This window comes from Planobispora longispora, from assembly GCF_016863135.1.
GTDB lineage: Bacteria > Actinomycetota > Actinomycetes > Streptosporangiales > Streptosporangiaceae > Planobispora > Planobispora longispora.
The window spans coordinates 1-57,671 of record NZ_BOOH01000070.1; the positions used below are offsets into that span (position 1 = coordinate 1).

Annotated in this window: 51 protein-coding genes and 2 tRNA genes (1 of these 53 running past the window's edge); 28 read left to right on the forward strand and 25 right to left on the reverse strand. The window is 68.1% G+C overall.

The features are described 5' to 3' along the window. Positions 1–190, reverse strand: a 190-nt coding sequence (locus Plo01_RS41475) for a Scr1 family TA system antitoxin-like transcriptional regulator (RefSeq protein ID WP_373871763.1), incomplete at its 3' end; no start/stop codon positions are given. A 426-nt stretch (positions 191–616) separates the two neighbouring features. Between Plo01_RS41475 and Plo01_RS37665 the strand changes: the two genes are divergently transcribed. After that, positions 617–1,165, forward strand: coding sequence for a hypothetical protein (locus Plo01_RS37665; protein ID WP_203895581.1), 549 nt, complete (start codon positions 617–619; stop codon positions 1,163–1,165). A gap of 66 nt (positions 1,166–1,231) precedes the next feature. On the opposite strand, the gene Plo01_RS41190 is transcribed toward Plo01_RS37665, so the two are convergent. Then, positions 1,232–1,363, reverse strand: a complete 132-nt coding sequence (locus tag Plo01_RS41190; RefSeq protein ID WP_275415457.1) for a hypothetical protein — start codon at positions 1,361–1,363, stop codon at positions 1,232–1,234. Positions 1,364–1,386: 23 nt separating this feature from the next. On the opposite strand from Plo01_RS41190, the gene Plo01_RS37670 reads away from it, so the two are divergent. Together Plo01_RS37670 and Plo01_RS37675 are read left to right on the forward strand one after the other, a co-directional pair. Further along, the gene (locus tag Plo01_RS37670) at positions 1,387–1,548 is read left to right on the forward strand and encodes a hypothetical protein (RefSeq protein ID WP_203895582.1); all 162 of its coding nucleotides are present in this window, start codon (positions 1,387–1,389) and stop codon (positions 1,546–1,548) included. A 173-nt stretch (positions 1,549–1,721) separates the two neighbouring features. Next, positions 1,722–3,164 carry a tyrosine-type recombinase/integrase gene (locus tag Plo01_RS37675; RefSeq protein ID WP_203895583.1) on the forward strand — a complete coding sequence of 481 codons (1,443 nt, stop codon included), beginning with the start codon at positions 1,722–1,724 and terminating at the stop codon, positions 3,162–3,164. Between the two features lie 806 nt (positions 3,165–3,970). Here the strand turns inward: Plo01_RS37675 and Plo01_RS37680 are convergent. Next, a complete protein-coding gene (locus Plo01_RS37680; protein ID WP_203895584.1) occupies positions 3,971–4,837 on the reverse strand; it encodes a hypothetical protein in 867 nt (288 codons plus the stop codon). A gap of 363 nt (positions 4,838–5,200) precedes the next feature. Between Plo01_RS37680 and Plo01_RS37685 the strand changes: the two genes are divergently transcribed. The 3 genes from Plo01_RS37685 to Plo01_RS37695 all read left to right on the forward strand — a co-directional run bounded on the left by Plo01_RS37685 (position 5,201) and on the right by Plo01_RS37695 (position 7,588). Continuing rightward, complete coding sequence (locus Plo01_RS37685; protein ID WP_203895585.1) at positions 5,201–5,881, forward strand: NPCBM/NEW2 domain-containing protein; 681 nt, start codon at positions 5,201–5,203, stop codon at positions 5,879–5,881. Positions 5,882–5,960: 79 nt separating this feature from the next. After that, positions 5,961–6,662, forward strand: coding sequence for a GntR family transcriptional regulator (locus Plo01_RS37690; RefSeq protein WP_203895586.1), 702 nt, complete (start codon positions 5,961–5,963; stop codon positions 6,660–6,662). Positions 6,663–6,679: 17 nt separating this feature from the next. Further along, on the forward strand, positions 6,680–7,588 hold the full coding sequence (locus tag Plo01_RS37695) for an aminoglycoside phosphotransferase family protein (protein WP_203895587.1): 909 nt from the start codon (positions 6,680–6,682) through the stop codon (positions 7,586–7,588). Here Plo01_RS37695 and Plo01_RS37700 read toward each other — a convergent pair. Then, entirely contained in the window at positions 7,585–8,949 is a 1,365-nt protein-coding gene (locus tag Plo01_RS37700; protein WP_203895588.1) for an NsdA family TPR-like regulatory protein, read from the reverse strand. The genes Plo01_RS37695 and Plo01_RS37700 overlap by 4 nt on opposite strands. Positions 8,950–9,289: 340 nt before the next feature. Between Plo01_RS37700 and Plo01_RS37705 the strand changes: the two genes are divergently transcribed. The 14 genes from Plo01_RS37705 (at position 9,290) to Plo01_RS37770 (ending at position 22,364) form a co-directional block, all read left to right on the forward strand. After that, on the forward strand, positions 9,290–9,460 hold the full coding sequence (locus Plo01_RS37705; RefSeq protein WP_203895589.1) for a hypothetical protein: 171 nt from the start codon (positions 9,290–9,292) through the stop codon (positions 9,458–9,460). Between the two features lie 289 nt (positions 9,461–9,749). Then, a complete protein-coding gene (locus Plo01_RS37710) occupies positions 9,750–10,040 on the forward strand; it encodes a WhiB family transcriptional regulator (RefSeq protein WP_203895590.1) in 291 nt (96 codons plus the stop codon). A gap of 17 nt (positions 10,041–10,057) precedes the next feature. Beyond that, a complete protein-coding gene (locus tag Plo01_RS37715) occupies positions 10,058–10,219 on the forward strand; it encodes a hypothetical protein (protein ID WP_203895591.1) in 162 nt (53 codons plus the stop codon). Further along, entirely contained in the window at positions 10,216–11,172 is a 957-nt protein-coding gene (locus tag Plo01_RS37720; protein WP_203895592.1) for a hypothetical protein, read from the forward strand. The genes Plo01_RS37715 and Plo01_RS37720 overlap by 4 nt, the downstream gene beginning before the upstream one ends. A gap of 1,076 nt (positions 11,173–12,248) precedes the next feature. Continuing rightward, positions 12,249–12,965, forward strand: coding sequence for a hypothetical protein (locus tag Plo01_RS37725; RefSeq protein ID WP_203895593.1), 717 nt, complete (start codon positions 12,249–12,251; stop codon positions 12,963–12,965). A 155-nt stretch (positions 12,966–13,120) separates the two neighbouring features. Further along, positions 13,121–15,103 (forward strand): hypothetical protein, encoded by a 1,983-nt coding sequence (locus tag Plo01_RS37730; protein WP_203895594.1) that lies wholly within the window; start codon positions 13,121–13,123, stop codon positions 15,101–15,103. Between the two features lie 557 nt (positions 15,104–15,660). Further along, a complete protein-coding gene (locus Plo01_RS37735) occupies positions 15,661–16,005 on the forward strand; it encodes a hypothetical protein (protein WP_203895595.1) in 345 nt (114 codons plus the stop codon). A gap of 21 nt (positions 16,006–16,026) precedes the next feature. Further along, positions 16,027–16,473 carry a single-stranded DNA-binding protein gene (locus tag Plo01_RS37740; protein WP_203895596.1) on the forward strand — a complete coding sequence of 149 codons (447 nt, stop codon included), beginning with the start codon at positions 16,027–16,029 and terminating at the stop codon, positions 16,471–16,473. A 427-nt stretch (positions 16,474–16,900) separates the two neighbouring features. Beyond that, positions 16,901–17,650, forward strand: coding sequence for a DNA cytosine methyltransferase (locus Plo01_RS37745; RefSeq protein ID WP_203895597.1), 750 nt, complete (start codon positions 16,901–16,903; stop codon positions 17,648–17,650). Further along, positions 17,647–18,573: a bifunctional DNA primase/polymerase gene (locus Plo01_RS37750; RefSeq protein ID WP_203895598.1), complete on the forward strand. Its 927-nt coding sequence runs from the start codon at positions 17,647–17,649 to the stop codon at positions 18,571–18,573. Before Plo01_RS37745 ends, Plo01_RS37750 begins: the two co-directional genes overlap by 4 nt. 64 nt (positions 18,574–18,637) lie before the next feature. Further along, on the forward strand, positions 18,638–19,819 hold the full coding sequence (locus tag Plo01_RS37755) for a DUF3631 domain-containing protein (protein WP_203895599.1): 1,182 nt from the start codon (positions 18,638–18,640) through the stop codon (positions 19,817–19,819). Positions 19,820–20,004: 185 nt separating this feature from the next. Continuing rightward, a complete protein-coding gene (locus tag Plo01_RS37760; RefSeq protein ID WP_239317853.1) occupies positions 20,005–20,199 on the forward strand; it encodes a helix-turn-helix transcriptional regulator in 195 nt (64 codons plus the stop codon). After that, entirely contained in the window at positions 20,199–21,521 is a 1,323-nt protein-coding gene (locus tag Plo01_RS37765; protein WP_203895601.1) for a tyrosine-type recombinase/integrase, read from the forward strand. Before Plo01_RS37760 ends, Plo01_RS37765 begins: the two co-directional genes overlap by 1 nt. Before the next feature lie 60 nt (positions 21,522–21,581). Beyond that, entirely contained in the window at positions 21,582–22,364 is a 783-nt protein-coding gene (locus Plo01_RS37770) for a transposase family protein (protein ID WP_203895602.1), read from the forward strand. A 259-nt stretch (positions 22,365–22,623) separates the two neighbouring features. On the opposite strand, the gene Plo01_RS37775 is transcribed toward Plo01_RS37770, so the two are convergent. From Plo01_RS37775 to Plo01_RS37785, 3 genes are all read right to left on the reverse strand, one after another. Continuing rightward, positions 22,624–23,958, reverse strand: coding sequence for a PIN-like domain-containing protein (locus Plo01_RS37775; RefSeq protein ID WP_203895603.1), 1,335 nt, complete (start codon positions 23,956–23,958; stop codon positions 22,624–22,626). 286 nt (positions 23,959–24,244) lie between these two features. Further along, positions 24,245–24,318 (reverse strand) — tRNA-Ile (locus Plo01_RS37780). 192 nt (positions 24,319–24,510) lie between these two features. Next, complete coding sequence (locus Plo01_RS37785; protein WP_203895604.1) at positions 24,511–25,377, reverse strand: inositol monophosphatase family protein; 867 nt, start codon at positions 25,375–25,377, stop codon at positions 24,511–24,513. A 101-nt stretch (positions 25,378–25,478) separates the two neighbouring features. On the opposite strand from Plo01_RS37785, the gene galK reads away from it, so the two are divergent. Together galK and Plo01_RS37795 are read left to right on the forward strand one after the other, a co-directional pair. Then, positions 25,479–26,600, forward strand: coding sequence for a galactokinase (gene galK / locus Plo01_RS37790; RefSeq protein ID WP_203895605.1), 1,122 nt, complete (start codon positions 25,479–25,481; stop codon positions 26,598–26,600). Positions 26,601–26,808: 208 nt separating this feature from the next. Then, positions 26,809–27,309, forward strand: coding sequence for a DUF402 domain-containing protein (locus Plo01_RS37795; protein ID WP_203895606.1), 501 nt, complete (start codon positions 26,809–26,811; stop codon positions 27,307–27,309). Between the two features lie 135 nt (positions 27,310–27,444). On the opposite strand, the gene Plo01_RS37800 is transcribed toward Plo01_RS37795, so the two are convergent. Then, positions 27,445–28,773, reverse strand: coding sequence for a glycoside hydrolase family 16 protein (locus Plo01_RS37800; RefSeq protein WP_203895607.1), 1,329 nt, complete (start codon positions 28,771–28,773; stop codon positions 27,445–27,447). 617 nt (positions 28,774–29,390) lie between these two features. Here Plo01_RS37800 and Plo01_RS37805 point away from each other — a divergent pair. Beyond that, a complete protein-coding gene (locus Plo01_RS37805) occupies positions 29,391–31,274 on the forward strand; it encodes an ABC transporter ATP-binding protein (RefSeq protein ID WP_203895608.1) in 1,884 nt (627 codons plus the stop codon). 213 nt (positions 31,275–31,487) lie between these two features. On the opposite strand, the gene Plo01_RS37810 is transcribed toward Plo01_RS37805, so the two are convergent. The 4 genes from Plo01_RS37810 to Plo01_RS37825 all read right to left on the reverse strand — a co-directional run bounded on the left by Plo01_RS37810 (position 31,488) and on the right by Plo01_RS37825 (position 34,889). Then, complete coding sequence (locus Plo01_RS37810) at positions 31,488–32,261, reverse strand: enoyl-CoA hydratase (RefSeq protein WP_203895609.1); 774 nt, start codon at positions 32,259–32,261, stop codon at positions 31,488–31,490. A 110-nt stretch (positions 32,262–32,371) separates the two neighbouring features. Then, positions 32,372–33,619 carry a nitric oxide synthase oxygenase gene (locus Plo01_RS37815; protein WP_307837427.1) on the reverse strand — a complete coding sequence of 416 codons (1,248 nt, stop codon included), beginning with the start codon at positions 33,617–33,619 and terminating at the stop codon, positions 32,372–32,374. A gap of 493 nt (positions 33,620–34,112) precedes the next feature. Beyond that, positions 34,113–34,355 carry a hypothetical protein gene (locus Plo01_RS37820; protein WP_203895611.1) on the reverse strand — a complete coding sequence of 81 codons (243 nt, stop codon included), beginning with the start codon at positions 34,353–34,355 and terminating at the stop codon, positions 34,113–34,115. A 461-nt stretch (positions 34,356–34,816) separates the two neighbouring features. Further along, positions 34,817–34,889: transfer RNA gene (locus Plo01_RS37825), tRNA-Asn, on the reverse strand. A 190-nt stretch (positions 34,890–35,079) separates the two neighbouring features. On the opposite strand from Plo01_RS37825, the gene Plo01_RS37830 reads away from it, so the two are divergent. Continuing rightward, entirely contained in the window at positions 35,080–35,358 is a 279-nt protein-coding gene (locus Plo01_RS37830) for a YtxH domain-containing protein (protein WP_203895612.1), read from the forward strand. Positions 35,359–35,548: 190 nt separating this feature from the next. On the opposite strand, the gene Plo01_RS37835 is transcribed toward Plo01_RS37830, so the two are convergent. The 5 genes from Plo01_RS37835 to Plo01_RS37855 all read right to left on the reverse strand — a co-directional run bounded on the left by Plo01_RS37835 (position 35,549) and on the right by Plo01_RS37855 (position 40,710). Beyond that, positions 35,549–36,010, reverse strand: a complete 462-nt coding sequence (locus tag Plo01_RS37835) for a hypothetical protein (protein ID WP_203895613.1) — start codon at positions 36,008–36,010, stop codon at positions 35,549–35,551. A gap of 23 nt (positions 36,011–36,033) precedes the next feature. Continuing rightward, positions 36,034–37,362 carry an MGH1-like glycoside hydrolase domain-containing protein gene (locus Plo01_RS37840; protein ID WP_203895614.1) on the reverse strand — a complete coding sequence of 443 codons (1,329 nt, stop codon included), beginning with the start codon at positions 37,360–37,362 and terminating at the stop codon, positions 36,034–36,036. A 24-nt stretch (positions 37,363–37,386) separates the two neighbouring features. Then, positions 37,387–38,595 carry an iron uptake transporter deferrochelatase/peroxidase subunit gene (efeB, locus tag Plo01_RS37845; RefSeq protein WP_203895615.1) on the reverse strand — a complete coding sequence of 403 codons (1,209 nt, stop codon included), beginning with the start codon at positions 38,593–38,595 and terminating at the stop codon, positions 37,387–37,389. Positions 38,596–38,654: 59 nt separating this feature from the next. Further along, complete coding sequence (gene efeO, locus Plo01_RS37850) at positions 38,655–39,839, reverse strand: iron uptake system protein EfeO (RefSeq protein ID WP_203895616.1); 1,185 nt, start codon at positions 39,837–39,839, stop codon at positions 38,655–38,657. A 91-nt stretch (positions 39,840–39,930) separates the two neighbouring features. Then, the gene (locus tag Plo01_RS37855) at positions 39,931–40,710 is read right to left on the reverse strand and encodes a TetR/AcrR family transcriptional regulator (RefSeq protein ID WP_203895617.1); all 780 of its coding nucleotides are present in this window, start codon (positions 40,708–40,710) and stop codon (positions 39,931–39,933) included. A 124-nt stretch (positions 40,711–40,834) separates the two neighbouring features. Here Plo01_RS37855 and surE point away from each other — a divergent pair, with 124 nt between their 5' ends. Then, a complete protein-coding gene (gene surE / locus Plo01_RS37860; RefSeq protein WP_203895618.1) occupies positions 40,835–41,869 on the forward strand; it encodes a 5'/3'-nucleotidase SurE in 1,035 nt (344 codons plus the stop codon). Between the two features lie 93 nt (positions 41,870–41,962). Here surE and rpoD read toward each other — a convergent pair whose 3' ends face one another. Beyond that, positions 41,963–43,066: an RNA polymerase sigma factor RpoD gene (rpoD, locus tag Plo01_RS37865; protein ID WP_373871762.1), complete on the reverse strand. Its 1,104-nt coding sequence runs from the start codon at positions 43,064–43,066 to the stop codon at positions 41,963–41,965. Between the two features lie 185 nt (positions 43,067–43,251). Further along, a complete protein-coding gene (dnaG, locus tag Plo01_RS37870) occupies positions 43,252–45,099 on the reverse strand; it encodes a DNA primase (protein WP_203895619.1) in 1,848 nt (615 codons plus the stop codon). A 182-nt stretch (positions 45,100–45,281) separates the two neighbouring features. Between dnaG and Plo01_RS37875 the strand changes: the two genes are divergently transcribed. Next, positions 45,282–46,127, forward strand: coding sequence for a M23 family metallopeptidase (locus Plo01_RS37875; protein WP_239317855.1), 846 nt, complete (start codon positions 45,282–45,284; stop codon positions 46,125–46,127). A gap of 98 nt (positions 46,128–46,225) precedes the next feature. Here Plo01_RS37875 and Plo01_RS37880 read toward each other — a convergent pair whose 3' ends face one another. From Plo01_RS37880 to Plo01_RS37900, 5 genes are all read right to left on the reverse strand, one after another. After that, entirely contained in the window at positions 46,226–47,458 is a 1,233-nt protein-coding gene (locus Plo01_RS37880; protein WP_203895620.1) for a deoxyguanosinetriphosphate triphosphohydrolase, read from the reverse strand. 189 nt (positions 47,459–47,647) lie between these two features. Then, positions 47,648–50,293, reverse strand: a complete 2,646-nt coding sequence (gene ppdK, locus Plo01_RS37885; RefSeq protein ID WP_203895621.1) for a pyruvate, phosphate dikinase — start codon at positions 50,291–50,293, stop codon at positions 47,648–47,650. 409 nt (positions 50,294–50,702) lie between these two features. Further along, positions 50,703–52,088, reverse strand: a complete 1,386-nt coding sequence (locus Plo01_RS37890) for a glycine--tRNA ligase (protein ID WP_203895622.1) — start codon at positions 52,086–52,088, stop codon at positions 50,703–50,705. 198 nt (positions 52,089–52,286) lie between these two features. Further along, the gene (locus tag Plo01_RS37895) at positions 52,287–52,565 is read right to left on the reverse strand and encodes an antibiotic biosynthesis monooxygenase family protein (RefSeq protein ID WP_203895623.1); all 279 of its coding nucleotides are present in this window, start codon (positions 52,563–52,565) and stop codon (positions 52,287–52,289) included. A gap of 45 nt (positions 52,566–52,610) precedes the next feature. Further along, complete coding sequence (locus tag Plo01_RS37900; protein ID WP_203895624.1) at positions 52,611–53,873, reverse strand: BtrH N-terminal domain-containing protein; 1,263 nt, start codon at positions 53,871–53,873, stop codon at positions 52,611–52,613. Positions 53,874–54,170: 297 nt separating this feature from the next. On the opposite strand from Plo01_RS37900, the gene Plo01_RS37905 reads away from it, so the two are divergent. Then, entirely contained in the window at positions 54,171–54,614 is a 444-nt protein-coding gene (locus tag Plo01_RS37905) for a DUF6703 family protein (RefSeq protein WP_203895625.1), read from the forward strand. 229 nt (positions 54,615–54,843) lie between these two features. Beyond that, complete coding sequence (locus tag Plo01_RS37910; RefSeq protein WP_203895626.1) at positions 54,844–56,121, forward strand: alginate lyase family protein; 1,278 nt, start codon at positions 54,844–54,846, stop codon at positions 56,119–56,121. 134 nt (positions 56,122–56,255) lie between these two features. On the opposite strand, the gene Plo01_RS37915 is transcribed toward Plo01_RS37910, so the two are convergent. Beyond that, positions 56,256–57,671: the 3' portion of a response regulator gene (locus tag Plo01_RS37915; RefSeq protein WP_203895627.1), read on the reverse strand. Its footprint extends 1,605 nt past the window's final position; only the last 1,416 of its 3,021 coding nucleotides appear in the window; its start codon lies off the right edge, out of view; its stop codon occupies positions 56,256–56,258.

Below are 57,671 nucleotides of genomic sequence, written 5' to 3' on the forward strand. Positions count from 1 at the left end.
GAACCGCAGCACGAATCTGGTCGATAGCTTCTCGGCAGGAAACCAGTTCAATGGGTGCCTCCAGGACCTCGTTCCCGGTGAGCGACTCAAGGTAAATCGCATCCGGGATCGGCGGATCGGCGACTTCCAAGTAGATGAAAGGGTTGTCGGGCGGCATGTAGGCGCCCACGGTGAAGGGGATGACCTGGATCGTCGCGTGGAGCCCCGGATGATCTCCAGTTAGGTGTGCATGACCTTGGTGCTGCCGACTTGCCGGAGGGGGACCGCTTCGTCAACGAAGGTCCAGTGACGCGGGGGCCGGCTCGTCCGGACGTGGCCACGTTCGGCCAGAGCCTGGGCACCCCTGCAGACGATCACCCCGTAGGGCCACCATGCCCCCGTGACGATCCCTGAGCCCGATCCGGACGACCCGCCGCCCTGGCTGCATGAGCAACGTCATGTCCGCCGTACGGCCCGCTCCGGACCGGCCGAGGAACCTCCCCAGACCTGATGCAACTCCGCTCACCCCGACTACCGCGAAAGTTGCAGGCCGCCCGGTCGGCTACCACGAGAGACAACCTGTGATTCCACCCCGAGTTTGACGATCTTTACTGACCTCGCTCATACCGTGAGGACGGTGTGCGGCGTCAAGGGAAAAATCATCACCTTCACGCCGACCGCACAGCATCCCGCGACAGGGCTCAGGAAACGAGGAGAAGTGAAACTCATCGCTAAAGGTGCGGTAGCCCTTACCTCTGCCGCCGTGGTATCCCTCCTGCCGGCGACCGCTTTCGCCGGGACGGCCGGAAGCTCCAAGACCGCTCCCGTGGCCGATGTCGAGATCAATGCGCCCGGGGCGTCAGCGCAGGCCCGCTGGTACACCCTCCGGCACGAGGCGTTGGGTCCAGGCAAGCGTTTGAGTGCCGGGATCTGGAAGCGGCCTTCGGGAGTGCGCGTGATGCAGGTCAAGGCCCGCTGCTGGGGCAACGACTCGCGGATAAGGGTCGATCTCGTCTACAGGCGCCGCTACGCCCTCGGCGATAAGACCGCCAAGTCCGGAACGTGGTCTTGTAACGGCGGCTACGGCATCGTCCGCATCCACAACGCAGGGCACCGCGATTACTACGCGAACTTCATCCTAGACAAGAAGCACACCGTCGAGTACTGGGTGCAGTACTACAAGTAATCTGCCCGACGCAGGCCCTCTCGGCCCCGTCCACCGTGAGGTGGACGGGGCTTTGCTTGTTCGTGGCTACGCGCTGTTGGCGGCGCCGACGATGAGCCAGAACGTGAGCAGCGCCCACGGCAGCACGCACACATACCCGAGGACGAGGCCGGCGACCGCTTGCCCGTGACCGCCCCGGCGTCCGGCTGGTGGACCCACGCGACCTCATCGGACCCGTCAACATGACGATCAACGAAACTTCGGGCGGGCAACTCGTCTACGCGGAGATCCGGATCGCAGAAGACAGCGGAACCGACCCCGAACTCGTGGCCGCGATGGACCAAACAGCCGGACACTGGAGAGAGATACCGATGGCCATGGGCGACCCCGACAAACGCCTATAGTTCGTCATTTTCTGGAACGTAACATTCCCGGCAACCTCAGGTGTCCATGGACGCCTCCCCCGCCCAGTTCGATTGCTACTTCTCCCCCGAAGTGATCACCCTGCCCACCCTCAACGCGCTCAACGCCGTCAGCCAGCACCTCGCCCGCAGGTTCCCCACAGCAGGAGCCCGTCATGGCCTACACCTTCAGACGCTGTCACTGCCGAGACGAGACCGGGAAATTCATCGGCCAGACCTGCCCCCTGCCGGCTAAACGTGATCAAGGATCTTGGTGGGTCCGCTACGACGTCCCGCCCGATGCCGACGGCAGGCGCCGCCGCCCGCGCGTGGGCCCGTTCGCGAACAAGACCCTCGCCGAGAAAGAACTGATCAAGCTGGTGGCCGAAGCCAACTCCGGCCGGCCCATCCCCGACCGCAAACTGAAGGTCATCACCTACCTGCGCCAGTGGCTGGCCGGCAAGAAGAGCCTCAAGCCGTCCACCCGCATCAGCTACACCACGCACATCGAGCTCTACCTCATCCCCGGCATCGGCCACCTCCTGCTCGCCGATCTACGCGAGCACCACCTCGGCGCCTTGTACGAGGCGATGGAGAAAATCAATCGCCCCCTCGACGGCGAGCCGTCCGAGACACTGCGCCGCCTGCTGAAGGCCCGGGCCCGCACCGCCCAGGGCGAGGACGCCGACGCACTGTACAGCCGCCGGCCGCTGACGTCAGCACGGATCCGCTGCGTGCACGCCACCCTCTCCAGCGCCCTGTCGGCGGCCTACAAGCAGCGGAAACTCAGCCACGACCCGTCCAAGAACGTCGAGCTGCCCGCGGCCAAGCGCCGTCGGCCACTGCTGTGGACACCGGAGCGGGTGGCGCGCTGGCAGGAGACGGGAGCGCGGCCGGGCCCGGTCATGGTGTGGACGCCCGCCCAAGTCGGCCAGTTCTTCGACTTCCTCGAGGCCTGCGAGGAGCGGCTGTATCCGCTCTACCACGTGGTCGCCACGCGCGGTCTGCGCCGGGCCGAGATCTGCGGGGCCCGCTGGCAGGACATCGACCTGACCAGCCCGACGAAGACCTTGTCGATCCTGGAGGGTGAGGACGACGACGAGCCGGGCCTGAAAACGGATGCGTCCTGGCGCGTCACCACGCTGGACGCCACCAACGTCACGTTGCTGAAGGCGTGGCGGAAGGAGCAGAGCGAGGAGAAGCTCGCCGCCGGCGAAGCGTGGGTGGATTCGGGCCGGATCTTCACCAAGCCGTCCGGGGAGCCGCTCGACCCGGATGTCATCTCTCAGCGGTTCGACCGCGCCCTCATCCGCCACGCCACCATCCGCCGCAGGCACGCCGAGGAGGGCTGGAGTCTCGAGCGGCTCGCTCAGGTGCACCTCGCGCCCAAGCGCGCCGTCACGCTCGCGCCTCAGGCTCCGTTGCCGCCGGTGCGGCTGCATGATCTTCGGCACTGTGCGGCGACGCTGATGCTGGCGGCCGGCTCCGACATGAAGGTCGTCAGCGCGACGCTCGGGCACTCGCAGTACTGGTTCACCGCAGACACGTATACGAGCGTGGTTCCGGAGCTCGCGGAGGCGGCGGTGGCGCTGATTCCGAGGGCGGCGAAGAGCTCATGATCAAAATGGATGGGCCAACGATGGACCAACAGAAGGCCCTTTTCGATCTTGACTGGTCATGGGCCAACATGCCGCCAAGGTCATCATCAACAGAAAATCCAGGTCAGACGCCTGATCGGTTTTCCCTGAAGGGGTAGGGCGGGCGGGACTCGAACCCGCGACCAAGGGATTATGAGTCACGGTCGCGAACCCGAGTGATTATGCCTCTCACCTGCGAGTGCAAGCCTTTAAACGATTGATCATTTGAGATTTCGGCACGCATCCGGCACAGTACGGGGCCCAGGCTGCCTGTAACAAGATCACATTTCCTCTCATGTCATCGGACGGGACAAGGACCGAACGGCCTTCAGCCCTTCCATGGTGGCGCTCTCGAATCGCGCTTGATCGCGGACCGACGAGGGCCGAACAGCAGACGCAGCCCGTCGTCCGCAAAGAGGGCTACCGGCTCCGGAGAGGAATATGGATTGCGGCGACTTAAATCCCATGACCAGGCAATACACGTTCCGATCTTCATCGGTCTTACGGCACCGGGCTGCAATGGGTCCACAACTAGGATGAAAGACCTCTACAGGACTGCTTTGTCGTACGAGCATCGTCAAGATCGGAAACTGTGCGAGCGACCCACTTCGGTAGAGGGGGCTCTCGCACCAAGGACCCTTTCTGAGGGATCAGCAGATGTCGCACACTGCGGGACTTTTCGCTCACGCCGAACCCCCTCTACACGCCCTACAGAGGCCCACATCCCTACCAATAAGATTGCTTACCCGCCAATCTAGTCACACAGAGAGAATAGTGAATGGAATAGATTAATCGACTATCTCGCTAAGCTTTCTAGCAAGATATTCCCTAACTTTGTTTGCGGCCTTCCCTACTGGATCAATAGTGCGGTCAACGATCATATCGGCGGCCTTGCCGGCCGCAATCGCTCCAGCGACACCTCCACCGACACCAAGCAGAACCGCACCGACAGCCGTCCCTACACCTGGAGTAACTATTGTGCCAGCGGCGGCACCTGTTGCGGCACCACTGGCGGCACCGGAAATAAAAGCACCCATAGCAGCCGTAAATGCCGCGCCTGCGTAAGCACCTACCGCACCTCCCGCAGCAGTACCAGCCCTCCCTGCCGCATACTTAGCGACAGCCCGGTAAGCCATTCGAGCACCACGCTCGACAGCCGGGAGGCCGACGTCTTGTGATAGCTGCTTGGCACATGTAGAACCAAGGTTGAATACACCGCCCACTACCCCGAATCTCTTACTTACCTTTCCAAGGTGCTGGAATGCACCGTTCTGAGAAACCGGTCCGATATGGTCGGAGAGCCCTCCGATTCGGCCGACGTATTTAGCATTGAAGGCATTCACGAGGAAGATATCCCCCCCTCCACCAATCGGCCCTACTCTAGGTTCGAAATGCTCTTTGAATCGACTCAGACTTTTACCACTCCAGCCTTGTGGGCCGAGTGTTATAAATAAGCTGATTCGCTGACCATAAACGGCCTTTTGGCATACCTTGGCGGCTCGCGAAGCTCGACTCGCGACGGTGGAAGCCCCAGCTAGTGCTTCCCCATAAAAGTCAATCTTATTTTTTTCAGACAAGTCCATCTTGCCTCCACTTACAACGCGCAGGGCACGAGCGGCCAGATCTTGCCCAGGGTAGCAAACGATCAACTCCAAGTCACGTCCTTTTTGTACATTCTGGCACTTCGAGATCGTCCACTCAAAGTCGCCTAGCAAGATGAGGCCTTGCCCTGCTCTAACTGTTATGCAGTGCGCCAGACGTGGCGCCTAAAGCCGTGCAAACTTGAGTGCAGCCCACCTCAATCACTATCAACAACGGACCAAAGGGCATAAAAGACCAGGATCGACACAGAACGCCCTTAGAATCATACATGGGGATATTTCTATCAGATTAGGACATATCGCATATTATTTAGCATTTCGATACGTTAAATTCTAGAGGACTACAGAGAATTCATTTCATGCATATTGATTTATGGAAATTATTCAGGCGCTAAAATCCAGAAGAGAGGAAATCTCATGACTGTCTCCTCCGGCGGTAGTGGAAACCGCGGTGCATGGCACGACCCCAAGTCCGTTGCTTTCTGGACCATTGTTGGAAGCGTAGCCGGATCCCTGTCTCTAATTGTCGCAATAGTTGTAGCACTCCAAGGCCCTGATAAGGCTTCGCCGGACAGCCCTCCAGTGCCCTACAACACGCCAACGGAAGTAAAAGAATCTAATTTCTTAAATACCCCCACAATAAAAGATTCTCCAATCCCCGCGAAAGAAGAAAAAAGTGCACCTTTAAAGATTTACCTAGCAGACATGGAGCCTTTAGGAAATTACTTTGACACTTGGTCAAAGAGGATATCTGCAGAGATGAATGGGAGGGAGTATCCAAATAGCGTAGAGGCCCTATGCCCACCCTACGGAGATCGACTTGAATATAACCTCGGAAGGAAATATAAAAAACTTTCAGGGATTATTGGCGTGGGAGATAATGAAGACTCGAACGCCCTTGCGGCAATCACAGTATACGGCGACGACAGGGTCCTGAAGAACGTTTCAGCCAGCGTTGGGAAGTCAACTTCAATAAACATCGACATCCGAAATGTATTAAGATTATCAATATCGTGCGATCCTCGCTGGATAGACTCTAAAAGGGGGGGTTTTTCTGCGATTTCCTTCTCTCTGGGAGATGCCTATTTATCCATGTAGCACTCTAAGGGCAGGCCCGCTCGCAGTCCTCGGAGGATTCGTCTAGGCTAAGGGAGCTATGCGTCTCTAGGGAGGTGTAATGAATCAGCGTAATGACCGGCCCGCATATCTTCGGATCGCGGACGACCTACGTGCCCAGATTCAGGCTGGCGAACCTCCCCCCGGTGGGATGCTGCAATCTGATGCTGCCCTAATGCGCACGTACAATGTTGCCCGCGGCACCGTCCGACAGGCAGTAGCAGAGTTGGAACGTCTCGGCCTCGTGGCCAGCGAGATAGGCAAAGGTCGGCGAGTCATAGGTGAGACGTCTGGCGAGTTTGGCCCCGTCTCCACGCGGTACGAGGCCGTCGCCGCTTCTCTTCGGGAGAACATCGTCAGTGGCACGCTTGAGCCCGGTCACCAGCTTCCCCGTGAAGCAACGTTAGCTGAGCACTTTGGAGTGTCGAAGGGTACTGCCCGTCAGGCTCTCCAAACGTTGGCTGCCGAAGGGCTCATCACTGCAATCCACGGTAAGGGCTGGTTCGTCGGTGACGCTCGGGGGGCGCTGACCCGGACCGATGAAGTAGCAGCTTCCATCCGAAAGACCATCCTCTCCGGCGTATTCCCTGCAGGATCTCGCATTCCGGGGGAATCCGTGCTCGCCAAACAACACGGCGTAGCACGGGTTACCGTGAGACGTGCTATGGCCTTACTGGAGGCGGAAGGACTCGTCAAGAGCAGGCGGGGTCTCGGACGGATCGCCACTCCCCCATTGAATGACAGCAATCCAGGTGCCGACTAGCGAATAGGCCGCTCATAGTGAACGAATCGCGCCTCGATTCTTTGCCCTTCACCGCTGCCGAAGCTCAAAAAACCCTCGACACCGTATGCCGTGAGATCGGCTTGCACGCCGAGGATGCCAGGCTCATCCGTCTTGGTGAGAACGCCATATTCCAGCTTGCAGCCGAGGAGGTAATCGTCCGAATCGCTCGCAGCGCGGAGGTTCTCCCTGACGCGACCAAGGAGGTTGCCGTAGCCAAGTGGCTTCGCGAGTCAGGACTACCCGCGGCGGAGCCTGTGGACCACGAACAGCCCCGCCTAGTCAGAGGGAAGCCGGTTACCTTCTGGCGCTTCGTTGACGACAGCGGAGAGAAGGCAAGCGTTAAGGACCTCGCGCGGATCCTTCGGCAGCTTCACAGCTTTCCTGTTCCCGCAGGACTGCCATTGCCTGAGCTCGATATCTTCGGGCGAGTGTCTGAGCGCATCGCCACAGCGGAGGTGCTGTCAGACCAGGACCGCGACTTCCTCACGGATCGCCTCGCAGAGCTCCGCGGGAGTTACACCAATCTCCGCTATCCCTTGGCCCCGTGTGCTGTCCATGGAGATGCTCACCAGCAGAACCTAATCAAGACTCCTGATGGCAAGATCTTGCTCATCGACTTCGAGCGATTTGCTTTCGGGCAGCCCGAGACGGACCTTGCTGTCACTGCGACAGAGCGCCTCATCGGTTGGCACACACCTCGGGAGTATGAGGGATTCGCCACGGCCTATGGGTTCGACATCATGGGGTGGGAAGGATTCCCGGTGCTGCGCTCCATCAACGAATTGAAGATGACCACGTGGCTGATGCAGAACGTCAACGAGAGCGAGCAAGTCGCCCAAGAGTTTCAAGTGCGCTTCGCGTCGCTGCGCGACGATGAAGCTCCGCGTGCATGGACTCCTTTCTAGGCGATCGAGGGGTACTTGCCGGCAACCAGCTCTCGGAAGCTCTCTACCTCGGGATTGCCGCGGTAGGCCTTGAGGTCGGCGCAGAGGTCCTGGATGTATCGGAGATAGCGCATCGACTTGAGGGAGCCCGCAAGCTCTACCGCTTGTGTCGCCAGGATGGCCGCCTGGCATGGCTCGCCCTGGTGGACGTAGGTTGCCGCCTGCACCATGCGGATGAATGCGAGCGTGCGAGCGTAGACCGGATCTGTGAGCTCCAGGCACCGGCCGATGAACTCTTGAGCGATGCGCGGGTTCCGGAGGTCGCGGAAGCAGTGTGCGCCCTCGCCGGCCAACTCGGCGTCGTCGAAGTAACTTATCCATTCGGGATCATCAGCGATGTTCCGAGTTTCGAAGAGCTTCTCAGCCTCGCGAAGTGCTCGTGAGCACGCAGCATCATCGCCGTTTCCCGCGTGGGCTCTCGCTTCCATGGCGAGGAAGCTCGCCATCGTGGTTGCGCTCGCGACCCCTTTTGAGCCCTCTTGCGCTGCCCGCGCGAGCTGTACTGCTTGATGGAAGTTCCCCAGATAGTTGGCCTGGTGGCTCATGTTGCCGAGGAGCCGCCCTCCGAGCATCCGGTCATCCGCGGCTTGAGCGAGGCGCAATGCCTGGATCATGTATCGCTGAGCGAGGCCATGACGTCCGAGGTCGTAGGCCGTCCACCCGAGAAGTTGCGTGACCTCCGCGGCGGCCGAGAAGAGCGCGCGACCGACCGGCTCCGTGAACGTCCCCTCCAAGAGAGGGCTCACGTCATGGGCGTAGTACTGGGCCAAGGCTGCGCGAGCATGGCCGCCACCGAACTGGAAATCGAGCTTCATGAAGAGCTGCGTTGTCGTACGGATGGCGCAGACGTCGGCCTCCCCCACGTTGAGCCGTGCGCCGCTCCGTACCGGCAAGGACTCGGCTCTCGACAACAGCCACGTCAGGAGCGGTTGCGTCCATGCTGAAGGCACCACAGCGGCTTGTACGGCAAGAGGGTCATCCGCCAGATCCCGCCGGGTAAGTCCCACCAGTCGGGTGCCGACCTCGGGTACGGCCTCAGCGTATTCAAGGCCACGCTCAAGGGTTGCGGGCGTCACTGTCCCGCCCATGCCGATGTCCTCCAGGGAGAACCGCACGCCAGCTTTACGGCTGAGTGCCTCGGCGATGAATCTCGCCGTTGCAGGGCGCGGTTGAACTCCTTCGAGCCAGCGTTTGACGTTCACGTGCGTGCACTGGAGGAATACGCCGTCCTCTTGGGCGACGAGCTGAACTCTGGACGCGAGCCCTTTGTTTGAGCAGTCAGCCCGGCGCATGGCCTCGGCTAACCCAAGGTTGGGCGGCATAGACGTCCTCACCTCCGATCACGGTTTCAGGGTCAGCATTACCCGCGTCAAGGCTGAGCGGCCAGCATTTCAAGGGAATTCCGAGATCTTATTTGTCCAGGTCAGAGGATAAATCACCCCCGAAAATCACCCCCTGAGCAACTGAGCACCCCCGGAATCACTCTGCCCGTACGGCCTTGCCCTGCGGTTCTCTTGAGTTGGCAACAGCGAGCAAGGCCCAAGGCGCCGAAGAAACCTGAAAGACCGGATCCCTAAACCTTGACTCGCCTCTACTGTACATGTTCTATCTCTTATAGAACCTGTCTAGTAGGTTCGAAGGGCCAGCCGAAGGGAGCCCGCGATGAAGCTCACCACCAGTTCAGGCAAGTTCCTCCCGACCTTGTTCGTCATCGGCGCGGTGTTCTTCATCGTCCGTGAGCCCGCCAAGGCCGCTCATTTCGCCGCTGCCGCGATGGACGGGCTGATGAAGGTCGCCGACTCACTCGTCACCTTCCTCTCCAACTTCGGCTGATCAAGCCGCGCATCAAGCAGCACCCGCACAGCCGGAAGACCTGGGAAGGCGGCACACGCCGCGCGCCGACGGGCTGTCGCACTCGACCTTTTGACAACTAAATCCGGGCCACCGCCTCCCACCGAAAAGGCGGCCCGCGCACGGTAACGAGCCTGCGCCCCGAACTTCGCTGTCCTCGCCGGAGCGGTGTGTAGCCACCACGACCCGCACCGCCCTGGCGCTCCTGTAACCGACCGCTAGAGCGTCAAGGAGTGCCACCCTCATGACTCGTCCTATCCACCCTTCGCGCATGTCGCTCGCCGAACTCGAAGCGGCCTGGCCCGTAGATGGTGAGATCCCGCTACCGGAATGCAGCTACGACTCCGAGCTGCACACCGGTCCGCACGCCACGATCGAGACCGCCGTTGAGCGCGCTGCCCGTGAAGCAGTCGCCCGTGAGATCTGCGCGGGCTGCCCGGCGCAGGTGTTCTGCGCCGCCTACGCCCTGAAGCTCCAGCCCACCGCCGGCGTGTGGGCCGGCCGTACCGCTGCCGAGATGGCCGCGGAAGCCCCTGAGTTCAACACACTCGCTGCCGCCTGACCTCCAAGGAGACCCCGATGCTGTCCATCCGCCTGACCGGTACGCCCGCCGAAGTCGCCGACGCCGTTCTGACCCTGCGCGAGACCTTCCCCATCGCCGCCGTCAAAGGACTGTGCCCCACGGTTCCCGCCGAGCCCTGCATCCGTGTCTATGTCCAGATCGGGGAGGGGCCCTCATGACGATCAGCACAGCCACCCCTGATCCCGGCCCCGGCGACATCGCCCGTGGCCTGGCCGCGCTGGAGCGCTATGTGGCAGATCACGCGCCCGTGCCCCCGCCGCCGGCGCCGCACCCGCCAGCGATGAGCGGTGAGACGAAGCGCGTGCGCCAGCTCGCCGCGGAAGTGGCCGAAGCTCATGCGCTGGCCGCGCTCCAAGACGACGACACTCCGCTGATCGTCGAAACCGCCAAGGTCCGCAAGCGCCGCCGTAGGGCGTATGAGGCTGCCCGGCTGTATGAGCTGGCTCAAGCCCCGACCATGCTGGTCTACCAAACGGTGCGGGTACGGCGGTTGCTGATAACGACCGCGTTGATCGCCCTGGCCCTGGCGTTGGCCTGGTCTACCGCCGGTGTACAGCGATTCGCCGCCGATGACGCCAAGCCGGGAACGGCCGCCTGGCTTTCCGCCTGGCTGGTTGAGCCGTTTCTCTCGCTGGCCCTGCTGGTCGTGGTCGGTGCCCGTGCCTACCTCGGCACCCGTGGGGTGGACCTGCATCATCGGACCGTCACTCGGGTCGAGCGGCTGTTTCTGGGGCTGACCGCGACGATGAACGCCTGGCCGTACCTGCCCGGCATCGCCGAGACCTTCAGCATGGCCAATCTCGTGCTGCATCTGCTTGGCCCCATCGTGGCCGTGGCGATCGTGACCGTGCTGCCGATCATCCTGGCCGCCTTCGCGGGGCTGAGCTACCGCAGCCCTACCGGCGGCCCTACTGGTCCTACGTACAGGGAAAACACCGCTCCCAGTGGAGTCGACATCCCGGCCCTGACCGACCAGGCACGGACTCTGATCGCTTCCGGTGAGCTGCCCGCCACCCCCAGCGCGACCCGAATTCAGCGCACCTTGCGGTGCGGCATGGATGCCGCCCGCGCCGTACGCGACGCGCTCGCAGAAGGAGGGGAGCACGGATGACCGAACAGACCACCGTCGAAGAGCAGCCTCCGGAACCGAGTGCTGTCGTTCCCCCTGTGGCCGTTCCCTCTGAAGCCGTCACCAGCGACGTGCCGCCGGTCGAGACACCGCCGCCAGCGAACGCATCCGATGCCGAGGAGAACGGTGAGCATGCTCGCGGCTTTCCCGCTGGACAGCTCGCAATCGGCGTGTTGTCGATAGCAACCGCCGTATTGGCGAGCGTGTATCAACTCGTTGGCCCGTGGGGATTGGTTGCCTGCGCTGTCATCGCGGGAGGCGGGGCGCTGGTCTACCTCCGCCGACGCCGTCAAAGACGTAACGACCCCCATCCGTACCGTTCGACCGAGCGACGGCGCCGCGGTCGCAGCACGACCGCCGCAGAGCATGCCGGACGGCGAAGCGGACGGACCGCCGGATGGATCGGTGGACGGACCGGACGGATCGGTGGACGGAGCGCATACCGGCCCGAGGGGATGGGGCATCGCTTCCACCGACCGCCGCGAACCGCCGGCCTGAGTAACCGGACCGCCGCCCCGTCTGAACGCCCCGAGCGGACGAAAACCAGCAGGCGGGGCCGTTGGCAGGTGCGCTCACCTCGATCGATGAGTGATCGGACCGACCGCGCTTCCGCTCCTACGAGTGCGTTCAACAGGTTCCGCCGGGGCGGTGCCCGAAAGCGAGCCGAAGGCCGCGAGCGCGACACCATGAGCACACGAAAGGCACGCGCCAAGCGTGCGGACAAGAAAGGCGCTTCCCCGAGAGGTACGGCGCCGCGCTCGCCTCACATCGGGAAGCGACCTGCCTCAACGGCGCCAAAGCATCTGCTTCGGCGTCGGACTGAACGGGCGGTGACCTCGACCGGACGGCGACTGCGCAACGCCGGCCACGCCGCCCGCCGCGCGATGGGCCGAACCGCCCGCCGTGCGGGTGGGTGGGCCGACCGCCGTACCGGTCGGCGGGTTTCGACTGCGTGGACCGCGGCCCGCACCGCCCGTACCTTCCACGCCGCACGCCGGGCAGCGCTGGCCGTCCGGTCGGGAGTGCGGCGCTGGGACGCCGAAGCTACCGCCGCGGCGGTGGCGCTGGTGGCATGGCTGACTTCTTGGTGGCGGCGCCGTACGGCCCGCAAGCCCACATCCGACGCCACGGCCAGCGAGACCGCCGCCGCGGACACAACCGAGGCGACCTCGCAACGCCCGACCAACAGCGAACCCGCCATCACCATGAGCGCCGCCTGTCCGCAGTGCGGCACCACGCACACGGTCACGATCCCCGGTGGGAAGGCCGAACTCACTGTCACCTGCCAGTGCGGCTACAAGATCCGGCTCTTCCGCATCCCCGCCGATTCCCCCGACGGGCCGGCCAAGAGCACCGCCGATCAGACCACGGCACCGGCCGGTTCGAGCCGGCGCCGTCACCCCTACGCAGCAACCACCACCACGAGGAGAAGTCGCACCATGAGCACTTTCCCACTGGCCGCCACGGCCGCCGAGATGAACGCCGCCGCCGCCAGCTACGCCCCCACCGACATGTGGGTCGTGGCCCGCGAACTCGACCAGCTCACCGAGGTCCCCGCCTACGTGGCGCTGGCCATCCGCACCTACACCACCCGCCTGCAAGCCGAATACCCCATCGATCCGGCCGTGGTGGAAGCCATCCATCGTCTCTACCAGGCCCAAGCCCAGCTTGTTTCCCTCGCCGAGGAAGTCGGCCCGCTGTTCCGTCGCGTGCACGCCGAAGACCTGCGGCGCGAGGAAGCCCCACGCACCAACGAACCGCTGTGGAACGTCTGAGCCGCCCTCCCATCCGCCCCTACGAGCCATGAAAGGAGAAATCCCACGTGCACACCACCACGACCACCAAGCCCCGCGCGGACTGATCACTGACCCCGCGTGGCCCCGTCAGCGCCACCACGCAAGGCGCCCTTGCCCTGGCCGCGCTGGCTGCGGTGGGCGACGCCACCGCGCTTGATCCGCTCTGGGGTGGCGCCGCCACTGTCACCGGCATGCTGGGCACGGTCGTGGTGGGCGCCCACTTCGATCACGGCCCGACCGCGCTGCTGTATCGGCTGGGCTGTTGGATCGGAGCCGGCGGATGGTTGACCTACACCCTGATCACCACTCCCTGGAATCTCAACACCTTCGCCGCGCTCGGCGTCGGCGCCCTGACCGCTGGGCTGCTGTCTCCGCTCGGACGGGTTACTCCCCATACCGACCGGCGGCCCGGCACGGCGTTGGTCCTGCGGCAGAACGCTCGCATCGGTATCGAGTGGGAAAACCGGCTGCTGCGGGTGTGCCGCATCCGCGTCACCGTCACCGACGTCGTCACCTGGCCGACCGGCACCGGCTATGACGTGCAGGTAGAGCTGCCCGGCGGAGGCGTCACCCGCAAGCAGGTGGAAAGCTATGCCGAAGCCCTGGCCACCGATGCCCGTCTGCCTGAAGGCTGCGGCGTGGAAATCGTCGGCGGCCCGCACCGCGGCACGGTGGTGTTGCGAGTCTCCACCGTCAACCGGCTCGCCCAGATCATCACCTATCCGGCTGACTACTCCCCGACTACCGTGCTGGAGCCGATCTACTGGGGCGAGTACACCAACGCCGATCCCGCTGGCGCGCTGGTCCGGGAAGAGTCGGTGTTGATCGCCGGAAAGCGTGGATCGGGTAAGACCACGCTGCTACAGGACGCCTCCATCGCGTTGGGCCGATGCACCGACAATTTGGTCTGGCATCTGGACCTCAACGGGGGCGGGCTGACCCAACCCTGGATTGACGTGTGGTTGGACGGGCGCGTGGCGCGCTGTCCGATCGACTGGGCAGCGCCGAACCTGCACGAAGGCAAGCTGATGCTGTCCGCGGCGATTGCCGTCGCCAAGCACCGCAAGGCCAGCTACCGGCAGCTCAAGCGCGCCCACAACAGCAACCTGCTTCCCGTCAGCCCGGAGCTGCCACAGATCACGATCCTCGTGGACGAAGGCGCCCAAGCCGTCAAAGATCGCGAGCTGGAAAGCCTGCTCAGCGAGTTGCAGAACATCGGCCGCAACGAGGCCGTCAACCTCATCATCTCCGCCCTGCGCCCGACCTCCGACCTGATCCCGGTCAACATGAAAAAACAGACCGGTGTGCGGATCCAGATGCACGGCCCCGATGATGACGAACTGGGCCACATGTTCGGCTGGAACCGTGGCATCTGCATGGATCAGCTCGCCGGCAAGGGTACCGGTTTTGCCAGCCTCGATGGTTCCGTCCCGCGCCCATTCCGCGCCTACAACGTGCTGCCTGCCCAGATCGAGCAAGCCGCCCTCATCATCGCCACCACCCGCCCCGATCTCGATGCGGCATCGGCTGAGGCCGCCGGCGAGGCATACGACACCCGCTATCAGCGGATGTATGCCGCCTTCACCGATCTCGACACCACCGAGGAGGTTCCCGACCCTTACGCCCACGCGCTCAACCCGGGCACGTCCTCCGCCCCGGTTCCGGCACGCCGGTTGACAGTCCTTCCCGGTGGCAGAGCCGATTCTTGGGCTGATCCGTTCGCTCTGGCCCGCCGTACGAGTACTCCGCTGCCCGTGGTATCGGCCGCCGACTGGCCCGAACCCCGTCGGCAGGTGGCGCGCGCCCGACAGCTTCATCCCGTACCCGCGGCCCTGCAGCCCCACCAGGTTCCGCCGATCGTGGCCCGCGCCATGGCCGCCTTCGCCGCTGCCGGCACCGAGCGCTTGCACTCGGCGGAGTTGGCCGACGCCCTCGGTATGAGTCAGACCGAACTGGCCGACGCGCTACGTCCGTACGGCATCGGCCCCCGAGAGCAGCCGTTCAAGCGCCGCGGCCAACGACTGCGCGGCTACGACCTAGAGGACTTCCACACCGCGGCTGAGGGTCACACCCCCGGGTCACAGCCGGGGGCCACACCGGGTCACACCGCCGTGTGACCCGCACACCCCGGCCGTGACCCTCCCGTGCACGGCCTGAGCAGGAAAAACACTCAGGTGTGACCCGCACAGGGCGCACGCCCGCCCTTCCCTTCCACGTCCAGAAATCAGCCCTTCCCCGCCCTCTCGCGGGAGGGGTCACAGGGTCACACCTCGCGTCACAACCCGCCCGTCGAAGGCCCAATGTCCGTCAGGCCTCGCTGGCTTGCTCCGTTTCTTGTCCCCGTATCCGCCGAAGGTTGTGGTTCGCCATGCCGAGAGCTGCCTGTCTCGTCTTGCTCGCCCTCACCCTGATCGGTTCGGCAATCCACCTCTCTGTCCTACTCGCCCTACCCGTGCTGATCGCCGCCTCGCTGGCCGCCTACCGCCGCTGCCTTATCCGCAACCCCTACGCCACCTGCCGCCCCTGCAAGGGCACCGGCTACCGGCGAAGCCGCCTGTTCGCCAGCTCTACCGGCTATTGCCCGGACTGCATCTGCACTGGTCGCCGCCCCCGCCCCGGCGTCCACCTGCTCAACGTCCGCTAGATCCCGTCACCGACCTTCAAGGAGCACACCATGAGCCTCACCACCCGGACCTACCTAGTCGTCACCTGCTCCCTGTGCGGCGCGACCAGCGACCCCCGCGAACCCGAGATCTGCCTCCCGGACACCGACGAAGGACGCGACCTGCTGTCCCTGCTGTGTAGCGATTGGACCTGGAGCGACCCCATCACTCCGCACCTGTGCCCGGACTGCATCAAGGCGACCGATTGCGAGCGCAACGGCCACTACTGGAGCGCGTGGAAGGCCCCTGCTTACGACTCCTGCACCTGCGTCCGCTACCGCCACTGCGAGCACTGCGGCGCCACCGAACGCCTCTGCCACTGCCCCGCCAACGACACCCCCGCCCCCTCCGCTTGACCCCGGAAAGGAAGAGCGCTCATGTCTGGTGAGACCACCATCACCATCATCGGCAACCTCACCGCCGACCCCGAAATGCACTTCACCCAGAACGGGACGGCGGTGGCCGGCTTCACCATCGCCTCCAGCTCCCGCACCTACAACAAGAGCGTTGAGCAGTGGGAGGACGGCGAGGCGCTGTTCATGCGCTGCTCAGCATGGCGCGACCTCGGCGAACACGTGCACGAGTCCCTCACCCGCGGAACGCGCGTCATCGCCGTCGGACGGCTGCGCATGCGCACCTACGAGACCAGCGAGGGCGAGCGGCGCACCGTCACTGAGATGACCGTGGACGAGATCGGCCCATCACTGAAGTTCGCCACCGCCAAACCGCAGAAGGTGGCCCGCACCGCGGGCAACAGCCACGACAACGGCGCCGGCGACCCATGGGCCGGCACCGCCCCTACGGATGACAAGCCGCCGTTCTAGCCACCCCGCAAGCAGGGATTACATGCGGCCTCGGCGACAGCCGCCAAGCACGACGCCGAGGCCGCGCCCTGCTCCGATCACGAGAAAGGCAATTTCAGCATGGCAGTCACCCGCACCCGCCACCAGAGCAAGCATCTCGCTCCGACATCGGGTCGGCCCGCCATGGTCCCGACCCGCGCCGCTGACTTGCGACCCGGCCATGCCGTCCGGCTGGCCGCCCTCGGCACCATCCCGGTTGCCACGCCACCCGAGCGCTTGCCGCGCGGTGAGATCCTCATCCGCCTCGGCTGGGAACGGCTCGCCCTCGTCGTGCATCCGGCCACCCCATTGGACGCCTACACCCATCGGCCCGCCGAGACCTTCCGGCTGTGGCACTGCCCGCGCTGCGGGGGCTCCGGCCTGTGGCTTCCGGAAGGGAGGGCGTCCAATGGGGGGCGTTGAGCACCTGGTCACCCTCACCCGCCCGGCCTGGCCTCCGGCACGCACACCCAACGGACTGCGCCTGTTGGATCTGTGCTGCGGCGCCGGCGGCGCGGGCATGGGCTATCACCTGGCCGGCTTCGAGGTCACCGGCGTCGACATCGCGCCCCAACCCGACTACCCCTTCACCTTCCACCAAGGCGATGCCCTGGAGTTCGTACGCGAGCACGGCCACGAATACGACGTCATCGCCGCCGGCCCGCCCTGCCAGGCCGACTGCACGCTGACTGCTGGCACCAATGCCGGTCGCCGTCACCTGCACCGCAGTCTCCTGGCCGCTACCCGTGAGGCGTTGCTGGTCACTGGTCGGCCCTGGCTCATCGAACAGCCCGTCGGCACCGCCCGCATGCGCCGTGACCTGCTGTTGTGCGGGCTGATGTTCGGCTTGCAGGTCTTCCGGCACCGGCAGTTCGAGCTGTGCGGCCTGGCCGTTGCCCAGCCCGAGCATCCCAGCCACGCCGGACATCGGGTGCGCGGCTGGCGCCATGGCCGCTACCACGACGGCGACATGATCGCCGTCTACGGCGCAGGCGGCGGCAAGGGCTCCATCCCCGAATGGCAGGCCGCCATGGGCATCGCCTGGACCGCCTCGCGCCGCACGCTCGCCGAGGCCATCCCGCCCGCCTACAGCCTGCACATCGGCCGCGCCCTGGCCGCTGCCCTGCTTCGATCCCACACCGGAAGGCAGGCCGCATGAGCGACCTCACCCGTCACGCCCTGGCCGCTATCGAGCGCGGCTGGCGCATCTTCCCCCTCACCCCGCACGGCAAGAAGCCGCTGCGCGGCTTCACCGACTGGGAAACCCACGCCACCGACGACCCCGAACGCATCGCCGCGTTCTGGCCGCACGCGCCGTACAACCTCGGCGTCGCCTGCGGACCCTCTCACCTGGTGGTCATCGACCTGGATATGCCCAAGCCCGGCGAGAGCGCGCCTGCCGCGGCCATCGGCCACGGCGCGGCCACCGGAGAGCAGGTCTTCCACCTGCTCTGCCAGCGTCAAGGCCGGCCTTATCCCGGCGACACTTTCACCGTCCGCACCCGGCGCGGTGGCACGCATCTGTACTTCGCCACGCCTGAGGGCGTCCGGCTGCGCAACACCGCCGGACGCAAGGGCAACGGTCTGGGCCAGCTGATCGACACCCGCGCCGCCGGCGGGTACGTCGTCGGCCCCGGCAGTTACGTCGCCCAACCCGACGGCACCGGCACCTACACCCTCGTACACGACGTGCCGCCCGCGCCGTTGCCCGGCTGGCTCGCTGAGGCGCTCACCCCGGAACCGCCACCGGTCTTGGCGAGCACCGCCGACCTGCTGGCCGATCTGCCCGCCCACCGGCTGAGCAAGTACGGCCAGGCCGCCCTGTCCGGCGAAGTGGAGCGCGTGGCCAGCGCGCCAGAAGGCAGCCGCAACCGCACGCTCAACATCGCCGCCTTCAACCTCGGCCAACTCATCACCCGCGGCGTTCTGCCCGAACAGGTCGTCACCCGCGCGCTCCAGATCGCCGCCGAGGCCGCCAATGCCGCGGGCAGGCCCAATAGTCCGCGGGAAATCGCCGCGGTCATCGCCTCGGGTCTGCGCGCGGGCATGGCCGCTCAACCCCGCCGCCGTAGAGCGGCATGAGTGCGACCGCCACCGGCCCGGCCACCACGGTCGGGCCACCGCACCTCTGCAAGGAGTACCACCCATGACCCACCGTCACCCGCCCACGAGCGTGATCCTGCTCGACGCGCTGCGCGCCGCGCTGGCCCGGTACGTGATCCTGCCGAGTGCCGAAGCCGCCGACGCCGTCACGTTGTGGATCGCCGCCACCCACGCCCAACCGGCCTGGGCGCATGCGCCCCGGCTGGTCATCCGCGGTCCCGAGAAGCGGTGCGGCAAATCCCGCCTGCTCGACATCGTGGAGGCCACCTGTCACGAGCCGTTCATCACCGTCAACTCCTCCTCAGCGGCGGTCTACCGCTCCATCACTGATGATCCGCCGACCATGCTCGTGGACGAAGCGGATACCATCTTCGGCCCCAAGGCCGACGGCAACGAGGATCTACGCGGCCTGCTCAATGCTGGCCATCAGCGCAACCGCCCGGCCAAGCGCTACGACGCCGCCCTCAACCGGGTGGAGTCCATCCCCACCTTCGCCATGGCCGCACTCGCCGGGATCGGTGCAATGCCCGACACCATCGAAGACCGCGCCGTGGTGGTGCGCATGCGCCGGCGCGGCCCCGGTGAGAGCGTCTCGCCGTACCGGCACCGCCGCGACCGCCCGCCGCTTCGTCAGCTCGCCGAGGATCTCGCGGCCTGGCTGCGCGCCGACCTGGAGAAGTTGGAGCGCGCCGAACCCACCATGCCCGTGGAAGACCGCGCCGCCGATACCTGGGAACCCCTGGTCATCGTGGCCGATCACGCGGGCGGCACCTGGCCCGAACGCGCCCGCGTCGCCGCCCTGGTGCTCACCGCCGAGGCCGACGACAACGGCCAAACCTCCACCCGCATCCGCCTGCTGGCCGACTGCCGTACCGCCTTCGGCACCGACACCGCGTTGCCCACCGCAACCCTGTTGGAGCGGCTCAAGGCCGATTCCGAGGGTGAATGGGCCGACCACGGACCGGCCGGCCTGACCGCGATGAAGCTCGGAACGATGCTGCGTGAATACGACATCAAGTCGGCCAACATCCGCTTCCCCAACGGCACACAGGCCAAGGGCTATCAGCGCGCCGATTTCCTCGACGCCTGGGCACGCTACTGCCCCACCTCCGAGCCCCTTCCCCAGGGTGAAGTCCTCCCGTTCGGGAGGGGTGGCCGTCCCAGCCGTCCCAGCCTCGTCATCGCAGATCAGAACGGGACGGCTCCGATTCCCGGGACGGCTTGAGCCGTACCACCCAAACAAGCCGTCCCAGCCTTGACCAGCACAAACGAGGCTGGGACGGCTGGGACGGCTACCCCCTCCAAATCCGCCCGTTCACTCCCTGAAACGGCCTCGGCGACAGCCGCCAACACGACGCCGAGGACGCGCCATTCTGCACCGATCATGGAACCTGAAAGGACATGCGAGCCATGACCACCGCCGCTGCGAGCAAGCCGCTCACCGTCTCCGAGTTCTGCACCGAGCTCGGCATCTCCCGATCCACCTTCTATGACTGGCGTGCCAAGCGCCGCGCCCCGAAGTGCATCACCCTGCCTAATGGCAGTCTGCGCATCCGCCGCACCGAGTTCGAGCGGTGGCTTTCCTCCCGAGAGGACGCCGCCTGATGAAGGACATCACCTACGACGTGCGCATCTACAAGACGGAGGTCTACAAGGGTGCGCGGGTCACCACCCACACCGTGAGGTGGAAGACCGCGGGGAAGTCCTGGAAAAGGCCGTTCCGGAACGCTGCTCAGGCCGACACCTTCCGCGGCGAACTCCAGGCCGCCGCACGTAAGGGAGAGGCGTTCAGTCTCATCACCGGCGAGCCCGTCTCATGGAACCGCGCGGAGAAGACGGAAACGAGCTGGTATGACTTCACCGTCGCCTACGTGGACATGAAGTGGAAACGCGCTTCAGCCGGATACCGGCGCGATATCGCGCGAGCCCTCACAGCAGCGACGCCGGCCATGCTGGAAAGCAACCGCGGCAAGCCATCCGATCGGGAGATTCGGAAGGCTCTCACACGGTGGGTCTTCAATACGAAAGATCGGGGCAGTCACCCGAGCGAGTATGGACCCGTCATCGAGTGGCTGAAGCGGAACGCTCTTCCGGTGTCCACGCTCGGAGAGGCTGCGATCGTGCGAAGTGTGCTGGACACCGCCACATCCAAGCTCACCGGCAAACCGGCCGCCGCGAGCACTGCCCGCCGGAACCGGGCGATTCTATTCAACGCCCTAGAATACGCGGTTGAGCTGAAGTTACTCAACGCCAATCCGATCCGGGGCCTGAAGTGGCAGGCACCGAAGAACTCGCACGAGGTCAACCGTGACTGCGCCGTCAACCCCGACCAGGCCAGAAAGCTTCTCGCCGCAGTGAAAGCGCAGAAGCGAAGCGGTCCGAGGCTGGTCGCTTTCTTCGCCATCCTCTACTTCGCCGGTCTTCGTCCGGAGGAGGCCATGGGGCTTCGGAAGGCCAACGTGATCCTGCCTGCCCTGGAGTGGAACAAGGAAACGGACGAGTGGGAGGAGCCGTCAGACGCATGGGGAGAGCTGCGGTTCCGTAAGGCATCACCGGACGTCGGAAAGGAGTGGACCGACGAAGGCACCCAGCGGGAAGAGCGACAGCTCAAGCACCGCGCCGAGGGCGACAGCCGTACGGTTCCCTGCCCCCCTGAGCTGGTCAAAATTCTCCGCGCCCACATGGACGCCTTCCCGCCTACCAAAGATGGCCTACTGTTCGCCGGCGTGAACGGAGGAGACCTGCCGACCATCACCTACCGGCGAGCGTGGGACAGGGCGCGCGCCGCAGTGTTAACCAAGACGGAGTACTCCTCCCCGCTCGGCAAGCGCATCTACGACCTCCGGCATGCTTGCCTATCTACCTGGAGCCCTTTTCAACCTGGCGGCGCTGGTCAACGTAGGTACGGAAGGCCGGGGTTGAGGTGAGATGAGGCCCCCGGTAAGACAGCAGTCGACCAAGATCCGATGCCCCAACCGGGAGCCTCGTTGCTGTCTTACCCTGCCGCGATTGCGCTGTCCAACCGCACCCTCGTCCGCCTGGCCGAACTGATCCGCACCCACCGGGCACAACGCCGGTCCCGATGGCGCCGTCTCGGCCCCGGGCAACAAGCCCTGCTGGTCCTGGCCCATCTGCGCAACGGCGACACCTATGCCCGTCTGGCGGGCGGGTTCGCCATCGGCACCACCACTGCCTGGCGTTATGTGCGTGAGGCGGTCGACCTGGTCACCGCCCTGGCCGACGATGTGCACACCGCCGCACGCAAGGCCTCCCGCCTAGCCTATGCCGTCCTGGACGGCACGCTCATCGGCATCGACCGGCTGGCCGACGACAGGCCGTACTACTCCGGAAAACACCACCGGCACGGGGTGAACGTGCAGTTCCTCGCCGATCCGGCCGGCCGCCTGGTGTGGGCTTCACCCGCGCTGCCCGGCGCGGTGCACGATCTGACCGCCGCCCGGCGAACCGGCTTGATCGATGCCCTCACCGGTGCCGGTGTCCAGGTCTTCGCCGACCAGGGATATCAGGGCGCGGGCGGTACGATCCGGACCCCGTTCAAGCGCCACCGGCATCGGCCGCGTCTGTCGCGCAACCAAAGGTCCGTCAACCGCGCCCATGCCCGTATCCGGGCGATCGGGGAACGCGCCGCCGCGACCCTGAAGGCCTGGAAGGTGCTGGTCCGGCTGCGCTGCTGCCCGCGCCGCGCCACAGCGATCGTCCAGGCCATCCTCGTCCTGCAGCTCATCGAGGAGGACCGCTACTCAGGATGAAAAACGCTCCTGGCTCAACGCCGGAGTACCAGCAACTCAGGTCGCCTATTGGGCGGGACACAGCGTGGACGTATTACTGAAGGTCTACGCCAAGTGCGTCTCCGGCCAGGATGAATCATCTAAGCAGCGGATTACTAGGGCGCTAGGCACATAGATAATCAGCACATAGACCTTCGTTAACTTCTCAATACAACGGCCCGACCCAACATGTCCATAAGTTGAGGTCGGGCCAGCCTGCTATGGGTCCGCCATAAAAAATCTATTCACCAGCCATCAATTCAGCAACCATTAATATGGCCCCAAGAAGCGCCGAGTCATCCGCCGGAGAGTTCCAGGATACAACTCGGACAACTGCATCCACCGTATTAATCCCGAAACCCCTACCGGAAATTCTTTCAGACAAGCTGGCATTAGTGATAACCACTGCCCCGACCGGAGGATTCCCAAGAGATTTAACAGTTGCCCTCATTAGCTGCACAGGAAATGAAGCGCTCACTTTAGGAGAGACATATTTAACTACTATGTCAACACTCCGACCATCCTCTAGGACTACCGTGAAATCGACCGGCCCGTCATGAGGTCTACGGTGGACCGACAAACCCATGCCAACAAGAGTCTTGGCCACGAGACTCTCATAATGTCGATAAATCTGCAAAGAGAATTTCGATAGAAGTTCAGCCTCCAAATCTTCCCCCTCCAGCTTCTCCCGCAGATCGGATGATGCTATTTCCCCTGCCGCCTCAACAGTTGCCGGGCTAATAGAAGAGCTCAAGAATTTTTGAGCATTCAGCAGGAAGGTCTTTGTCGTCATCAGGAGGAACGGAGCGCCGGAAGCTTTCTCCATCTCGCGATAGAGTTCCGGCCTGGGCCCTAGCGTTAAACCATGCTCCCTACGCCACCAATCTTCTTTGACATCGTCAGTGACGAAAAGAGTGGGAACCTTGCGGCTGCTCGCCTCGACCTTAATCTGGGCCCACACGAGATAGTCGCCGCTAGGATCATCCTTGCCCCTATCTTTATACCCCGGAGGGATTTTATCCTTAATGCGGCGCTCAGCTTCTTTTACTGCTTCCCGATGTTCCACCTCTTCAAAAGCGGGTCCCAGCTTACCGTCAAACAGGGCTTCAATTCTCTCAAGAATATGATCCTTGTCCGCATTTTCGAAATGCTGAAGTTGTGACCCTCCACTCATTTTCGACATCTTGCCTTCAACGAACTCGTGAGCCTTCCTCACTCTATCTACAATCTCTTTTTTTGCCTCTTCCCCCAGTGCAACTCTGTTTGCGAACGCATTTACATGTGAGATATAATCGTTCAACAAAGTCTCCAGGCTATCCTGGTACTGCTTAAACAAAGAACCTTGCTCTTTTATGACCGAAAACCGATTCCTGTAGAATTCATGAGCAACCTGATATGGAATCCATAGACCTTTCCCTAGACTCCCCAGCACTGCAAATAGCTCATCTCTCGCCTCAGGGAGGTACCTATACAGACTAAGAAGAACATTTGTATCTAGTACAATCAGACCCTCATTTAGAGTTTTCCTATACAACTCCTCTCCTGGGGGGTAGTAAGCAGAAAATTGAGTACGCATACTATTCATAAATAAAGCAATCCTCTAATGCGCTCCAGTGCAGGCCAAAGGTACCGATCGGCCTACTTCCTAGCGAATGCCTCTAGACAAATCTTCGGCCAGTCCACAGTCGCCATGATGCAGGACACTAGCCGTCCTGGCCATCTGTGGTCCTCAAAACTTCGGCACGTATTCGGCACGATCAACCGGCAGAGGCCGACGATGACCGTTGACAACCGGACGACAGAAGATCCCCTTACAGGGCAGAAGCGCAGGTCGGAGACACTCTTGTCGAGGCTGTGGAGGGTAGGGCGGGCGGGACTCGAACCCGCGACCAAGGGATTATGAGTCCCCTGCTCTAACCGGCTGAGCTACCGCCCCTCGCGCAAGCCGTACCAACGCATTCAACCAAAGGAGAGCCCCGTTCGCACATCCGGCGGGCCGCTTGATCCAAGATGTGACCTTTGCGCACCCGGCCGGGCCGGCGCGCGGTCACCGGCACCGCGTTCTCAAGTGTGCGAGTGAGCTGGTGGTACGGACGACGCAGAGGCGGAGGGGGAATCCGTCTCCCCCTCAGCATCGGCCGGTTTCCGAGGGGGCGAGCATGGCGAGAAGGGTGTCGTGCAGCAGGCCGTTCGTGACCACGGCGCAGCCGCCGGCGGCGTGGGCGCGCCCTGACAGGTCGGTCAGCCGTCCTCCCGCCTCCTCGACGATCAGCTGGACGGCGGCCAGGTCCCACACCTCGCCCCAGGGGTCCAGGCAAGCGTCCAGGCGTCCTTCCGCGACGAGCATCTGCGCCCAGAATCCGCCGGAGCCGAAGGTGAAGCGGGTCCGGCGGGAGAGTTCCACGAGCCCCGGCAGGCTTCCCCTGTCCTCCCAGCGGGACAGGGCGGCGAAGGAGATGTGGGCGTCGTCCAGCGCGGCGACCGCCGAGACCCGCAGCGGCTCCGGGCCGCCGGTGAACACGCCGCCGATATGCGCGCTGTCGGCATGCACACCGTCGGCGTGGGCGCCGCCGATATGCGCGCCTTCGGCGTGGGCGCCGGCTCCGCGCCAGGCCCACCAGCGGCGCGGCATCGCCGGGGCGGAGACCACGCCCACTTCGACGACGCCGTCGACGGCCAGCGCGATCAGTGTCGCGTATACGGGGATGCCGCGGATGTAGTTGTTCGTGTGGTCGATCGGGTCGATGATCCAGATCCGGCCGCCGTCGAGTGCCCCGCCGCGGGCCGCCCCGCCCCCGAACTCCTCACCGTGGACGGCGTCCGCCGGGCGCGATCGTGCGAGTTCGGCACGGAGCGCGCGTTCCACCGCGACGTCGGTCGCGGACACCAGGCTGCCGTCGGGCTTGTGCCGTACGGTCGCCGCCGTCCGGAACGCGGCCAGGGAGAGTTCGTCGGCGACGTCCGCGAGGTGGAGCGCGAGGGAGAGATCGTCCATGGAGATCAATCTGCCACAGGCGGGCACACCGCCGGCTCGTCTGCCGTCCGGGCGGATACAGCACTAGAGTACCGTGGGAGCCTGTTGAGGAGTGTTCGGTCATGCGCGTTATTGAAGCTTTTCGGGAGTCGTACGGCGCCGAGCCGCACGGGGTGTGGCACGCTCCGGGACGGGTGAACCTGATCGGGGAGCACACCGACTACAACGATGGGTTCGTGCTGCCGTTCGCCGTGCCGTGGGGGGTCACCGCGGCGGTCTCCCCCCGGGGGGACGGGGTCGTCCGGCTCCGCTCGCTCCAGGTGGACGGACCGGCGGTGACCGTCGAGGATCTCGACGGCGCCGAGGGCTGGATGCGATACGCCGTCGGGGTCGTCTGGGCGCTGCGCGAGGCCGGGCGCCCGGTGCGGGGCGCGGACATCGTCGTCGACGGGGACGTTCCGCGGGGGGCGGGGCTGTCGTCGAGCGCCGCGCTGGAGGTGGTGATCGGCCTCGCGCTCGACGAGCTGTACGGCCTGGGCCTCACCCGGATGGAGATCGCGCTGCTCGCGCAGAAGGCCGAGAACGACTTCGTCGGCATGCCGTGCGGGATCATGGACCAGGCGGCGTCGGCGCTCTGCGAGGAGGGCAAGGCGCTCTTCCTGGACTGCCGGACGCTCGGCACCAGGAACATCCCCTTCGACCTGGCCGCGCAGGGGCTCCAGCTGCTGATCGTCAACACCGGGGTCCACCACGAGCTCGCCGACGGGCAGTACGCCCGCCGGCGCCGGGACTGCGAGAGCGCCGCCGAGCGGCTGGGCGTGGACGCCCTGCGCGACGTCACCGACCTGGCGGGCGCGCTGGCGAAGCTGAGCGGGGACGAACGCAAGCGCGTGCAGCACGTGGTGACGGAGAACCACCGGGTCGAGGCGCTCATCGGGCTGCTGCGGGCCGGGGCGGTCCGGGAGATCGGAGCGTTGCTGAACGCCTCCCACCTGTCGCTGCGGGACCAGTACGAGGTGTCGTGCCCGGAACTGGACGTGGCCGTGGAGGCGGCGGTGCGGGGCGGGGCACGGGGGGCGCGGATGACCGGCGGCGGGTTCGGCGGGTCGGCCATCGCGCTGGTCGCCGACGATCGGGTGGAGGCCGTACGGCAGGCGGTGACCGCGGCCTACGCCGAGCGCGGCTGGGCGGCCCCGGAGATCTACCCCGCGACCCCGGCCCCCGGAGCCCGCCGCCTGATCTGAGCCGCCGCACGGCGGTTCCGGCGGCCCGCGCCGGAGCGAACGCCCACCGGGCCGGGGAGCGCCGCCGCCGGTGCCCGGACGGCTCCGGGGCCGGGGGCGGAGCGCAGCGGGCGCGGGCTGGAGAAAAGCCTTCGGCGTCGGAGCGCAGCGGGCGCGAGCCGGGGAAAGCCTTCGGCGCCGGGGCGCCCGAACTCCTAGGGTCGGATCCATGCCCTTCGAAAACGTCAACGTCGTGTACCGCAAATTCGACGGCTCCCTGCACTGGCACCACCGCGGCCTGCTCCTCGGCGAGGACGAGCACGGCGTCTGGACCGGCTGCGCGGCCGGTTCCAGCGGCAGCCGGGGCCATGAGCCCCCGGTCGTGTGGCCGCACGCGTTCGTGATGCTCTTCCCCCGCGACCAGTGGTGGACGGCCGTCTTCAACGCCCAGCCGGACAAGACCGAGATCTACTGTGACATCACCACCGTTCCGGAGTGGCGTGACGGAGAGGTCACCATGGTCGACCTGGACCTCGACGTGATCCGCATGCGCGACGGCCGGGTCTTCCTCGACGACGAGGACGAGTTCGAGGAACACCAGGTCCGCTACGCCTATCCCGCGGACGTCATCGCCTCCGCGCGGGCCGCGGCCGAGCACCTCCTCGAAGCCGTCGTCACCCGTGCCGCGCCCTTCACAGCCCGCCCGCGCTGGCTGGCCCACGTCACCTGATCCCCGCCGTCCGGCTCCCGGACACGGGTGCGGCTCCCGCACCCCGGGGTGCGGGAGCCGCGCCGGCCCAGGCGCCTGAGCGCCTCAGCCGGTTCAAAGGCTCAGCCGGTTCAAAGGCTCAGCCGGTTCAAAGGCTCAGTTGCCGAAGGTGAACCAGTTGAGGTTGACGAAGTCGGCGGATTGCCCGCTGCTGAAGGTGATGTAGACCGTGTGGGTCCCGGTCACCCCCGTGATGTTGGCGGGCACCGTACGCCAGCTCTGCCATCCACCGGTGTTGCCGACGGCGAAGTCACCGATCGGGGCGGCCGTCGGGCTGCCGAGGCGCACCTGGATCAGCCCGCTGACCCCCGCCGGCGCTCCGGAGGCGACGCGCGCCTTGAACTGGGTGGCCGCCGTGCCGCCGAAGCGCACGTCGTCGAAGCGCAGCCAGTCGCCGTTGGCGATGTGGCCGACGTTCTGACCGCCGCCGGTGTCCGTGGTGGTCTCCACCGAGGTGCCCGACTGGGCCTGGTACCGCTCGGCCTGGATGGTCGAGCGGGCGTCCACTCCGCCGGGATCACCGGTGGGAGTGACCGTGGGGGTGGGGCTGGGGCCGGAGCCGCTCTGCCACACGGCCACGTAGTCGACGATCATCGGCCGACCGGAGACGGTGGCGGCGGTCGGGGTCTGGCCGCCCAGCGCGTTGGGGAACGCCCCGCCCATGGCCACGTTGAGCAGCAGGAAGTAGCCCTGGTGGCCGGTCATGTCGTTCCAGGTCGTGGCGTCGAACTGGGCCTGGCTCACACTGTGGAACTGCTGCCCGTCGACGTACCAGCGCAGCTGGTTCGGGGTGACGCTGCGGTCCCATTCGAAGCGGTAGGTGTGGAACGCCGACTGGCAGGACGCGCCGGGGCAGGTCCGGCTGGCGCCGAGGCCGGTGGTCTCGTTGCAGGGCCCGCCGGGGTTCACGCCGCAGTGGAGAACGCCCCAGACGGAGTTGATCCCGTTGACGTTCTCCATGATGTCGAACTCGCCGATGGCGGGCCAGTTCCAGTAGTTGCCGCGGTACGGCGCGCCGAGCGCCCAGAAGGCGGGCCAGTAGCCGAGCGCGGCGTCGCCGGTGACGTTGGGCATCTGGAGCCGGGACTCGATGCGCAGGATGCGGCCGGCGGCGGGCTTGAAGTCCGCGCGACGGGTCTCGATGCGCGCCGAGGTCCACTCGGTCCCGTTCTTGATCGGGGTGATGCGCAGGTTTCCGCCTCCGTCGAGGCTCAGGTTGGCGGGGTTGTCGGTGTAGCGCTGGATCTCACCGGTGCCCCAGTTGGCGGGGCCACCGGGGTAGGAGTGGCCGGTGTCGACGATCCAGTTGGTCGAGGAGGGGAGCGATCCGGCGCTCCCGGTGAAGTCGTCGCTCCATACCAGGGACCATCCGGAGGGGGTCGGCGGGACGGCGGCGTTGGCGGCGATCGCGGTCAGCGGGAGCATCAGCGCGGCGAGGAGGATCGCCGACCATTTGAGAGAGCGATTTCTTACAGGGGGGTGACTCATCCGAGGCCTCTCTCTGAACGTACGAAGGAGACGGCCGAGCAAACGCACAGTCATGCGGCTAACACGGCTTCACGGCTCTTCGCACTTACTGTTACGGCAAGGTTGACTTAAGTCAACACTTGGCGTCGAATTTCAGAGAGCGCTCTCAGAGGCGAAGAGGATACGGTACGGCTCCGCCCCCCGCCGCCTCCCGCCGACCGCGCCTCCACCTGTCTCCCCACGCTCCTCGGGCGCCGGGGCAGCCGCCGTAACGCCGCCCGGCAGACCGACGAACCAACGGCCCGCCGGCCCGCCGGACCGCCAGACCCATAGATCCATAGCCCCATAGATCCATAGCCCCATAGCCCCACGGACCGGTGAATCAGCGGATGGACGGATCGGCGGGCGCGGTCTCACGGAGGTTGACCTCAATAATAGTTGAGGTTTTAGAGTCCCCTCATGACTCCAGAGTTGGAACTGAGGGAACCTTCCATGGCAGGGACCGACGCGACTCCCCGGCCCGGCGCCGCCCGTCCCCGGCCTGACACCCGTCTCCCGATGCAAGGCGGTGCGCGATGAGCATGGAGATGACGGCCTGGAACACCCTGTACCGGACCATGAACGCCCAGGACGACCGGCGTCCCGTGTCGGCGGCCACGCTGCGGCGGGTCATCGCCTTCGCCCGGCCGCACCGGCGGCGTCTGACGTTTTTCCTGCTGCTCAGCGTTGTGACGGCGGTCCTGACGGTGGCCACGCCGGTGCTCGCGGGTGAGGCCGTCGGCGCGATCGTCGGGGGCGCGGAGACGGGCGTCGTCACCGGGCTCGCGGCGCTCATCGCCGTCATCGCGGTGGCGGAGGCCGGTCTCGGGCTGCTGACGCGATGGTTGTCGGCGGGCATCGGCGAGGGGCTGATCCTCGACCTGCGCACCGCCGTCTTCGACCACGTGCAGCGCATGCCGGTCGCCTTCTTCACCCGGACCCGGACCGGCGCGCTGGTCAGCCGGTTGAACAACGACGTCATCGGCGCGCAGCGGGCGTTCACCGACACCCTGTCCACCGTGGCGGGCAATCTGGTGACGCTCGTCCTCACCCTGGCCGTGATGATCCGCCTCTCCTGGCAGATCACCTTGCTCGCGCTGCTGCTGCTCCCGGTGTTCGTGCTCCCCGCGAGGCGGATGGGCGCACGGCTGGCACGCCTGCGGCACGAGGCCGCCGACCACAACGCCGCGATGGGCACGCAGATGACGGAGCGCTTCTCCGCGCCCGGCGCGATGCTCGTGAAGCTCTTCGGCCGGCCGGCCCGGGAGTCGGCCGAGTTCGCCGCGCGGGCCAGGCGGGTGCGGGACATCGGGGTGCGCACGGCGATCGTGCAGTCGGCGTTCGTCACCGCGCTGACCCTGGTCTCGGCGCTGGCGCTGGCGCTGGTCTACGGCCTGGGCGGCTTCTACGCGCTGCGGGGACGACTGGACCCGGGGTCCGTCGTCGCGCTCGCGCTGCTGCTCACCCGCCTGTACGCGCCGCTGACCGCGCTGGCCGGGGCCCGGGTGGACGTGATGAGCGCACTGGTGAGCTTCGACCGGGTCTTCGAGGTGCTCGACCTCAAGCCCATGATCGCCGACAGGCCGGACGCCCGGCGGACGCCCGACGGGCCGGTGTCGGTCGAGTTCGAGGACGTGCGCTTCGGATACCCGTCGGCGGACAAGGTCTCGCTCGCGTCGCTGGAGGAGGTGGCGAACCTCGACACCCGGGGCGGCGCCGAAGTGCTGCACGGGGTGTCGTTCCGCGCCGAGCCGGGGCAGATGGTGGCCCTGGTGGGGTCGTCGGGTGCCGGGAAGTCGACGATCGCGCAGCTGCTGCCGCGCCTGTACGACGTCGAGGACGGCGCCGTACGGCTGGCGGGGGTGGACGTTCGGGACCTGTCGGCCGAGTCGATCCGCGAGACGGTCGGGATGGTGACGCAGGACGGGCACCTGTTCCACGAGTCGATCCGCGAGAACCTGCTGCTGGCGCGGCCCGAGGCGGAGGAGGACGAGCTGTGGGAGGCGCTGCGCCGCGCCCGGCTCGACGATCTCGTCGCCGCGCTGCCCGACGGCCTGGACACCGTCGTGGGTGAGCGCGGCTACCGGCTCTCCGGCGGGGAACGCCAGCGGCTGACGATCGCGCGGCTGCTGCTGGCCCGGCCCCGGGTGGTGATCCTCGACGAGGCCACTGCGCACCTGGACTCCACCTCGGAGGCCGCGGTGCAGGCGGCGCTGGGCGAGGCGCTGGACGGGCGGACGGCGGTGGTGATCGCGCACCGGCTCTCCACCGTCATCGCCGCGGACCTCATCCTGGTGATCGAGGACGGGCGGATCGTCGAGCGCGGCACGCATGTCGAACTGCTCGCCGCCGGGGGCCGTTACGAGGAGCTGTACCGGACCCAGTTCGACCAGCCGTCGGAGCTGGAGACCGCCGCCTGACCGGGCCGCTCGCCGTACACGGCGGCGCCGGGAAGCACCGCGCGACGCCCCGCCGTACCGGAGACGGCGGGAAGACCGCACCGGAGACGGCGGGAAGCGGAGCCGCCATGCATCAAGGGCACCGCGCCGCTACAGCACCGACACCGACACCGGCAGAAAGACCAACGGAGACGGCGGGAAGCGGAGCCGCCGCGCGCCGAGGACGCCGCGCCGCTACAGCGGGGGGAACTCGGGGGCGCGGCGCTCCAGGAAGCTGGCGACGCCCTCGGCGAAGTCGGGGCGGCCGAAGGACTCGACCATCATGCGGACGGCCGCCGACTCCGCCGCGTCGAGGGTGCTGTTCCAGTCGTTCCAGATCTGGCGCTTCATCACCGACATCGACGCCGGGGAGCTGTGCGTGGCCAGCTCCCGGGCGTAGGCGAGGGTCTCCGCCATGAGGTTCTCGCCGGGGACCGATCGGGCGACCAGGCCCAGCTCGTACGCCTCGGCCCCGGTGAAGGTCCGGCCCGACAGCAGCAGGTCCATGGCCTTGGCCTGGCCGATCAGCCGCGGCAGGACCCAGGACAGGCCGTACTCGGCGATCAGGCCGCGGCGGGCGAAGGCGGTGGTCCACTTGGCCTCGGCCGCGGTGAAGACCATGTCGCAGTAGAGGGCGTGGACCATGCCGAGCCCGGCGCAGGCGCCGTTGACGGCGGCGATGATCGGCTTGTTGACGGTGACCGGGAAGGAGTTGGGGCGCTTGTCGGGCTCACTTTCGTAGGAGCCGTCCTGGATGGCGTTGAGCGTCTGGAAGTCGGCCCCGGCGCAGAAACCCCGTCCCGCCCCGGTGACCACGATCACCCGGACGTCGGGGTTCTTCTCCGCCTCCTCCAGCTGGTCGAAGTAGCGCCGTCCCATCGCGTCGGTCCAGGCGTTGAGCCGGTCCGGCCGGTTGAAGGTCAGTGTCAGTACGCCCTGGTCGAGCGACGGCAGTACCAGGTCCAGCATCTCAGCGCCCCTTCACCTCTCAGCTACAGAATAACGTTCTACACCTTTTCTCCTCCATGCGACAGCGCGGATGCCCACGACAGCGCGGATGCCCACGACAGCGCGGATGCCTACGACAGCGCGATGCAGCGACCCAGGCCGCGGTCCGCCGAGTCGCGGTGGTGGACGAAGTTCGGCGACAGCTGCTCGTCCTCGTAGTAACGGTGGAAGACGGGAGTCGCCGAGGCCGAGATGGGCGGGACGATCCAGCTCCAGTCGGCCGGGCAGGAGCGGCCCGCCCGCTCCTCCCGGTCCAGGTGGGTCAGGAAGCGCCGGGACTCGGTGTGGTGGTCGGTCATGGTCACCCCCGCCCGCTCGAAGGAGTGCAGCACGGCGATGTTCAGCTCCACCAGGGCGTAGTCCCGCCAGAGCGAGCGGTCGGTGCCGGTGTCCAGGCCCATGGATCGGGCCACGGTCGGCAGGAGGTCGTAGCGGTCGGCGTCGGCCAGATTGCGCGCGCCGATCTCCGTTCCCATGTACCAGCCGTTGAACGGCGCCGCGCGGTAGCAGATCCCGCCGATCTCCAGGCACATGTTCGAGATGGCCGGTACGGCGTGCCAGCGGAGCCCGAGCCGTTCGAACCACGGATAGACCGGGTGGACCAGAGGCACCTCCAGCACCGCGTCCCCGGGGATCGTCGACAGCAGCGGCGGCCCGTCCCCGATCGAGACGGCCAGCGGCAGCACGTCGAACGGGGTGCCGCCGCCTCCCGGCCAGCCGAGTTTGCGCAGCATGGTGGTGAAGCGGGCGTAACGGGGATCGCCGACGATCGAGCCGTCGTCCATCTCGTACCCGGCGTACCTGATGAGCTGCTCGTTCCAGATCCTCGGGCCGGGGATCCCCGGCCGGTCGGGGGCGAACACGGTGATCGTCGGGCGGATGCGCCGGCCGGGCGCCGCGTCCCGCAGGTGGTTCACACACTCCACCGCGACCCCCTCGGGGGTGTCCACGTGCCTGCGGTCGCGTACGCGCAGCGAGCGCCAGTAGAGCCGCCCGATGCACTTGCTGCTGTTACGCCAGGCGACCCGGGCGCCGAAGGCCAGCTCGCCGGGCGTGTGCGTGTAGGTCCCCGTTCTCGTGATCTCGGCCCGCACCTCCCGAAGACGCGGCTTCACCGGTCCCGCCGCGGGGTTCTCGGCGTGGAACATCGTCAGGAATTCCTCGGCAGCCGCCGGGTCGGCGTACGCTGCCGGACGTTCTGGGACTCCTCCGGGGAGACCGTGGACAGCATTGACACCATGGACCGGCTCCGGCGCTCTCCGCCGGGACCTCCGCCAGGTCAGCAACTGAACAACCACCCATGCGTGGCTCACGGACACAGCGGCCGTTCCGGGGCGGCGCGGTGCCCTATCCGCAGTGGCCCTTCCCCACTGCGATCGTCACAGTCCGCGGCGACCGCACACCCGAGCCGTCCCGCCCGCATCCTCAGACACGGTCGCGACAACGCGGAGTGCAGTGGTCATCATCTTCCGTGATTCCCCATAATTTGTCCCCCAAAAGAGGACAGGAAACGGTCGAGGCTCTGGAAGCTCACCTCCAGAGCCTCGACCTCGCGGTTCCCACGACAGGATTCGAGCCAGAATCTCCCCGTTGCGATGAGTCCGTACGGTTTCAGGTATACGGCCCACCGGCCGATCGACCCCAGAGCCGTTCAGCCCCGTTCACCCGGTACGCCCCCCTTCGGCCACTCAGCCGATCACGGCGTTGGCACAGGGCCGGGCCGCCCTCCGCATCACTCGCCAACGGGGACCGGCCGACTTCACTGCGACGACCGCCGACCGGGATCCCGGGGCGGATGCCGCATGACCGGTGTCACCTTCCGGAAAGAACCATGATCATGGTGTCGGAGTCCGGCCCCGATCCGACGGTTGTGAATCCTTCGGCGGCGTAGAGGCGGCGTGCGCGGTTGGCCCGCTCGACGCTCAGGCAGAGGACGCGGTCGCGGCTGACCGCTTCCCGGGCAGGATCCCAGTTCACAGCAGCCACGAGCATGTCCGTGAGGAAGTCCGCATCGTCGGCCGTTGCGATCCGCAACGAGTAACCGCCTTCACTCATACGGCGGATTCTGTCACCCGTCATGCCGGCGTCGCCCCGTGATCGCTTCCGGTCGCGGCACCAGTCGTCTCGCCGGGGAAATCCCCATTCCATGCCTTCTCGCTAAAGACGCATCCCGACTTCGGCTTCGGCGGACACGGCGGAGACAATCGTGGTCAGCGCTCAGAACGTCAATCCGAACAACAGATAACGAGTGACGGCGCGGGTCGCATCACGCGTCGTCGTATCCACAGATCATCACGAAGGAGGCGGGCACTCGGCTCCCGCCACCGCGCGAACCGTCTACCGGCGCCGGCGCCGGATCCGGCCGGCCGTCGTCCGTGGAGCCGAGACCGTGGACGCCGTCTTCGGCGACGGTGACCCGAACCGGGGAGGGGCCCGTGGCTCCTCGGAACGACTCAGGCCCCCTACCTTCGATCGAGGTAGAGGGCCTGAGCTATGCGTTCCTAAGTTTTACCAAGCTCCCGCGATAGGACTCGAACCTATAACCTGCCGGTTAACAGCCGGCTGCTCTGCCGATTGAGCTACACGGGATCGTGCTTGCCCCGCCTGACCGGGGATTTCTCCCCGCTCCCTGCGGCGCATGAATAGATTAGCGCACTCTGAGAGTCCGTGTCGCATCGGAGACTCCGGGGTAGGTCCGAACCGAAGACCCGGGAGAGAGCGGAGAGGAATCGCGATCCGTGGGTAGGGTCCGGCCTGAGCACGCCTGTGGGAGGTAGAGATGTACCGAGTAATGTTCTGTGCGGGCCTGGCGGTGGGCTACGTCCTGGGAAGCCGAGCCGGCCGGGAGCGCTACGAGCAGATCAAGCGGATGGCCCAGCGGGTCACCGACAACCCGTCCGTGCAGGAGGCCGCCGGTCTGGTCGGCGCGCAGGTCTCCCGGGTGACCACGATGGCCAAGGAGCAGGTGGCCAGCCACCTGCCCGGCTCCCACGGGTCGCAGCACGACGAGAGCGGCACCGGCTGGCCGGACGAGGTGAAGACGGCCTCGCCCTACTGAGGCGATGACGTCACCCCACCGGTGAGAGAACGGCCTCGCCCGCTGACGCCGGGTGAGGCCGTTCGCCCGGGAGCTCGGGATCCCCAGATCGCTCACGGGCTCCGGGTTGTCCACATCACTCACGGTTCGGGGACCCTCAGAGCGCTCGCGGACTCGGGGACCCTCAGAGCGCTCACGGGCTCGGGCTCCCTCAGACGCCGAAACTCCGGCGGACCCCCTCCAACGCCTGCTCGGCCAGCGCCCGCAGGCCGGGATCCCCGGGATCGAGCCCCTCGTCGAAGACGAACTCCCACACCGTCCGGTCGTCCTCCGCCCGCCGGGCCACCAGCCGCACTCCCCCGCGCACGTCCAGCGGGACGTACTGGCTGACCAGGATCGAGGCGGTCACCCTCTCCCGCACGGCCTCCGGCACCCGGCCCGGCTCGGGCAGCAGGGCCCGGTGCGTCCGCCCGTCCGTGGTCACGACCGTCAGCCCCTCCTCGTCCCACACGCCGCGGTCCACCTGGAACCACGGGAGCCTGGTCCCGCCGAGGTAGAGCGCGCGGTCGGTGGCGATCACATGGCCGTCGGGGCCCTTGGCGTGGGTCAGCACCCGGTCGGCGGGGTCCACGGCTGCGCGGACCTCGGCGGGCGTGCGGTTGAAGAGCTTCACCCCTCCACGCTACTCACACCCGCTCATGCTCCCCCGCCCGCCGCCTCCTCGGTCTCCGCGAGCTCGGCCTCCGCGAGCAGGTCGAGGGTGAGCGCCGCCGACCAGGAGAAGTCCCGGCCGCCCCGGCCGCTGCCGTCGAAGGGGTCGAAGCACTCGCGGAAGCCCGCCTGCCGTACCAGGCGGAGGGTGGCCGTGCCCAGCTGCCGGACCAGGTCCGCCCGGCCGTGTACGGCGGCCGCCCGGCGCAGCAGCCAGTTGGTGTTCACCCACGACGGGCCCCGCCAGTACCGGGAGCGGTCGAACTGGGGCGCCCGGATCTCGCAGCTGGGCACCGGGTATCCGGCCGCGCCCATGAAACGGGGCGACTCCAGCGTGTCCAGCAGCTCGTCCACCCGGTCGCCGGGCAGGCCGGGGTCGAGCAGCGGCCCGAAACCGCCGATCGTGCGGATCGGGATCAGCCGGTCGCCGCGCAGGTCGCGGGCGTGGAACAGGCCGTCGGCCCAGAGGCGGTCCAGCAGCGCCGCACGGATCCGCGCGGCCGCCTCCTCGTGCTGCCGGGGGTCGTCCCCGGCCGCCGCGGCCAGCTCGGCCAGCGCGTGGCAGGAGGCCAGCCAGATCCCGTTGAACATCGGGTCCTCGACCGCGAACGGGTGGTCCAGGCGCAGGTAGGACCCGTCGTAGCCGGAGTCGCGGTAGCGCAGCGCCAGCCAGACGTAGCGGTCGTGGTGGCTGTCGGGGTGCCGCTCGGGGAGCTCCTCGCGCCGGTAGGCGTAGCGGACCGTGGGCAGCGCCTCCAGCGGCTCGTCCCACGCGGGGCTGTCGTCCATCCCGGACTCCCACGGGTGCACGATCGCGGCCAGCCCCGCGCCGCCCAGGTCCCTGGTCGTGGCGAGGTAGTCGTGCTGGGCCACCAGCATCGGGTAGACCCGCCGGACGAGGGCGGCGGCCTCGGCGCGGTCCACCGCGTACCGCCACACCTGCCACAGGGCCAGGGCGTGCAGGGGCGGCTGGGTCAGTCCCGAGGTGAGCACGTCATTGGGGGCCGCCGGATGGTCGTGGGAGCGCCAGACGGACGGGCCGGGGAAGTACGCCTCGGCGTGGGCGGGGTGGAAGACGATGTGCGGCACCATGCCGGTGCGCCACTGCCCGGACAGCAGGCTGAGCAGTTCGGCTGCGGCCCTGCGGGTGTCCCGGCGGGCCACCCCGATGGTCACGAAGGCGGAGTCCCAGCTCCACTGGTGCGGGTAGAGGCCGGGTGCGGGCACGGTGGCGGACCCCGTCCGGTTCGCGTCGAGCACGGACCACGCCTCGCGCCCGAGCGCGGCGTCGTCTACGGCCGGCCGCGCTTCCATCTGCCCAGTCTGCGCCGTTATCCGCTAAGAAAACAGGGTCTCGCCCCAGAAGGATCCCGGCGTCACTCCGCCGGGGCAGGCCCAGATGCCCGATCCGACGTGCTGGATGTACTCGTTGAGCGGGTCCCGGGCGGCCAGCGCCCGCTGGATGGGGATGAACCCCTTCTCCGGGTCGCGCTGGTAGGCCAGGAAGAACAGGCCCGCCTCCAGCCGCCCCAGGCCGTCGCTGCCGTCTGTGAAGGAGTAGCCCCGCCGCAGGATCGTCGCCCCGCCCAGCGAGTCGGGATGGGCCAGCCGGACGTGGGCGTCGGCGGGGAGCTTGTCCAGCGGGACCGGATCGTGCTCGCGGGCGGCGCCGTACGGCGCGCCCTCCCGCTTGGTCCGGCCGAAGATGTCCTCCTGCTCCTTCAGGGAGGTGCGGTCCCACGTCTCGATGTGCATCCGGATCCGCCGGGCCACCAGGTAGGACCCGCCGCGCAGCCACTCGGGCCCCTCCCCGCCCACCCAGACGTGGGCGTCCAGCGCGGCCCGGTCGGTCCCGGCGATGTTGCGGGTCCCGTCCTTGAAGCCCATCAGGTTGCGCGGGGTCTGCGCCTGCGGCGTGGTCGAGGACGTCTTGCCGAAGCCGAGCTGGGACCATCGCACCGAGGCCGTGCCGAAGGCGATCCGCGCGAGGTTCCGTACGGCGTGCACGGCGACCTGCGGGTCGTCGGCGCACGCCTGCACGCAGATGTCGCCGCCGCTGCGGGCCGGGTCGAGCTTGTCGGCGGGGAAGCGCGGCAGCTCCTTCAGCCGGTCGGGCGCGGGCAGTCCGAGCCGCTCGAAGAAGGAGGGGCCGAAGCCGACCGTCAGCGTGAGCCGCGAGGCGGGCAGTTCGAGGGCTTCTCCGGTGTCGTCCGGCGGAGCCAGCTCCGCCCCGGTCGCCCCGCCTCCGATTTCCTGCCCCGCGGTCATCCGCACGGCCGCCGCGGTCCACTCGCGCATCAGCTCCGCCGCCTTCGCGGGCGAGTCTGTGCCGAGGTCGAAGGCGGCGAAGTGCAGCCGGTCCTGGACGGGCGTGGCGATACCGGCCTGGTGCGGGCCGTGGAACGGGATCGGGCCGCCCGGGGCGTCCGCGTGGACCGGCCCGGTCTCGGCGAGCTTCGCCATACCGGCGCCGGCGCCGACGGCGACCCCGGCGCCCACCGCCAGTCCCGCCCCGGTCAGGAGCCTGCGACGGCTGAGGTCGGCCATGTTCCCCTCCTCGTTCCTCCTCCCGGCCGCGGGTCCCGCCGCCGGGCCCGTGGCGCGGATCAGCCCGCGACGACCGCGGCCAGGCCGGACAGCGGCTCGGCCAGCGCGTTGACCGCGTCGGCGAGCTCCTTGACCTGTTCCTTGGACAGCTCCGTGTAGGAGACGAATCCGTCGCCCTCGGCGTACTTGCCGAGCAGGGTGTTCAGCTCGGCGAACTCGGCGTCCAGGGTGGTGACCAGCGCGGGGTTCTTCTCCATCACGATCGGGGTGAGGAGCTGGTAGACCTTGAACGCGCCGTCCACGTTGGCCTTGAAGTCCCACAGGTCGGTGTGGGAGAAGGCCTCTTCCTCCCCGGTCACCTTCCCGGTGGCCACCTCGTCGAGGAGTTCCTTGGCGCCGTTGGCCATGGAGCTGGCGGTGATCTCGGCGGTGGGCAGCTTCTTCTTGAGCGCGTCGAGGTCCTCGAGGAGCCGGTCGCCGTACTTCGACTCCTTGCCGAGGGTGCCCGGCGCCTTCCACAGCGCCTTCTCCAGGCGGTGCCAGCCGGTCCACTCGGCGCCCTCCTCCAGGTCGGCCTCGCGCAGGTCGACCTTGGGGTCGATGTCGCCGAAGGCCTCGGCCACCGGCTCGATCCGCTCCCAGCCGACCCGGCTCGGGGCGTAGAGGTCCTTGGCCTTCCCGAGGTCGCCCTTCTCGACCGCGGCGACGAAGTCCTCGGTCTTGGCGATGCTGTCGTCGACCTGCTCGGCGATGTAGGTGCGGTAGTCCTCGACGGCGCGGGTGATGCGCGGGTCGGTCTGGGCGGTCAGCTCGCCGGTGACCGTGATGTCCTGGCGGATGCCGTCACCCTCGTGGTTGGGCTTGCAGGCGACCTGGTAGGCGCCCGCGCCGAGCTCGACGACCAGGTCGGCGGTGGCGCCGGGGGCGATGTTGGCCCGCTCGCTGACCACGGTCTTGTCGGCGCGGAAGACGTAGAGCCAGGTGGGCTCCTTGCCGTTGTTCGTGAGCTTGAAGCTGATCACACCCGCGGGCAGCGCGGTCTTGGCCGGGACGCAGGTGGTGTCGGTGGCCGCGACCTCCACGGTCTCGGTGACCTTCCCGGTCGGCGCGGGCTGCGGCGCGACGGCGGCGCTGCCGCTGCCGCTGGCCGAGCCGCCGTCGGCGCCGTCGTCACCCGAGCCGCACGCGGTGAGGGCGAGGGCGAGCAGACCGCAGGCGGCCGTGGAACGGAGGACGAGGCGCATAGAAGCTCCTGGGTGTCAGTTAGGCATCCCTAACCTAGCTTTCCCCAACCTATGATCGTCAACAACCTCCGATCGCCGGCCCGGGCCGCTTTCAGGTCGCCGTGGTACGGGCCACCGCGTGGTAGAGCAGATCGACGAGCTGGTCCTCGTACCCGGGGTCGTCCACGGCCTTGCCGCTCGTCACCCGGAGGAAGACCGAGCCGACCAGCAGTTCGAACACGGCCTCGTGGTCGACGCCGGGCCGCAGGTCGCCCCGGGCGGCGGCGGCCTCGAGGGTCTTGGCGAAGTGCCTCCTCCGCGGCCCGACCAGGTGCGCGCGGAAGTCGTCCGCCGCGGACCCGCCCCGCCGTCCGCCCCCGCCCTCGACCCCGTCACCGTCGCTGTCCCCGTCCCCGTCCCTGTCGCTGTCGCTGTCACGTGAATCGCCGCCCGCCCGCGATCGCCTCTCGTCCTGCATGTCTCCCAGGAGCCCGGGGAACGCCGCGGCGATCTCCGGGCGGCCGAACCGGGCGAGCACGGCCCGCGTCCAGGCCCGCAGGTCTTCGCGGAGATCCCCGCAGTCGCGCAGCGCCGTGGAGTCGGAGTGCGCGAACAGCGCGTACGCCACGATCTCGGCCTTGGACTTCCAGCGCCGGTAGATCGCGGGCCTGCTCACCCCGGAGCGCCGGGCGACGGCCTCGATGGTCGTCTGCCGGTAGCCCGCCTCCAGCAGCGACTCGATCGTGGCGCGCGTGACCCGCTCCTCGATCCCGGGGTCGCGCGGGCGCCCCTTGACGGCCTCCGGGCGCCCGATTCCCGGCCGTCCGCTCCCCGGCGGCCCGTCCTCCGGCGGGCCGTTCTCCGATCGCCCATTGACAGGAGCCTCGCTCACTTCGACACTGCCTCCATATACGTTCCGTTCTGTAACGTAACGAAAAGGTCCTCCCGTGCCGCAGGCGCGACGGCACGGGCCGGCCCGGCAGGCGACTCCCCCCAGGATCCCCAAGGAGGCCAGCGTGGCCACGCTACGCAACTTCACTCGCGTCCTCACCCCCCTGATGCCGCTCGTCCTCGCCGGATCGCTCGGCTCCGCCGTCCCGGCCGCCGCCCAGAGCCCGTCCCCCGCGGCCCCCGTCCCGCCCGTCACCGCCTCGCCCGTCACCGCCTCGCCCGTCACCGCCTCGCCCTCCAGCGGCGATCCCCACTCCGCCGGCGCCGCTTCGCCCGCCTCCCGGTCGCGCACCCGCGAGCCCCTGCGCATCCTCCTCACCAACGACGACGGCTACGCCTTCCCCTTCATCCAGGCGCTGCGGCAGGCGCTGATCGCGGCCGGGCACGAGGTCACGGTCGTCGCCCCCCTCACCGACTCCAGCGGCACCGGGACGGCCGTCAACACCAGGTTCGGCACGACCATCACGGCCCGGCAGGAGTCTGCCGGCGTCTGGTCCGTGGCGGGCAGCCCGGGCGACGCGGTCTCCTTCGCCCTCCAGAGGGTATACGGCGACGCTCCGCCCGACCTCGTCGTCTCCGGCCCCAACGCGGGCCAGAACATCGCCGCCGTGACCAACCACTCCGGCACCGTCGGCGCCGCCGTCATGGCCATCGAGAAGGGCGTCCCGGCCATCGCCTTCAGCACGGCGGTGGACGTCACCACCAGCCCGCCCTCGTTCCCCAGCCTGCGGCAGTCGATCGCCTTCGCCGTGAAGATGATCGATCGGCTGAGGGCGACCGCCCACGACGGCGAACTGCTCCCGGCGCGCACCGCGCTGAACGTCAACTACCCGACCGAGCCCGCCGGCCGGGTCTCCTTCGCCCGCCTGGGCACCTCGTCCTTCGTCTCCACGGCCTACGCCCCCGCGCCGGACGTCTGCGCCGACTGCTTCCGCGTCCTGCCCGTCCTGAGCACCGCCCCGGACCCGGTCCGCGACTCCGACCACAACCTCCTGACCGCCGGCCACGTCACGGTCACCCCGCTGGACGGCAGCTGGGAGGCCCTCGACCCGGCCGTCACCGCCCGCCTCAAGCTCCGTCTGCGGTCCCTCACTCCGTGACGGTCCCCCGCTCCGATCGCCGCTCAACGCCGATGGCCCGGGAATCTCCCGGGCCATCGGCGTGAGCTGCGTCCCGTCACAGCGGGTGCGGCCTCAGTCGAGATAGTCGCGCAGCATCTGCGCCCTGGTCGGGTGGCGGAGCTTCGCCAGCGTCTTGGACTCGATCTGGCGGATGCGCTCACGCGTCACGCCGAACTCCCGGCCGACCTCCTCCAGCGTCCGGGGGTGACCGTCGGCCAGGCCGAAGCGCAGCTGGATGATGCGCTGCTCCCGTTCCGACAGCGTGGCGAGGATCTCGTCGAGCTGATCCTGCAGCATGATGAAGGCCGCCGCCTCCATCGGCACGACCGCGTCGGCGTCCTCGATGAAGTCACCGAGGTCGGAGTCTTCCTCGCCGATGGGCGACTGGAGGGAGACCGGCTCCTGGGCGATGCGCTGGATCTCGATCACCCGGTCGATCGGCAGGTCCATCTCCATGGCGATCTCCTCGGGCGCCGGCTCGCGGCCGAGGTCCTGGTGGAGCTGGCGCTGGACCCGGACCAGTTTGTTGATCGTCTCCACCATGTGCACCGGAATGCGGATGGTGCGGGCCTGGTCGGCGATGGCACGGGTGATCGCCTGGCGAATCCACCACGTGGCATAAGTGGAGAACTTGTAACCCTTGGTGTAGTCGAATTTCTCAACCGCCCGGATGAGGCCCAGGTTGCCCTCCTGGATCAAGTCCAAGAACAACATCCCGCGTCCCACATAACGCTTGGCTATCGAGACGACCAGCCGGAGATTGGCCTCGATGAGCCGTTGTTTCGCGCGCGTCCCCTCCCAGGCCAGCTCGGCCAGCTCGGGGAAGGCCAGCCGCGAGGCGACGCTCGTCAGCTTGTCCTCCGCGAACAGTCCCGCCTCGATGGCCTTGGCGAGCTCCACCTCCTCCTCGGCGGTGAGAAGGGGCACCCGCCCGATCTCCCGCAGATAGATGCGGACCAGGTCACTGGTCGGGGCCCGCTTACCGGCGTCTTCCTCATCGGACTTGGCGGTCTCCTCGTCGCCCTGCGGCTCGAGGACCTCCACTCCGTTCTCGGCGAGCATGCGAACGACGCGTTCGAGCGCGTCGGACGGCAGCTCGGATTTGTCGAGAGCGGCGGCCACGTCATCGACGGTGACGCTTCCGCGCTCCCTTCCTTTCGCGACGAGGTCGGCCACCTGGTCTACCGAAGGCGGCCCACTTGGCAGCACCGATGCACCCACGGGACACAGTCTGCTGTATTTGTCACCCAAAACGGCAGACCTATTTTTGTCACCGGAGGTAAGGCGTGGATCATTATCAAAACGAGATCTTATAAAGGTTTGGCCGAATACGATTCAGGAAATTAAAGCTGATTGCGTGATCAGCTTCCCGCCGCGCGCTCCTTCAGCGTGCGCCGCTGCCGTTCCAGTTCGAACAGCTCGGCGAACAGGCGGTTGTACTCCTCGGGGGACTCGCTCGCGCCGGCCCGCTCCAGCCGCGACTTCAGCTGCTCGATCGCCCGGTTCACCGAGACCAGTTCCAGCGCGGCGAGCATGGCCGCGGCGTACCGCTCCTCGGTCGCGAGGTCCACCCGCAGTTCCTCGACCGCGAAACGGGTGACCATCCCCCGCAGGCCCTCGCCCGCGACGGCGACCAGGCGGTCCACCCACGCGCGCCCGCCGTCCTCGGCCGTCGCGGCGCCGCCCGCCTCGGAGATCAGCTTGTAGAGGGCGACGTGCTCGGGGAGGGTGAACGCCTCGGTCCCGATCGCGTCGAACCGCGCCCCGAGCAGCGCCGGGCGCTGCACGGCGAGCTTGAGGATCTCGGCCTCGGTGCGGACCCCGGGATCGGTGAGCTCGGCGACCCGCCGGGGGCCGGCGGGCTGGGTCTGGCGGGCGGCCGTGCCGGCGATCTCGGCGATCCGCTCCATGACGAACCGCTCGTTGTTGAACCCGAGCCAGCGGTCCAGGTCCACGGCGTACAGCTGGCGCAGCGCCCGGTCCTTGATGCCGGCCACGATCGGCGCGGCGGCGTCCAGCGCCGACAGCCGCCCCTCGTTGGTGCTCACGTCGTAGCGGGAGATGACGCTGCGGATCGCGAACGCGAACAGCGGCTCCTTGCTCGCGATCAGATCGCGCACCGCCGCGTCGCCGTGGCCGACCCTCAGGTCGCAGGGGTCGAGGCCGGAGGGCTGCACCGCCACGTAGGTCTGGGTGACGAACTTCTGCTCGTCGGCGAAGGCGCGCAGCGCCGCCTTCTGCCCGGCCGCGTCGCCGTCGAAGGTGAAGACCACCTCGCCCTGGGAGCCGGACTGGTCCAGCAGCAGCCGGCGCAGCACCTTGATGTGCTCGGCGCCGAACGCCGTGCCGCAGGTGGCCACGGCCGTCGGAACGCCCGCCAGGTGGCAGGCCATCACGTCGGTGTAGCCCTCGACGATCACCGCCTGGGAGCGCTTGGAGATCTCCCGCTTGGCCAGGTCGACGCCGTACAGGACCTCGCTCTTCTTGTAGAGCGGGCTCTCCGGGGTGTTGAGGTACTTCGGCCCCTCCTCGGCGTCGTTCAGCTTCCGCGCACCGAAACCGATCACGTCGCCGGTGATGTCGCGGATCGGCCAGACCAGCCGCCCCCGGAACCGGTCGATCGGCCCCCGGCGGCCCTCCTTGGCCAGGCCGCCCTTGACCAGCTCGGCCGCGGTGAACCCGCGCCCCATGAGGTGCCGGGAGAGCGCTTCCCACTCGGCGGGCGCGTAGCCCACCCCGAAACGCTCGGCGTCGGCCCGCTCGAACCCGCGCTCGGCCAGGAACCGCCGTCCCGGCGCGGCCTCCGGATCGGTCAGCTTGGCGGCGTAGAACTCCGCCGCGGCCCGGTGCGCCTCGATCAGTCTGCTGCGCTCGCCCTGCTCCCGCCCGGGGACGTAGCCGCCCTGCTCGTAGCGGAGCCGGATCCCGGCGCGGTTGGCCAGCCGCTCCACGGCCTCGCCGAACGACAGGTGCTCCAGCCGGCGGATGAAGGTGATGACGTCGCCGCCCTCGGCGCAGCCGAAGCAGTACCAGTAACCCCGGGCGGGGGTGACGTTGAAGGACGGGGTCTTCTCCTCGTGGAAGGGGCACAGCCCCTTCAGGTTTCCGCCCCCGGCGTTGCGGAGCTGGATGTGCTCGCCCACCACGTCGGCGATCGGTGAGCGCTCTCGCACGAGCGCGATGTCGTCGTCACTGATCCGGCCTGCCACGCCGTGAGTCTAATCCCGTCCCCCGACACACCCACCCGTTCCCCGTCCCAGGTCGACGCAGAACTACTTGGCCGAACCGGTCGTGACCGGCGAGGAGGTCGGATACAAAGGTAAAGGCGGATTATCGATACCTTATGCGGGTGGACACCATGCGATCGGGGCATATAACACGGTTGGCCACCGTGACCGGGGCCATCCTGGTCACGGGAGCGTGCGCGTCGCCCGGAGGGGTGGCCGGCATCAGCACGCAGCCCCCCGCCTCCGCCGAGGCGGCCGCGGCCCAGGGCTCGATCACCGCGACGCTCCCGGCCCCGACCCCGACCCCCGCCGCCCAGGCGCCGGTGAAGATCCCCAAGGGGGACGCCCCGGTCCTGGTGCCGCCCCCGAAGGTCTCGGAGTTCACCTACGCCTTCCCGGTGAAGGGCTGCCGGGTCTCCTACCAGAGCAAGCTGCTGGTGCTGCCCAAGACCACGATCTGGACGGCCAGGGGATGCGCCTTCGTCTCCCCGATCAGCGGCGTGGTCCACGAGGTCAACACCAAGAACCGATGGGCGCCGTCCACCGACAGGGGCCAGGACCGCGAGGGCCGCTTCGTCACGGTCCTCGGCGACGACGGCGTGCTCTACCTCGGCGGCCACCTCGACGCGGTCGAGCCCGGGATCGGACCGGGCGTGCGGGTCGGCGCCGGCCAGACCCTCGGCCGGATCGGCAACTCGGGCAACGCCCGGGACACCGCCAGCAACCTCTACTTCGCGATCTCCTGGAAGACCCAGCCCTCCCTGTGGTGGGTACGGCGCGGCATGGTCGAGCCGTGGGACTACCTGAGCGCCTGGCTGCACGGCAACCACACGCTCTCCCCGGCGGCGGAGACGCGGGCCGTCATGGGGCGGACGGGGGCGACGCCCCGGTGCGCGATCCTGTGCAAGCCCAGGTCCATGCCCAAGCCCACCGAGCGGCCGGACGGGCCGGGCACCCCGGACGGCAGGGAGATGGTCGTCGGAGACCCGAGCCCCCTCACCGGCCAGTGAAGGGGCCTGCCGGTGAAGACCCCGCACCGGCCCGTGAAGACCCGGCGGTGAAGACCCCGCACCGGCCGTGAGCCCTCTCAGCGCCCTCTCGCCGGCCCTCAGCGGCCGGTGAGGCGCTCGTGCCAGGTCACCGCCGAGGTGTCGGTGAGCGAGGCGATCTGGTCGATCACCACCCGGAGCCGTCCGGCGTCGTCGCCCGCCCGGGTGAAGGCGAGCTGGAGCGCGGGCTCCAGCGTGCCGGGGGCGCCCCGCATGATCAGGTCCGCCAGGTCGCGGATGAGCTCCCGCTGCCGGGCCTGGTTGGCGTTGTGCTCCTCCCGGGTCATCACGTAGTGGGCGGTGACCCCCTTGAGCACCGCGCACTCCAGCCGGACGTTCCGGGGCACGACCAGCTCGGCCTCGTAGCGCCCGGCGTCGGCGCCGTACGCCTCCCTGGTGGCGGCCTCGGCGGCCCGGCAGAGACGGCCGATGAGGATGCTGGTCAGGTGCTTGAGCGCGGCGAGATCGGCGTGGGAGCCGTCGAAGCGGCGGGGCCAGAACGGCTCGGCGACGAGGCGGGTGAAGATCTCCTCCAGCTCGCCGGGCCTGGCGTCCCGGGCGTACCACGTGCGGGTGGTCGCGCACACGTCGCGGCGCTCGGCGGGGTCGCGCAGCGCCTTGAGCTCGACGTCCCCGGAGTGCAGGGCGTCCTCCAGATCGTGCACGGAGTAGGCGACATCGTCGGCCCAGTCCATGATCTGCGCCTCGAAGCTGACGCGCCCCTCGGGGGCGCCCTCCCTGATCCAGGTGAAGGCCGGCAGGTCGTCGGCGTACGCGCAGTACTTCGGGCCGGCCGCGGCGGTCCACGGGTATTTGATCGCGGCGTCCAGGGAGGCGCGGGTCAGGTTCAGCCCGGCGCTGCGGCCGTCCTCGGTGAGGACCTTGGCCTCCAGGCGGGTCAGCAGGCGCAGGCTCTGCGCGTTGCCCTCGAACCCGCCGCACGCGGCGGCCAGCTCGTTCAGCGCGACCTCGCCGTTGTGCCCGAACGGCGGGTGCCCGAGGTCGTGGGCCAGGCAGGCGGTCTCCACCAGGTCGGGGTCGCGGCCCAGGACCTCGCCCATCTCCCGGCCGATCTGCGCGCACTCCAGCGAGTGGGTCAGCCGGGTGCGCGGGACGTGCTGGCCGCTGCCGAGCGTCTCCCCCGGCCCGACCACCTGCGTCTTGGCCGCCAGCCGCCGCAGCCCGGCGCTGTGCAGCACCCGCGCCCGGTCGCGTTCGAACGGGCTTCGCTCCGGGTTGCCGGGCGGTTCCGGCACCCATCTGGCCTGGGCGCGATCATCGTAACGATGCATGAGTGCAGTGAGTTTATCCCCGATGAGAACGATCCATGCCGAACGGTCGGCAAACTCTGGGAGAGCAGCGGAACACCCACCCCCGGAGTCAGCGCGGCCCGCCCCGGGTGAACGGGGCGGGCCGGCGTCCCCGGAATCGGCGCGGACCGCGTGGCGTCGAATCGGCGCGGGCGGCCGTTCCCTGATCGATCAGCGCGTGTCGGAGCCCCCGCCCTTCAGGGCCGCGCGGCCGGCCTCCAGGCGGGCGACCGGGATGCGGAACGGCGAGCAGGAGACGTAGTCCAGGCCGGCCTCGTGGCAGAAGTGGATCGACTCCGGGTCGCCGCCGTGCTCGCCGCAGATGCCGAGCTTGAGGTCGGGGCGGGTGCGGCGGCCCTCCTCGGCGGCGAGCCGTACCAGCCTGCCCACGCCGTCGCGGTCCAGCGTCTCGAACGGGGAGACGCCGAAGACGCCCAGGTCCAGGTAGCGCGAGAAGAAGGCCGCCTCGACGTCGTCGCGGGAGAAGCCCCAGGTCATCTGGGTGAGGTCGTTGGTGCCGAAGGAGAAGAACTCGGCGGCCTCGGCGATCTGCCCGGCGGTCAGCGCGGCGCGCGGCACCTCGATCATGGTGCCGACCAGCGCCTCGACCCCGACCTCGGCCAGGATCTTGGTCGCCTCGTCCTTGACGTGCTCCAGTTCCTGGACGGCGCCGACGAGCGGGATCATGATCTCGGCGCGGGCCCCGGGAACCTCCTCGGCGGCCTCGGCGATGGCCCGCACCTGCATGGCGAACAGGCCGGGGATGACCAGGCCGAGCCGTACGCCGCGCAGGCCCAGCATGGGGTTCTGCTCGTGCAGGCGCTTGACCGCGGCCAGGAGCCTGCGGTCCTTCTCCTCCGCCCGGTCACCGGCGAGTGCGACCTTCACCGACAGCTCGGTGTAGTCCGGCAGGAACTCGTGGAGCGGCGGGTCGATCAGCCGGATGGTCACCGGCAGGCCGTCCATCGCCTGGAAGATCTCGATGAAGTCCGACTTCTGCAGCGGCTCCAGCGCGGCCAGCGCCCGCTCGCGCTCGTCGTCCGACTCGGCCAGGACCAGGTCCTCGACCAGCTGGCGGCGCTCGCCGAGGAACATGTGCTCGGTACGGCACAGGCCGATGCCCTGGCCGCCGAACCGGCGGGCGCGGGCGGCGTCCTCGGCGTTGTCGGCGTTGGCGCGCACGGCCAGGCGGCGCACGGAGTCGGCGTGGGTCATGACGCGGTGCACGGCCCGCACGAGCTCGTCGCCGGCGTCCCCGTGCGTGCCCTCGAAGTACTCCACGACCGGGGAGGCGACCACGGGCACCTCGCCCAGGAAGACCTCGCCGGTGGAGCCGTCGATGGAGATGACGTCGCCCTCGGCGACCTCGACGCCGCCGGGAGCGGTGAACCTGCGCTCCTTGACGGACACCTCCAGCTCCTCGGCGCCGCAGACGCAGGTCTTGCCCATGCCGCGGGCGACCACGGCGGCGTGGGAGGTCTTGCCGCCGCGCGAGGTGAGGATGCCCCTGGCGGCGATCATGCCGCTGAGGTCGTCGGGGTTGGTCTCGCGGCGGACCAGGATGACGTCCTCGCCCTTGGCGGCGAGCTCCACGGCCCGCTCGGAGGAGAACACGGCCTTGCCCACGGCGGCGCCCGGGGAGGCGTTCATGCCCTTGGCGACGCGCTCGCGCGTCTCGTCCGCGGCGAAGCGCGGGAACATGAGCTGGGCCAGCTGGTCGCCGGTGACGCGGCCGAGCGCCTCGTCGAGGTCGATCAGGCCCTGGTCCACGAGCTGCACGGCGATGCGGAAGGCGGCGCCCGCGGTGCGCTTGCCCACCCGGGTCTGCAGCATCCAGAGCTTGCCGTTCTCGATGGTGAACTCGATGTCGCACAGGTCCCGGTAGTGGTTCTCCAGCTTCTCCATGATCCGCATGAGCTCGGCGTAGGAGTTCTTGTCGATGCCCTCCAGGTCCTGCAGCGACATGGTGTTGCGGATGCCCGCGACCACGTCCTCGCCCTGGGCGTTCTGCAGGTAGTCGCCGTAGACGCCCTGGTGGCCGGTGCCGGGGTCGCGGGTGAAGGCGACGCCGGTGCCGGAGTCCATTCCGCAGTTGCCGAAGACCATCGTGCAGACGTTGACGGCGGTGCCCAGGTCGGCCGGGATGCGCTCCTGGCGGCGGTAGAGGATGGCGCGCGGGGCGTTCCAGGACTCGAAGACGGCCATGATGGCCATGCGCAGCTGCTCGCGCGGGTCGGCGGGGAAGTCGCGGCCGGTCCGGTCACGGACGATGCCCTTGAAGGTCTCGACGAGGCCGCGCAGCTCGGCGGCGTCCAGGTCGAGGTCGCCGCGGCCGTTCTTGAGCTCCTCGAAGGCCTCGTCGAACAGCTCGCCGTCGATGCCCTGGACGGTCTTGCCGAACATCTGGATGAGGCGGCGGTAGGAGTCCCAGGCGAAGCGCTCGTTGCCGCCCGCCTGCTTGGCCAGGCCGTGCACCGACTCGTCGTTGAGACCGATGTTGAGGACGGTCTCCATCATGCCCGGCATGGAGAACTTCGCCCCGGAGCGCACGCTCACCAGCAGGGGGTCGTCGGCCTGGCCCAGCCGGCGGCCCATCCGACCCTCCAGCGCGCCCAGGTGCGTGTCGATCTCCTCCTGCAGACCGGGCGGCAGCGCGCCGTCGGCGAGGAAACGGCGGCAGGCGTCGGTGGTGATGGTGAAGCCCGGAGGGACCGGCAGCCCGAGATTGGTCATCTCGGCCAGGTTGGCCCCCTTACCGCCGAGCAGATCCTTGAGATCTTTGTTGCCCTCGGTGAAGTCGTAAACATACTTGGGCACGGTTGCTCCTTTGCGACTTCAAATGACGTGCGCTTCCGCCTCCCTCCGGACTCTACCGATGAATAACCAACCGAAACGTCACTTACCAGACAGGCAGGGATCTGCGCAGGTCAGAGCCCATCGACCGGTCTAATCCAATTCAAAGTCCATCTAAAGTCGCAGTGATATCGATCATCCGAGGAATTGGTATAAACCAATTGGTTTACACCAATTGCCTCATCATTCAAACACGTTCACGGGAGGTTCAGAGCCCGCTCCCGCCCCCGCCCGGACCCTCGGATCAAGAGCAGTACGGCCCGCACCCCGGATGGCGGAATGCGGGCCGTACGGCGTGCGGACCCTCGGCGGTCGAGGTCCGTCAGTGGTCGAGGTCCCTCAGCGGTCGAGGTCTGTCGGCGGTCGGGACGCGTCAGTCGTTGAGGTGCTGGCGGAGGTAGGACTCCACCTGGTCGAGGGCGACGCGCTGCTGGCTCATCGAGTCACGCTCGCGGACGGTCACGGCGTGGTCCTCAAGGGTGTCGAAGTCGACGGTGACGCAGAACGGCGTGCCGATCTCGTCCTGGCGGCGGTAGCGGCGGCCGATCGCGCCCGCGTCGTCGAACTCGACGTTCCAGCGCTTGCGGAGCCGCGCGGCCAGGTCCTTGGCCTTCGGCGACAGGTCGGCGTTTCGCGACAGCGGGAGCACCGCCACCTTGACCGGCGCGAGGCGGTGGTCGAGACGCATGACCGTGCGCTTCTCCATGACGCCCTTGGCGTTGGGCGCCTCGTCCTCGCTGTAGGCGTCCATCATGAACATGAGCGCGGTGCGGTCGACGCCGGCCGCGGGCTCGATCACGTAGGGGACGTACCGCTCGCCGGTGTCCTGCTCGAAGAAGCTCAGGTCGGTGCCGGAGACCTTCGAGTGCGTGGACAGGTCGTAGTCGGTGCGGTTGGCGATGCCCTCCAGCTCACCCCACTCGCTGCCGGTGAAGTTGAAGCGGTACTCGATGTCGACGGTCCGGGTGGAGTAGTGGGACAGCTTCTCCTTGGGGTGCTCGTAGAGCCGGAGGTTGTCCGGGTTGACGCCCAGGTCGACGTACCAGCGCATGCGCTCGTCGATCCAGTGCTGGTGCCACTCCTCGTCGGTGCCGGGCTTGACGAAGAACTCCATCTCCATCTGCTCGAACTCGCGGGTGCGGAAGATGAAGTTGCCCGGGGTGATCTCGTTGCGGAACGACTTGCCGATCTGGCCGATGCCGAACGGGATCTTCTTGCGCGCCGACTGCTGCACGTTGAGGTAGTTGATGAAGATGCCCTGCGCGGTCTCCGGCCGCAGGTAGGCCAGGCCGGACTCGTCCTCGACCGCGCCGAGGTAGGTCTTCAGCAGGCCGCTGAACTGCTTGGGCGCGGTGAAGGCGCCCTTGGTGCCGCAGTTGGGGCAGGTGATGTCGGCCAGGCCCTCCGCGGGCGGCCTGCCGTGCTTCTCCTCGTAGGCCTCCTCGAGGTGGTCGGCACGGTAGCGCTTGTGGCACGACTGGCACTCGGTGAGGGGGTCGGTGAAGGTCTCCACGTGGCCGCTGGCCTGCCACACCTCACGGGCGAGGATGACGCAGGAGTCCAGGCCGACGATGTCCTCCCGGCCCTGGACCATGGACTTCCACCACTCGCGCTTGACGTTGTTCTTCAGCTCGACGCCCAGCGGCCCGTAGTCCCACGACGCGCGCAGGCCTCCGTAGATCTCGCTGGAGGGGTAGACGAGCCCACGTCGCTTGGCGAGGCTGACGATGGTGTCCATGATGTCCGTACGGCGTGCCATAAGGGAAAATCTCCATCCGGCTGGAGGTCGGCGAGGAATTGGTCGAGAGACCAGCTTAGGGGAGGCCGGGACGAGCGGTCGCGCGCATTCGCCATCCTCCCGCCTTGCCCCCCGGCGGCTGCTTTGCGAACCTCGTTCCGCCCCGCCGCCCCGCCGCCCGCTCGCCGCGTCCGCCCGTCACGGCGGCCCCGGCCCGGGTCAGGGCCGCTCGACGTCCTCGAACGCGCTGGGCTCGTTGATCATCAGCGTCATCAGCGGATACATCGCCATCCGCGCCGCGCCGAGCGCCCTCCGGTAGAAGCCGGCGCCCTCCCACTCGCTGACCAGCGCCCACAGTTCGGGCTCGTCCACCGACCTCGACACCCGGCCGCGCACGTATCCCGGCTGCGCGGCCAGGGTGTCGGCGATCCCGTGTGCCTGAACCAGGAATTCGTCAGTCTGACCCTGCGGCACCGAATAACGGATGAGAGCGAGCATCCGCCCAGCATGCCAGACACTCCTCCGGGCGGATCACGCGGCGCGTCAGGCGACGATCTCCCGGAGCGCGGCGACCGCCTCCGTCTCCGCCCGGTAGATCTCCGCGAGGCGCTCACTCAGGTCGGCGAAGAGAGCCTCGACGTCCTTGACCGGCGGGACGCGGTCCACCTCCGCGCGGAGCTCCCACAGCTCCGCGCTCTCGCCGCCCGCCGTGCCCTCCGAGAGCAGGGACTCGCGGATCGCGGCGGTGAGCTCCCGCATCCGGGCGAACTCCGGGACGTCGTACGGGAACGCCGCCTCGGCCAGGGCGTGCCAGAGGCCGTGGATCCGGCGGAACTCCCCGGCCAGTCCCCCCAGGGGGAGGCCGAGCAGGCCCGCCGCCTCGTCCAGCCCGTCGGCGAACAGGTCGCGGAGGTTCCCGCCGTCCATGCCGACCGGCTCGGCGCCCTCCCACACCGACAGCAGCGCCCCGGCCAGGCCCCGCCCGTCGGCGAACACCTTCGGCCACGCCTTGGCGTTGCGGGTGTCCACGAGCAGCCGCGACCACTTGCGCCAGGCGGGCAGGGAGAACGAGTCGGAGGACGCGCTCAGGTGGGCGGCGGCGTCGCGCAGCCCCTCCCGTACGGCCTCCGCCAGCCGCTCGGGGCCGATCTCCGCGGGCTCCAGGACGTGCGTGATGTTCTTGTAGGACGACACGCGGGCCCTGGCGGCGTCCATCCGCGCGTGCGGGACCCGGATCGGGACCGTCCCCCGGTCGTCGACGAACACGTCCGTCCCGTCGCGCCGGTAGGCGACCACCGGGTGCCCGCCGTAGCCGTCCATGCTCGCCGGGAAGCCCCAGTAGCCGACGTGGTAGCGGTCGGGCAGCACGATGCACGGCCGCCCGGCGTCCAGTTCCCCGGCCAGGAGCTTCGCCGCGCCCTTGGCCCCCGCGGTGGTGTGCGCGGTGAAGGCGACGCCGAGCCGGTCGAGGGTCTTGGCCATCCAGCGGTCGTGGTACTGCCACTGGTTGCTGAAGCCGAGCACGACGTGGCGGCTGTCGTCGTGCTTGAACTCCCACAGGATGTACCCGGCGCCGAGGCCGCCCCCGGCGAGGAAGACGAGCGGCTCGCCGATCGCGGCGCCCCGGTTGGCGAGGACGCCGGCGATGGCCGCGCTGTTGGGATGGCGTCCGCCGTGGAAGGTCCAGGAACCGTCGGCGGGCGTCTCGGGCCGTTCGACGACGTGGCGGCGGGCGGCGGTGTAGCTCTCGCCGGTCTTGGCCATCCGCGCCCGGATCCGGGCCTTGAGCTGCTTCTTGCTGGTCATGGTGACTCCGCGTTCGCGGCATGCGGCCGAGGACAGCCCACGCCTGCCGGTCAGCCTGCCGCGACGTCGGTCGGCACACGGGACCCGCAGTCTTCCGGAGGCACGTACGTCCCCTTTGCCTCCGTGGATCACGGGCAGCGTGGGTACCCGATCAAGGAGGTTCGGCGTCGGAGCTCGCCGTCGCCGATTCTACGTACGCCCCGGCACGGGAACAAGCAGCGCGAACCGGGCGCCGCCGCCGGACGGGATGCGCCGCGGACCATGTCGCGCCGGGCGCACCGGCGTTAGGCTCTGGCCGTGGCCGACAAGAGCAGCTCCGACGACCGTCCCGGGCGGCCCGCCCACCCCCTCGCCCAGCGCTCCCCGGGCCGTACGGCGCCGGGCCGGGGCTCCGGGCCGCGCCGCCCGTCCGCCCGGCGCCCCCTCCCCCCGGGCGAGCAGTTCTTCACCCCGGGCGCCACCGGCCTGCGGCAGAAGATCGAGCGGCTCAGCGCGGCGCCCATGGTCTTCCTCTTCCAGCTCCCGCGGTGGATCGTCCCGGCGGTCCTGGTGATCCTGCTGCTGGCCGGCTTCGCGCTGCCGTCCTTCTGGGGCGGGCTGGCGGCGCTCGTGGTGGCCGCCTTCGTCGTGTGGCTGGCCTACATGTCGTGGCCGTCGCTGAGCTTCAAGGGCCGGATCCTGCGGGTCGCGCTGCTCACCTTCCTGCTCCTGCTGGCCGCCGACCGGTTCGGCGCCTTCTAGGACCGGGGCTTCACAGGGACCGGGGCCTCCCCGCGGCACGCCGCGCGGGCACCCAAGCCATAAATCCACCTTTTGGCTCCATTAAGAGCAAATAAAGCTGTATAGGAATATTTGACGCGATTGCGGGACTCTGTCTAGATTCGGGCACCATTGTGGGTTCTGTCGGCCAGCCCCCGCCTGCGGGACGACCGGCCGCGGGATCCGCGGGACCGGAAGGAAGACACCCCCCATGCGCACCATCACGACGCCCCGCGCCCGGCGCCGGAGCTCCTCCCGGGCGGCCGTCCTGCTGGCCGCCCTGTCGGCCACCGGCCTGCTCTCCGGACCCGCCCTCGCGGCCGGCACGGCTCAGGGCGGGGAGTCCCGTACGGCGCAGGCCGCGCCCGCCGCGACGGGGATGACGGCGCCCTCCGTCTTCAAGCACCCCGGCGTCCTGGTCAGCCGGGCGCAGCTGGACTTCGTCCGCGCTCAGGTGCGGGCGGGCGCCCAGCCGTGGAAGAAGGCCTACGACGCGATGATGGCCGGCCCGTACGCCTCCCTGACCCGGACCCCCCTGGCGCGGGCCGTCGTGGAGTGCGGCTCGTACTCCAATCCCAACCACGGCTGCGTCGACGAGCGCGTGGACGCGATCTCCGCCTACACCCTCTCCCTTGCCTGGTACGTCACCCGTGACGAGCGGTACGCCAGGAAGGCGATCGAGATCATGGACGCCTGGTCCGCCGTCCACAAGGACCACACCAACACCAACGCGGCGCTCCAGGCCGCCTGGGCCGGCGCCGTGTGGCCCCGGGCGGGCGAGATCATCCGCCACGCCTACGGCAAGTGGCCCGCCGCCTCGGCGAACCGCTTCGCCGGCATGCTCCGCAACGCCTACCTGCCGGAGATCACGCAGGGCGACAAGTTCGCCAACTACAACGGCAACTGGGAACTGACCATGATGGACGCCGCGATCGGCATCTCGGTGTTCCTGGAGGACCGCACCACCTACGACTGGGCCATGGCCCGCTTCCTGCGCCGCGTCCCCGCCTACATCTACCTGAAGTCCGACGGCGACGTCCCCGAGCCGCCGCCCGGCGGCAGGTACAAGACGAAGGCCCAGGTGATCGAGTACTGGTACGGCCAGTCCACCTTCGTCGACGGGATCTCCCAGGAGTCCTGCCGCGACTTCACCCACACCGGGTACGGCATCGCGGCCATCTCCCACGTCGCCGAGACCGCCCGCATCCAGGGCCACGACATCTACCCGCAGGTCCGCGAGCGGCTCCGGCACGCGCTGGGCTTCCACGCCCGCTACCAGCTCGCCCCGTCCATCCCGTCCTGGCTCTGCGGCGGATCGATCAAGCTGACGGTGGGTCCGGTCACCGAGGTCGGCTTCAACGCCCTGCACAACCGCCTGGGCGTCCACATGCCCAACACCCGGATCCTGACCGAGCAGAAGCGTCCCGCCGGCACGGACAAGCTCTTCGTCGCCTGGGAGACCCTGACCCACGCGGACAACCCCGGGTAAGGCGCGGACCACCCCGAGCGGGCGCCCTCACGCGTCCCCGCCCCCTCGAACGGCCGCGGCTATCACGTACCGCCACGGTCATCACGGAACGGCTGCGGTCATCACGGAACGGCCGCCGCCACGAACGGCCGCGGTCACCGCGGACGGCCCGCCGCGGCGTGCGCCTGCTGCTCGATCTCGGGCCGCAGGCTCTCGATCGTGTCGCTGACGAGAGCGAGCTCGTCCTTGATCGCGTGCAGCGTGTCCTCGGTGTCGGAGAGCCGTCCCGCCCTGCCCTGATCCTCCAGCCGGGCGCACAGCTCCGCCAGGGCGGTGGCCCCCATGTTGACGGCCGAGCCCTTCAGGCTGTGCGCCTGCTTCTCCACATCCGCGGGCTCGCCCCGGCCGACGGCCTCCTCCAGTTCCGCGACGGAGGCCGGGGCCTTGCTGACGAAGGAGGTGGCGAGGAACTCGACCATCTCCCAGTCGTCCCCTCCCGCGTCCGGCCCGGCGATCTCGTCGAGACGATGCCTGATCGCGACCTCCCTCTCCGGGACGCCGGAGTCGTCCGGCGTCCCCGGACCGCCGCCGGCTTCCTCCAGCGCCCCGGACAGGCCCACCGCCTCCGGCGGCGCCGCGTCGCCGGAGGCGTCGGCCGTACCGGGGACGTCGGCAGAGACGTCGGCTGGGACGCCGGCCGTTCCGGGGGCCTCGCCCACGCCAGGAACCTCGCCCGTGCCGGGAACGTCGGCCGCATCGGGAGAGGGGCGGGCGGGCCGCAGCCGTTCGAGGAGCTCCTCCAGCTCGTGCGCGCGCACCGGCTTGGCCAGGTAGTCGTCCATGCCGGCGGCCTGGCAGGCGTCCCGGTCCTCGCCGAGCACGCTGGCGGTCAGCGCCACGATGTACGGCCCGTCCCCGGACTGCTCGGCCCTGATCCGCCGGGTCGCCTCCAGTCCGTCCATCTCCGGCATGTGCATGTCCATGAGGATCACGTCGTAGGCGGCCCGCCGTACCGCCTCGACCGCCTCCGCGCCGTCGCCGACCGTCTCGACGCGGTGGCCGAGCCTGCTCAGCATGCGCTCCGCGACTTTCTGGTTGACCGGGTTGTCCTCGGCCAGGAGGACGGTCAGCGGATGCTGTCCGCCGATCCCGCCGGGCGGGACCTCCTCCTCCCGGCCGGTGGCGGTCGCCTCGGGCGCGCCGGCCGGCCTGCGCGCTATCGCGCTCGCCAGCTTCTCCCGCAGCACGGCGCTGCGGGCCGGCTTGGTGAGCACGGCGTCGAACAGCTTCCGCGACCCGCCCTTGGTGCGCCAGTGCACGCTCGACAGCAGCACCAGCGGCAGGTCCCGGCCGGCCTCGAGGTCCCGCAGGACCTGGGCCAGCTGCTCGCCGTCCATCCCCGGCATGTGCATGTCCAGGACGGCGACGTCGTAGGTGCGGCCGGCGGCGAGCAGTTCCACCGCCTCGGCGGGCGAGCCGACGTCGGTGCACCGCATGCCCCAGCTGGTGAGCTGCCGCCGCAGCACGTGCCGGTTGGTCGCGTTGTCGTCCACGACCAGGGCCGAGTGCCC

Bases quoted from the DNA above. Each gene is read 5' to 3' on its own strand.
- Plo01_RS37895 (WP_203895623.1), bottom strand. From the start codon at position 52,565: ATGCTCGCTCTCATCCGTTATTCGGTGCCGCAGGGTCAGACTGACGAA.
- Plo01_RS37705 (WP_203895589.1), top strand. From the start codon at position 9,290: ATGAAGCTCACCACCAGTTCAGGCAAGTTCCTCCCGACCTTGTTCGTC.
- Plo01_RS37805 (WP_203895608.1), top strand. From the start codon at position 29,391: ATGAGCATGGAGATGACGGCCTGGAACACCCTGTACCGGACCATGAAC.
- Plo01_RS37765 (WP_203895601.1), top strand. From the start codon at position 20,199: ATGAAGGACATCACCTACGACGTGCGCATCTACAAGACGGAGGTCTAC.
- galK (WP_203895605.1), top strand. From the start codon at position 25,479: ATGCGCGTTATTGAAGCTTTTCGGGAGTCGTACGGCGCCGAGCCGCAC.
- Plo01_RS37760 (WP_239317853.1), top strand. From the start codon at position 20,005: ATGACCACCGCCGCTGCGAGCAAGCCGCTCACCGTCTCCGAGTTCTGC.
- Plo01_RS37685 (WP_203895585.1), top strand. From the start codon at position 5,201: ATGACTGTCTCCTCCGGCGGTAGTGGAAACCGCGGTGCATGGCACGAC.
- Plo01_RS37750 (WP_203895598.1), top strand. From the start codon at position 17,647: ATGAGCGACCTCACCCGTCACGCCCTGGCCGCTATCGAGCGCGGCTGG.
- Plo01_RS37775 (WP_203895603.1), bottom strand. From the start codon at position 23,958: ATGCGTACTCAATTTTCTGCTTACTACCCCCCAGGAGAGGAGTTGTAT.
- Plo01_RS37720 (WP_203895592.1), top strand. From the start codon at position 10,216: ATGACGATCAGCACAGCCACCCCTGATCCCGGCCCCGGCGACATCGCC.
- Plo01_RS37900 (WP_203895624.1), bottom strand. From the start codon at position 53,873: ATGACCAGCAAGAAGCAGCTCAAGGCCCGGATCCGGGCGCGGATGGCC.
- Plo01_RS37755 (WP_203895599.1), top strand. From the start codon at position 18,638: ATGACCCACCGTCACCCGCCCACGAGCGTGATCCTGCTCGACGCGCTG.
- Plo01_RS37710 (WP_203895590.1), top strand. From the start codon at position 9,750: ATGTCGCTCGCCGAACTCGAAGCGGCCTGGCCCGTAGATGGTGAGATC.
- Plo01_RS37785 (WP_203895604.1), bottom strand. From the start codon at position 25,377: ATGGACGATCTCTCCCTCGCGCTCCACCTCGCGGACGTCGCCGACGAA.
- Plo01_RS37745 (WP_203895597.1), top strand. From the start codon at position 16,901: ATGGGGGGCGTTGAGCACCTGGTCACCCTCACCCGCCCGGCCTGGCCT.
- Plo01_RS37715 (WP_203895591.1), top strand. From the start codon at position 10,058: ATGCTGTCCATCCGCCTGACCGGTACGCCCGCCGAAGTCGCCGACGCC.
- Plo01_RS37810 (WP_203895609.1), bottom strand. From the start codon at position 32,261: ATGCTGGACCTGGTACTGCCGTCGCTCGACCAGGGCGTACTGACACTG.
- Plo01_RS37735 (WP_203895595.1), top strand. From the start codon at position 15,661: ATGAGCCTCACCACCCGGACCTACCTAGTCGTCACCTGCTCCCTGTGC.
- Plo01_RS37670 (WP_203895582.1), top strand. From the start codon at position 1,387: ATGACGATCAACGAAACTTCGGGCGGGCAACTCGTCTACGCGGAGATC.
- Plo01_RS37740 (WP_203895596.1), top strand. From the start codon at position 16,027: ATGTCTGGTGAGACCACCATCACCATCATCGGCAACCTCACCGCCGAC.
- Plo01_RS37840 (WP_203895614.1), bottom strand. From the start codon at position 37,362: ATGGAAGCGCGGCCGGCCGTAGACGACGCCGCGCTCGGGCGCGAGGCG.
- Plo01_RS37880 (WP_203895620.1), bottom strand. From the start codon at position 47,458: ATGCATCGTTACGATGATCGCGCCCAGGCCAGATGGGTGCCGGAACCG.
- Plo01_RS37820 (WP_203895611.1), bottom strand. From the start codon at position 34,355: ATGAGTGAAGGCGGTTACTCGTTGCGGATCGCAACGGCCGACGATGCG.
- Plo01_RS37690 (WP_203895586.1), top strand. From the start codon at position 5,961: ATGAATCAGCGTAATGACCGGCCCGCATATCTTCGGATCGCGGACGAC.
- Plo01_RS37830 (WP_203895612.1), top strand. From the start codon at position 35,080: ATGTACCGAGTAATGTTCTGTGCGGGCCTGGCGGTGGGCTACGTCCTG.
- Plo01_RS37675 (WP_203895583.1), top strand. From the start codon at position 1,722: ATGGCCTACACCTTCAGACGCTGTCACTGCCGAGACGAGACCGGGAAA.
- Plo01_RS37800 (WP_203895607.1), bottom strand. From the start codon at position 28,773: ATGCTCCCGCTGACCGCGATCGCCGCCAACGCCGCCGTCCCGCCGACC.
- Plo01_RS37700 (WP_203895588.1), bottom strand. From the start codon at position 8,949: ATGCCGCCCAACCTTGGGTTAGCCGAGGCCATGCGCCGGGCTGACTGC.
- Plo01_RS37795 (WP_203895606.1), top strand. From the start codon at position 26,809: ATGCCCTTCGAAAACGTCAACGTCGTGTACCGCAAATTCGACGGCTCC.
- Plo01_RS37890 (WP_203895622.1), bottom strand. From the start codon at position 52,088: ATGGCACGCCGTACGGACATCATGGACACCATCGTCAGCCTCGCCAAG.
- Plo01_RS37910 (WP_203895626.1), top strand. From the start codon at position 54,844: ATGCGCACCATCACGACGCCCCGCGCCCGGCGCCGGAGCTCCTCCCGG.
- efeB (WP_203895615.1), bottom strand. From the start codon at position 38,595: ATGGCCGACCTCAGCCGTCGCAGGCTCCTGACCGGGGCGGGACTGGCG.
- efeO (WP_203895616.1), bottom strand. From the start codon at position 39,839: ATGCGCCTCGTCCTCCGTTCCACGGCCGCCTGCGGTCTGCTCGCCCTC.